The sequence below is a fragment of the Vibrio mediterranei genome (genome assembly GCF_900088415.1).
Taxonomy (GTDB): domain Bacteria; phylum Pseudomonadota; class Gammaproteobacteria; order Enterobacterales; family Vibrionaceae; genus Vibrio; species Vibrio mediterranei.
The window spans coordinates 288,358-346,028 of the sequence record NZ_FLLQ01000002.1; the positions used below are offsets into that span (position 1 = coordinate 288,358).

General features: G+C 44.2%; 51 protein-coding genes (2 of these 51 only partly in view). 31 read left to right on the forward strand and 20 right to left on the reverse strand.

Annotated elements, in window-relative coordinates:
• Nucleotides 1-123 carry the 3' end of an NAD-dependent epimerase/dehydratase family protein gene (locus VME0621_RS07395; protein ID WP_038225965.1) on the forward strand. 720 nt of this gene lie to the left of the window's left edge, so the window shows 123 of its 843 coding nt (coding positions 721-843); the start codon falls outside the window, past its left edge; its stop codon occupies nucleotides 121-123.
• 66 nt (nucleotides 124-189) lie between these two features.
• Here VME0621_RS07395 and VME0621_RS07400 read toward each other — a convergent pair whose 3' ends face one another.
• Nucleotides 190-768, reverse strand: coding sequence for a thymidine kinase (locus VME0621_RS07400; protein WP_006075116.1), 579 nt, complete (start codon nucleotides 766-768; stop codon nucleotides 190-192).
• Nucleotides 769-827: 59 nt separating this feature from the next.
• Nucleotides 828-2,210 carry a cysteine--tRNA ligase gene (cysS, locus tag VME0621_RS07405; RefSeq protein ID WP_038225968.1) on the reverse strand — a complete coding sequence of 461 codons (1,383 nt, stop codon included), beginning with the start codon at nucleotides 2,208-2,210 and terminating at the stop codon, nucleotides 828-830.
• Nucleotides 2,211-2,450: 240 nt separating this feature from the next.
• On the opposite strand from cysS, the gene VME0621_RS07410 reads away from it, so the two are divergent.
• The 4 genes from VME0621_RS07410 to VME0621_RS07425 all read left to right on the forward strand — a co-directional run bounded on the left by VME0621_RS07410 (nucleotide 2,451) and on the right by VME0621_RS07425 (nucleotide 5,540).
• Nucleotides 2,451-2,945 (forward strand): peptidylprolyl isomerase, encoded by a 495-nt coding sequence (locus VME0621_RS07410; RefSeq protein WP_006074416.1) that lies wholly within the window; start codon nucleotides 2,451-2,453, stop codon nucleotides 2,943-2,945.
• 37 nt (nucleotides 2,946-2,982) lie between these two features.
• Nucleotides 2,983-3,708 (forward strand): UDP-2,3-diacylglucosamine diphosphatase, encoded by a 726-nt coding sequence (lpxH, locus tag VME0621_RS07415; protein ID WP_062457147.1) that lies wholly within the window; start codon nucleotides 2,983-2,985, stop codon nucleotides 3,706-3,708.
• Between the two features lie 98 nt (nucleotides 3,709-3,806).
• Nucleotides 3,807-5,039, forward strand: a complete 1,233-nt coding sequence (locus tag VME0621_RS07420; protein WP_038226070.1) for an EAL and HDOD domain-containing protein — start codon at nucleotides 3,807-3,809, stop codon at nucleotides 5,037-5,039.
• A 12-nt stretch (nucleotides 5,040-5,051) separates the two neighbouring features.
• Entirely contained in the window at nucleotides 5,052-5,540 is a 489-nt protein-coding gene (locus VME0621_RS07425; protein WP_038225973.1) for a YchJ family metal-binding protein, read from the forward strand.
• Nucleotides 5,541-5,621: 81 nt separating this feature from the next.
• On the opposite strand, the gene VME0621_RS07430 is transcribed toward VME0621_RS07425, so the two are convergent.
• Nucleotides 5,622-5,822 carry a DUF4250 domain-containing protein gene (locus tag VME0621_RS07430; RefSeq protein WP_006074412.1) on the reverse strand — a complete coding sequence of 67 codons (201 nt, stop codon included), beginning with the start codon at nucleotides 5,820-5,822 and terminating at the stop codon, nucleotides 5,622-5,624.
• 77 nt (nucleotides 5,823-5,899) lie between these two features.
• Entirely contained in the window at nucleotides 5,900-6,583 is a 684-nt protein-coding gene (locus VME0621_RS07435; RefSeq protein WP_038225976.1) for an HI_1241 family integral membrane domain, read from the reverse strand.
• 152 nt (nucleotides 6,584-6,735) lie between these two features.
• On the opposite strand from VME0621_RS07435, the gene VME0621_RS07440 reads away from it, so the two are divergent.
• The 15 genes from VME0621_RS07440 (at nucleotide 6,736) to VME0621_RS07510 (ending at nucleotide 25,126) form a co-directional block, all read left to right on the forward strand.
• Nucleotides 6,736-8,952: a YgiQ family radical SAM protein gene (locus VME0621_RS07440; protein WP_062457144.1), complete on the forward strand. Its 2,217-nt coding sequence runs from the start codon at nucleotides 6,736-6,738 to the stop codon at nucleotides 8,950-8,952.
• Nucleotides 8,953-9,121: 169 nt separating this feature from the next.
• On the forward strand, nucleotides 9,122-9,454 hold the full coding sequence (locus tag VME0621_RS07445) for an STAS domain-containing protein (RefSeq protein ID WP_006074409.1): 333 nt from the start codon (nucleotides 9,122-9,124) through the stop codon (nucleotides 9,452-9,454).
• A 43-nt stretch (nucleotides 9,455-9,497) separates the two neighbouring features.
• The gene (locus VME0621_RS07450; RefSeq protein ID WP_062457142.1) at nucleotides 9,498-10,325 is read left to right on the forward strand and encodes an OmpA family protein; all 828 of its coding nucleotides are present in this window, start codon (nucleotides 9,498-9,500) and stop codon (nucleotides 10,323-10,325) included.
• Entirely contained in the window at nucleotides 10,325-12,427 is a 2,103-nt protein-coding gene (locus tag VME0621_RS07455) for an SLBB domain-containing protein (RefSeq protein WP_006074407.1), read from the forward strand. Before VME0621_RS07450 ends, VME0621_RS07455 begins: the two co-directional genes overlap by 1 nt.
• Complete coding sequence (locus tag VME0621_RS07460) at nucleotides 12,427-13,143, forward strand: CpsD/CapB family tyrosine-protein kinase (RefSeq protein WP_062457140.1); 717 nt, start codon at nucleotides 12,427-12,429, stop codon at nucleotides 13,141-13,143. The genes VME0621_RS07455 and VME0621_RS07460 overlap by 1 nt, the downstream gene beginning before the upstream one ends.
• A 112-nt stretch (nucleotides 13,144-13,255) precedes the next feature.
• Nucleotides 13,256-14,743, forward strand: a complete 1,488-nt coding sequence (locus VME0621_RS07465) for a sigma-54-dependent transcriptional regulator (RefSeq protein ID WP_006074405.1) — start codon at nucleotides 13,256-13,258, stop codon at nucleotides 14,741-14,743.
• Nucleotides 14,733-15,794 carry a glycosyltransferase family 4 protein gene (locus VME0621_RS07470; protein ID WP_062457137.1) on the forward strand — a complete coding sequence of 354 codons (1,062 nt, stop codon included), beginning with the start codon at nucleotides 14,733-14,735 and terminating at the stop codon, nucleotides 15,792-15,794. The genes VME0621_RS07465 and VME0621_RS07470 overlap by 11 nt, the downstream gene beginning before the upstream one ends.
• Nucleotides 15,795-15,994: 200 nt before the next feature.
• Nucleotides 15,995-17,131 carry a glycosyltransferase gene (locus tag VME0621_RS07475; protein WP_062457135.1) on the forward strand — a complete coding sequence of 379 codons (1,137 nt, stop codon included), beginning with the start codon at nucleotides 15,995-15,997 and terminating at the stop codon, nucleotides 17,129-17,131.
• Between the two features lie 60 nt (nucleotides 17,132-17,191).
• Nucleotides 17,192-18,580 carry an O-antigen ligase family protein gene (locus tag VME0621_RS07480; RefSeq protein ID WP_062457131.1) on the forward strand — a complete coding sequence of 463 codons (1,389 nt, stop codon included), beginning with the start codon at nucleotides 17,192-17,194 and terminating at the stop codon, nucleotides 18,578-18,580.
• A 105-nt stretch (nucleotides 18,581-18,685) separates the two neighbouring features.
• Nucleotides 18,686-19,420, forward strand: coding sequence for an acyltransferase (locus VME0621_RS07485; protein ID WP_062457128.1), 735 nt, complete (start codon nucleotides 18,686-18,688; stop codon nucleotides 19,418-19,420).
• Nucleotides 19,421-19,456: 36 nt separating this feature from the next.
• On the forward strand, nucleotides 19,457-20,578 hold the full coding sequence (locus VME0621_RS07490) for a glycosyltransferase family protein (RefSeq protein ID WP_062457125.1): 1,122 nt from the start codon (nucleotides 19,457-19,459) through the stop codon (nucleotides 20,576-20,578).
• Complete coding sequence (locus VME0621_RS07495) at nucleotides 20,575-22,005, forward strand: GumC family protein (protein ID WP_038225993.1); 1,431 nt, start codon at nucleotides 20,575-20,577, stop codon at nucleotides 22,003-22,005. Before VME0621_RS07490 ends, VME0621_RS07495 begins: the two co-directional genes overlap by 4 nt.
• A 132-nt stretch (nucleotides 22,006-22,137) precedes the next feature.
• Nucleotides 22,138-23,253 carry a glycosyltransferase gene (locus VME0621_RS07500; RefSeq protein WP_062457121.1) on the forward strand — a complete coding sequence of 372 codons (1,116 nt, stop codon included), beginning with the start codon at nucleotides 22,138-22,140 and terminating at the stop codon, nucleotides 23,251-23,253.
• Between the two features lie 39 nt (nucleotides 23,254-23,292).
• The gene (locus VME0621_RS07505; RefSeq protein WP_062457119.1) at nucleotides 23,293-24,480 is read left to right on the forward strand and encodes a glycosyltransferase family 2 protein; all 1,188 of its coding nucleotides are present in this window, start codon (nucleotides 23,293-23,295) and stop codon (nucleotides 24,478-24,480) included.
• Between the two features lie 10 nt (nucleotides 24,481-24,490).
• Nucleotides 24,491-25,126, forward strand: coding sequence for a sugar transferase (locus VME0621_RS07510; protein ID WP_006074396.1), 636 nt, complete (start codon nucleotides 24,491-24,493; stop codon nucleotides 25,124-25,126).
• Nucleotides 25,127-25,152: 26 nt separating this feature from the next.
• On the opposite strand, the gene arnF is transcribed toward VME0621_RS07510, so the two are convergent.
• The 7 genes from arnF to arnB all read right to left on the reverse strand — a co-directional run bounded on the left by arnF (nucleotide 25,153) and on the right by arnB (nucleotide 32,750).
• Nucleotides 25,153-25,578, reverse strand: coding sequence for a 4-amino-4-deoxy-L-arabinose-phosphoundecaprenol flippase subunit ArnF (gene arnF / locus VME0621_RS07515; RefSeq protein WP_062457116.1), 426 nt, complete (start codon nucleotides 25,576-25,578; stop codon nucleotides 25,153-25,155).
• Nucleotides 25,578-25,925: a DMT family transporter gene (locus VME0621_RS07520; protein ID WP_006074394.1), complete on the reverse strand. Its 348-nt coding sequence runs from the start codon at nucleotides 25,923-25,925 to the stop codon at nucleotides 25,578-25,580. Before VME0621_RS07520 ends, arnF begins: the two co-directional genes overlap by 1 nt.
• Nucleotides 25,925-27,577, reverse strand: a complete 1,653-nt coding sequence (arnT, locus tag VME0621_RS07525; protein WP_062457112.1) for a lipid IV(A) 4-amino-4-deoxy-L-arabinosyltransferase — start codon at nucleotides 27,575-27,577, stop codon at nucleotides 25,925-25,927. Before arnT ends, VME0621_RS07520 begins: the two co-directional genes overlap by 1 nt.
• Before the next feature lie 89 nt (nucleotides 27,578-27,666).
• Complete coding sequence (arnD, locus tag VME0621_RS07530) at nucleotides 27,667-28,581, reverse strand: 4-deoxy-4-formamido-L-arabinose-phosphoundecaprenol deformylase (protein WP_062457109.1); 915 nt, start codon at nucleotides 28,579-28,581, stop codon at nucleotides 27,667-27,669.
• Nucleotides 28,581-30,563: a bifunctional UDP-4-amino-4-deoxy-L-arabinose formyltransferase/UDP-glucuronic acid oxidase ArnA gene (gene arnA, locus VME0621_RS07535; protein WP_062457106.1), complete on the reverse strand. Its 1,983-nt coding sequence runs from the start codon at nucleotides 30,561-30,563 to the stop codon at nucleotides 28,581-28,583. Before arnA ends, arnD begins: the two co-directional genes overlap by 1 nt.
• A 24-nt stretch (nucleotides 30,564-30,587) precedes the next feature.
• Nucleotides 30,588-31,586 carry an undecaprenyl-phosphate 4-deoxy-4-formamido-L-arabinose transferase gene (gene arnC / locus VME0621_RS07540; RefSeq protein WP_062457103.1) on the reverse strand — a complete coding sequence of 333 codons (999 nt, stop codon included), beginning with the start codon at nucleotides 31,584-31,586 and terminating at the stop codon, nucleotides 30,588-30,590.
• A 3-nt stretch (nucleotides 31,587-31,589) separates the two neighbouring features.
• On the reverse strand, nucleotides 31,590-32,750 hold the full coding sequence (gene arnB, locus VME0621_RS07545) for a UDP-4-amino-4-deoxy-L-arabinose aminotransferase (RefSeq protein WP_062457100.1): 1,161 nt from the start codon (nucleotides 32,748-32,750) through the stop codon (nucleotides 31,590-31,592).
• A 449-nt stretch (nucleotides 32,751-33,199) separates the two neighbouring features.
• On the opposite strand from arnB, the gene VME0621_RS07550 reads away from it, so the two are divergent.
• Nucleotides 33,200-34,123: a pyridoxal-phosphate dependent enzyme gene (locus VME0621_RS07550; RefSeq protein WP_062457707.1), complete on the forward strand. Its 924-nt coding sequence runs from the start codon at nucleotides 33,200-33,202 to the stop codon at nucleotides 34,121-34,123.
• 81 nt (nucleotides 34,124-34,204) lie between these two features.
• On the opposite strand, the gene VME0621_RS07555 is transcribed toward VME0621_RS07550, so the two are convergent.
• A complete protein-coding gene (locus tag VME0621_RS07555; RefSeq protein WP_062457097.1) occupies nucleotides 34,205-34,984 on the reverse strand; it encodes a tetratricopeptide repeat protein in 780 nt (259 codons plus the stop codon).
• A gap of 300 nt (nucleotides 34,985-35,284) precedes the next feature.
• Between VME0621_RS07555 and VME0621_RS07560 the strand changes: the two genes are divergently transcribed.
• The 3 genes from VME0621_RS07560 (at nucleotide 35,285) to VME0621_RS07570 (ending at nucleotide 38,241) form a co-directional block, all read left to right on the forward strand.
• Nucleotides 35,285-35,728: a dCMP deaminase family protein gene (locus VME0621_RS07560; RefSeq protein WP_031495097.1), complete on the forward strand. Its 444-nt coding sequence runs from the start codon at nucleotides 35,285-35,287 to the stop codon at nucleotides 35,726-35,728.
• 148 nt (nucleotides 35,729-35,876) lie between these two features.
• Nucleotides 35,877-37,211, forward strand: a complete 1,335-nt coding sequence (locus VME0621_RS07565; RefSeq protein ID WP_062457093.1) for a DUF4397 domain-containing protein — start codon at nucleotides 35,877-35,879, stop codon at nucleotides 37,209-37,211.
• A 142-nt stretch (nucleotides 37,212-37,353) separates the two neighbouring features.
• Nucleotides 37,354-38,241, forward strand: coding sequence for a hypothetical protein (locus VME0621_RS07570; RefSeq protein ID WP_038226011.1), 888 nt, complete (start codon nucleotides 37,354-37,356; stop codon nucleotides 38,239-38,241).
• Nucleotides 38,242-38,582: 341 nt separating this feature from the next.
• On the opposite strand, the gene VME0621_RS07580 is transcribed toward VME0621_RS07570, so the two are convergent.
• The 3 genes from VME0621_RS07580 to VME0621_RS07590 all read right to left on the reverse strand — a co-directional run bounded on the left by VME0621_RS07580 (nucleotide 38,583) and on the right by VME0621_RS07590 (nucleotide 43,045).
• On the reverse strand, nucleotides 38,583-40,994 hold the full coding sequence (locus VME0621_RS07580; protein WP_062457087.1) for an efflux RND transporter permease subunit: 2,412 nt from the start codon (nucleotides 40,992-40,994) through the stop codon (nucleotides 38,583-38,585).
• A gap of 136 nt (nucleotides 40,995-41,130) precedes the next feature.
• Nucleotides 41,131-41,826 carry a YccT family protein gene (locus VME0621_RS07585; protein WP_231892928.1) on the reverse strand — a complete coding sequence of 232 codons (696 nt, stop codon included), beginning with the start codon at nucleotides 41,824-41,826 and terminating at the stop codon, nucleotides 41,131-41,133.
• Between the two features lie 169 nt (nucleotides 41,827-41,995).
• Nucleotides 41,996-43,045 carry a porin gene (locus VME0621_RS07590; protein WP_062457084.1) on the reverse strand — a complete coding sequence of 350 codons (1,050 nt, stop codon included), beginning with the start codon at nucleotides 43,043-43,045 and terminating at the stop codon, nucleotides 41,996-41,998.
• A 534-nt stretch (nucleotides 43,046-43,579) separates the two neighbouring features.
• Between VME0621_RS07590 and dinG the strand changes: the two genes are divergently transcribed.
• From dinG to rsmS, 4 genes are read left to right on the forward strand one after another with little or no spacing between them, the layout of a single operon-like run.
• Nucleotides 43,580-45,655 (forward strand): ATP-dependent DNA helicase DinG, encoded by a 2,076-nt coding sequence (dinG, locus tag VME0621_RS07595; protein WP_062457080.1) that lies wholly within the window; start codon nucleotides 43,580-43,582, stop codon nucleotides 45,653-45,655.
• A gap of 14 nt (nucleotides 45,656-45,669) precedes the next feature.
• Nucleotides 45,670-46,443 carry a sulfite exporter TauE/SafE family protein gene (locus VME0621_RS07600; RefSeq protein ID WP_006074961.1) on the forward strand — a complete coding sequence of 258 codons (774 nt, stop codon included), beginning with the start codon at nucleotides 45,670-45,672 and terminating at the stop codon, nucleotides 46,441-46,443.
• Between the two features lie 27 nt (nucleotides 46,444-46,470).
• The gene (priC, locus tag VME0621_RS26115) at nucleotides 46,471-46,986 is read left to right on the forward strand and encodes a primosomal replication protein PriC (protein ID WP_082795483.1); all 516 of its coding nucleotides are present in this window, start codon (nucleotides 46,471-46,473) and stop codon (nucleotides 46,984-46,986) included.
• Entirely contained in the window at nucleotides 46,986-47,144 is a 159-nt protein-coding gene (gene rsmS, locus VME0621_RS07605; protein ID WP_081875874.1) for a pleiotropic regulatory protein RsmS, read from the forward strand. Before priC ends, rsmS begins: the two co-directional genes overlap by 1 nt.
• 70 nt (nucleotides 47,145-47,214) lie before the next feature.
• Here the strand turns inward: rsmS and mukB are convergent, their stop codons facing one another.
• From mukB to cmoM, 4 genes are read right to left on the reverse strand one after another with little or no spacing between them, the layout of a single operon-like run.
• Nucleotides 47,215-51,663, reverse strand: coding sequence for a chromosome partition protein MukB (gene mukB / locus VME0621_RS07610; RefSeq protein WP_062457077.1), 4,449 nt, complete (start codon nucleotides 51,661-51,663; stop codon nucleotides 47,215-47,217).
• On the reverse strand, nucleotides 51,660-52,403 hold the full coding sequence (mukE, locus tag VME0621_RS07615; RefSeq protein ID WP_038229606.1) for a chromosome partition protein MukE: 744 nt from the start codon (nucleotides 52,401-52,403) through the stop codon (nucleotides 51,660-51,662). Before mukE ends, mukB begins: the two co-directional genes overlap by 4 nt.
• Entirely contained in the window at nucleotides 52,384-53,721 is a 1,338-nt protein-coding gene (mukF, locus tag VME0621_RS07620; protein WP_038229604.1) for a chromosome partition protein MukF, read from the reverse strand. Before mukF ends, mukE begins: the two co-directional genes overlap by 20 nt.
• Nucleotides 53,722-53,732: 11 nt before the next feature.
• Nucleotides 53,733-54,512, reverse strand: a complete 780-nt coding sequence (gene cmoM / locus VME0621_RS07625) for a tRNA uridine 5-oxyacetic acid(34) methyltransferase CmoM (RefSeq protein WP_171388472.1) — start codon at nucleotides 54,510-54,512, stop codon at nucleotides 53,733-53,735.
• 117 nt (nucleotides 54,513-54,629) lie between these two features.
• On the opposite strand from cmoM, the gene elyC reads away from it, so the two are divergent.
• On the forward strand, nucleotides 54,630-55,523 hold the full coding sequence (gene elyC, locus VME0621_RS07630) for an envelope biogenesis factor ElyC (protein ID WP_062457074.1): 894 nt from the start codon (nucleotides 54,630-54,632) through the stop codon (nucleotides 55,521-55,523).
• 110 nt (nucleotides 55,524-55,633) lie between these two features.
• On the opposite strand, the gene torR is transcribed toward elyC, so the two are convergent.
• Nucleotides 55,634-56,344, reverse strand: a complete 711-nt coding sequence (torR, locus tag VME0621_RS07635) for a two-component system response regulator TorR (protein WP_006074953.1) — start codon at nucleotides 56,342-56,344, stop codon at nucleotides 55,634-55,636.
• A gap of 280 nt (nucleotides 56,345-56,624) precedes the next feature.
• Between torR and torD the strand changes: the two genes are divergently transcribed.
• Entirely contained in the window at nucleotides 56,625-57,278 is a 654-nt protein-coding gene (gene torD / locus VME0621_RS07640; protein ID WP_006074952.1) for a molecular chaperone TorD, read from the forward strand.
• 302 nt (nucleotides 57,279-57,580) lie between these two features.
• Nucleotides 57,581-57,671: the start of an HTH-type transcriptional repressor PurR gene (gene purR / locus VME0621_RS07645; protein ID WP_038229597.1), read on the forward strand. Its footprint extends 914 nt past the window's final position; only the first 91 of its 1,005 coding nucleotides appear in the window; the start codon lies at nucleotides 57,581-57,583; its stop codon lies beyond the right edge, outside the window.

Below are 57,671 nucleotides of genomic sequence, written 5' to 3' on the forward strand. Positions count from 1 at the left end.
TCGGTAGGTTTAGATACCTCGTTGAATTTAGTGAACTCAGAGCCAGACAAAACCATCTCTAGTGAAAAACTACAAGGTCTGGGTTATCACTTCAAATACCATCATACGCTTGATGCGCTGTAGATTACTGAATAGTCCACTACTAAAAAAGGAAGTATTATGCTTCCTTTTTTACTTTCATTATGCGGCTTACTTGCCCAACGCTTCTTTATAATGCTGACGGCAAACTGAGACATATTTATCATTACCACCAATCGCTACTTGGTCACCTTCTGCGATAGCTTTACCGTCTTCATCGGTTCGGATTACCATATTAGCTTTACGACCACAGTGGCAAATTGTCTTTAGCTCGACCAATTTATCCGCCCACGCCAGTAAGTGTTTACTGCCTTCAAATAACTCACCCAAGAAGTCTGTCCTCAAACCGTAGCAAAGGACTGGAATGTTCAGCTTATCAACCACTTCTGTAAGTTGATAAACCTGTTCCTTTGACAAGAACTGACATTCATCAATAAGGATACAGTGTCGTTTGGTCTCAGCATTCAGCGTTGCGATCTCATCAAACAAATTGGAGTCTGGCTGGAAAAGCTGCGCTTCGGACTGAAGCCCAATACGTGAGCTAACCTTACCAATGCCATAGCGATCATCAAGTGCGGCAGTGAAGATTAGAGGATTCATTCCTCGTTCTTGGTAATTGAAAGAAGACTGAAGAAGAGTTGTCGACTTACCCGCATTCATTGCCGAGTAATAGAAGTACATCTGAGCCAAAGTGTTACACCAAATTCAAAACTTAAAAAGAAGCCCTTGCATGCAAGGGCTACGAGAAATTACTTACGACGCCACGTCGTGCCTTCAGGGCCATCTTCTAGAACAATGCCCATTTCCGTCAGTTTGTCGCGTGCCATATCTGCATTCGCCCAATCTTTCGATGCACGAGAGTCATTACGCAGCTTAATCAAAGCTTCAATTTCAGCCACTTCATCGTTATCGCCTGCATCACCTTTCAAGAAAGCTTCCGGATCCTGATGAAGAATACCGATAACATCAGCCAGTTCACGCATTAGCGCACCAAGTTGGCTCGCCTGACCCAAATCCACCGTTTTCAGACGGTTGATTTCACGTGCCATATCAAATAGCACTGAATACGCTTCAGGTGTGTTGAAGTCATCGTTCATAGCTGCGGTAAAGCGAGTCACGTACTCTTCTCCACCCGTTGGTTCTGCATCTAAATCCAAACCACGAAGTGAAGTGTATAGACGCTCTAGTGCTGAACGAGCTTGGTTTAGGTTGTCTTCACTGTAGTTCAGTTGACTACGGTAGTGACCTGACATTAAGAAATAGCGAACCGTTTCTGGATCGTAATGATCCAACACATCGCGAATCGTAAAGAAGTTGCCAAGAGACTTAGACATTTTCTCTTTATCAACCATCACCATACCGCTGTGCATCCAAGTGTTCACGTATTGTGTGTCGTGTGCGCAGCAAGATTGAGCAATTTCATTCTCGTGGTGTGGGAATTGAAGGTCTGAACCACCACCATGAATGTCAAAATGATTACCTAGAATCGATGAGTTCATTGCCGAGCATTCAATATGCCAACCAGGACGTCCTGGTCCCCATGGCGATTCCCAAGTAGGCTCACCTGGCTTAGACATCTTCCAAAGTACGAAATCCAGTGGACTGCGCTTAGCGCTCTCAACATCAACACGAGCACCTGCTTGAAGTTGGTCAAGATCTTGCTTTGAAAGCTTACCGTATTCATCGAACTTCGATACTTCAAACATAACGTCACCGTTATCAGCAACGTAGGCAAAGCCACGTTCGATCAGTTTTTCAACCAGCTCAATGATTTCCGCAATGAATTCAGTAGCACGAGGCTCTACATCTGGACGCTTCATATTTAGCGCATCAAAGTCCGCGTGCATTTCACCAATAAGGCGTTCAGTCAACGATTCGCACGACTCACCATTTTCGTTAGCACGTTTGATAATTTTGTCATCAATATCAGTGATGTTACGCACGAATTTCAAATCGTAGCCAACATAGCGAAGGTAACGTGAAACCACATCGAAAGATACAAAAGTACGACCATGACCGATATGACAGAGATCGTAAATAGTGACCCCACAGACATACATGCCGACTTTGCCTGCATGGATAGGTTTGAATTCCTCTTTTTGTCTCGTCAGTGTGTTGTATATTTTTAACATGATCTCTATCTGGATTATTACGTTTAAAAAGTAACGGCGATTATAACCATAATCCTTGTCATAATGGAGTCATTAAGCGAATAAATCTTGCATTTTGCGTGCAGAATGAGCTATCTCCAATCGAGTCAGCATAAAAACGCCCTCAATAATGCCAGATAACCGGATTTCGACGTTTGCTTGTGACAACAGTTAGGCTAGAATCGTTGTCTCTAACATAAAAACACAGAATAGGTATTCATCATGATCACCCTTCATACTAATTTCGGCGACGTTAAAATTCAGCTAAATGAAGAAAAAGCACCAGAAACGAGTGCTAACTTTGCTCAGTACTGCCGCGATGGTTTTTACGACAACACACTATTTCACCGTGTTATCGATGGTTTCATGATTCAAGGTGGCGGCATGACGTCTGGCCTTAAAGAAAAGGCAACTCGCGCGCCAATTAAAAACGAAGCTAACAATGGCCTGAGCAACAAAGTCGGCACTTTAGCAATGGCTCGTACAATGGAACCACATTCTGCAAGTTCTCAATTCTTCATCAACGTAAATGACAACACCTTCTTAGACTTCCGTTCAGAAAGTCTAGATGGTTGGGGTTACTGTGTATTCGGTGAAGTAGTTGAAGGCATGGACATCGTAAACAAAATCAAAGGCGTGAGTACTGGTTCTATGGGTATGCACCAAGACGTACCGCTAGAAGAAGTCATCATCACTGGTACTACGATTCACGAATAATCGTTCAAGGGAGGGCAATGTCCTCCCTAATTCAACTATGACTACACTATTTATTTCCGACCTTCATCTTTCTCCCTCTCAGCCCCAAATAACGGATTGTTTCGTTAAGTTTATGCGCGAAGAAGCAATTCACGCAGAAGCACTCTATGTGTTAGGCGATCTGTTTGAATTTTGGATTGGCGATGATGACCCCTCTGATTTTGCTCAAGCGATCAAAACCGAATTCAAAACTCTCACTCAATCAGGTGTCTCCTGCTATTTCATCCAGGGAAATCGTGATTTTTTGCTTAACAGACGTTTTTGCAAAGAAACAGGGATAAAACTACTCGATGAACATAGCGTGATCGATCTTTATGGTCGCAAAACCGTGATCCTTCACGGCGATACGTTATGCACTGAAGATCACAAGTATCAAGCATTCAGAGCTAAGGTTCATATGCCTTGGCTGCAGTGGATATTTAATCGGCTTCCATTCTTTACAAGACAACATATCGTAAATAAAATCCAAGGCGATATTCGTGATGTAAAGGCGCAAAAATCGCTCGATATCATGGATGTCACTCAATCAGAAGTGGAAACACTGATGAGACAATGCGGAACCGACTTGATGATTCACGGTCATACACACCGACCTAATATTCACCAATTCGAGGTTGATAATAAGCCTTACACACGCATCGTACTTGGTGACTGGTACCAACAAGGATCTGTTTTGGTTTGTACACCAGAGTCGCAACATTTAGAAGTACGCCGTTTTGCTTAAAGCATGAGCCAAACCGCAGAAAATTCGACATATAATTAGTCAAGGACTGCAATAAAACGTTAAGATAGTCCAACGTTTTTGAGATCACGATGCAAAATTTGAAATACTCCTACATTGCTCGGCAACCCATTTTAAATAGCGAACAGAAGACTGTTGGCTATGAGTTGCTATTTAGAGACGGGCCGAACAATACCTTTCCAGATATCGATCCAGAACTGGCGACAAACCGTCTCCTTTCTGAGCACTTCCTTGCAACTCACTACAGTACTATTGGTGATAAACTAGGTTTTGTTAACTTTCCGTACCAGAGTTTAGTGAATTTGGTCCCTACTCTATTCCCTAAAGATAACTTGGTGATCGAAATCTTAGAGAGTTGCGAGCCCACTGCGGAACTCCTCGCCGCGATAAAGAAGATGTCGAAAGCAGGCTATACCATTGCACTTGATGACTTTGTGCCGCGTAAAGAATGGCTACCATTCTTGCCGTATACTTCGATTATCAAGATCGACATTCGCCAATATTCTTTGTCGAAAGCTGAGACTTTGATCGAGCGCCTCAAGGATCAAAACATCGTGTTTCTTGCGGAAAAGGTAGAAACCTATGAAGAGTTTGAGCTCGCTAAGCAAGTTGGTTTCACCCAGTTTCAAGGCTACTTTTTTAGCCGCCCTCAGCTGATAAGAAGAAAACAGATCAAACCTTCCTTCTTGACTGTAGTTCAGCTTTGTAAAGAGATTTCAAACCCGAGTATCAATTATGATGAGCTTGAGCGACTCATCTCTCTAGATGTCACGCTCTCATATAAACTACTCACATTTGTCAACGCCTCTTATCTGATACGAGCAGAGATAAAGTCATTTAAACAAGCTCTGGTCTATCTCGGCGAAGATCGCCTGAGAAAGTTCATCTCGTTAGTCGCGATCACTTCAACACAAGACGATAAGCCTGACAGCTTATATAGCTTGTCGATTCAGCGTGCCCGTTTTTGTGAATTATTGCTTAGTGATATGAACACCAACTTAGATGATGGATTGGGCTTTCTGACTGGCATGTTCTCGTTGCTTGATTCGTTATTCGATCAACCTCTAGAAGAGTTGGTTCAAAAGATGCCAATCGATAACCTGGTTAAAAGTGCCCTTGTGACCAAACAAGGCACACTTGGTAACATCTTAACCTTGGTGAAGGCTTATGAAGCGGCAGATTGGACAACGGTGATTGCCTGCCGAGATAAACTTGCTCTCAATGACGAGATGTTAGCTAAATATTACGATGAAGCCATCAAATGGACTGAAGATCTATTAGCTATCGAAACGGAATACCACACCCACGCTTAACTTGGATTTTTTATGACATCATGCTATTGCGGTAACGATGCACCGTTTGAGTCGTGCTGCCTACCAATACACCAAGACGTTCGCAAGGCCAACAAGCCTGAACAGCTTATGCGCGCTCGGTTTAGTGCTCATAAGACGAAAAATGTCGACTTTGTTGTCGCCACCTATCACCCTAGCTGCGATGCCGAAGCCGAACGCAGCTCAATCGCTGATTCAATTAATAGCAATTGGACCAAGCTCAAGGTTACTGGTACTGAGAGCGGAACGAATGAACATGAAGGTTTCGTGTCTTTTGAAGCTTATCTTGAAGAGGACGGCTTTGAATATTGTCTTGCCGAACGATCTCGCTTCCTTTTTGAAGACGAACAATGGTATTACATCGATGGCGAGTTAGACGACTCTATTCCGCCTCGCCCACTCACCACACAAGCGCTCAAGGTCGGCAGAAACGATCCATGCGTGTGTGGCAGCGGCAAGAAATACAAAAAGTGCTGCGGATAGAGGATCACAAGGGAGAGTGAATCGACTCACTTTCCCTTGTTTCATACATTGGATTCGCCACGACTGCCCGCTGGACTGGAGTTAGCGCTCATACGCTTTAAACTGATTGGTTAACGGATCATATTGATAACCCAGCATATCTAGTTTACCAACAACCCCTTCTACATCCATTTCGTACATGCTAACAAGCTCTTCGAACGAGTCACATTCCAAGCGAAGCTTTTCATTAACGATTCCCAACAAGATAATGCTATCAAAACGGCTCACGTTACTTAAATCCATAATCGTACTCCATAAAAAAAGCTAGCCTTTAAAGACTAGCTTGATTTAGTAAAATAGAAAGTGACCTAAGTGGCAGATTACGCCAGCCAATAGAGTTGTAACAACCCGACGTTAGTAACCATTAAACTCAGAAAAGCGATCGTCAATTGACCTTTGGTTGGTGTGCTATGACGAATGATGTGCCAGCTCCAGATAACTATTCCAACCACCAGCATCACCAATGAACTGACCACAGCAGAGGTGTATTGAGTTACGATTTCTGGTTCCCACTGGTAAGCATTTACGACAAAGCTCACCGCAAGAAGCATTGAAAAGATCACCCCAGAGACAGGCAAAATACGATGAAACGCCTGTAAGCGCGTTCTCGCGATAGTCAAAAGCAGGTGAGCAAAAGCTGTACCTAGCAGTAGGCCAGAACAGACTAGAGAAAGAGACTGAGCTAAATTTGGCTGTTGAGCAACAATGATACCCGCAAACGCAATACTGAAACCATTGGCTAAATGCACTACCCAAAAAGGGCCTTTCTCTCGCGTTTTGCCAGTTTTAACTTGGGAATAGAAGTAAAACACCGCGAATACCACAAGAAACGCCTCAACTTTTAATGATGCGATTGCTAACCACAAAATTCCGATAGCTGGAAACAACTTGTGGATACGCCCGCGTTGACCAGGGCAAATATCACCTTTTGCCAGTATTAGGGTCAGGATAAGCAGAGCTACCGTTAAAGCAGGCGCTAGAAGGGTTAAAACAGCGGTAATCATGGTTTGACATTCAAAATGGTAATTGATGGCGCTGATAATATATCAGGTAACCCTCGAATGCTATTCACATTGAAAAACCACAATTTCTTTGGGCTTTGAAGTCATCAACGTAGGGGTATATAATGCCCGCCTCCAAAACTAGAGGTTAAAATATGTACAACGACGTTTCCCCAATCCATGAGCATAAAAAATACTGGGCCGAGTGCTTCGGTGTGGCTCGTTTTCTGCCCACTAGCAGAAAAGAAATGGATGCCCTTGGTTGGGACAGCTGCGACATCATCATTGTCACTGGTGATGCCTACGTCGATCACCCTAGTTTTGGCATGGCGATCATCGGACGCTTATTAGAAGCGCAAGGCTTTCGTGTCGGCATTATTGCCCAACCAGATTGGAGCAATAAAAACGACTTCATGAAGCTTGGTCAACCGAATCTGTTTTTCGGTATTACAGCGGGTAACATGGACTCGATGATAAACCGCTATACTGCCGATCGTAAGCTACGCCATGATGACGCATACACGCCGAACAACGAAGGCGGGAAAAGACCCGATCGTGCAACACTTGTTTATTCACAGCGTTGTCGTGAAGCTTATAAAGAGACCCCCATTGTCTTGGGTGGTATCGAAGCAAGTTTGCGCCGAATTGCGCACTATGACTATTGGTCTGATAAAGTGCGCCGCTCTGTGTTATTTGATGCTAAAGCGGATATTTTGCTGTTTGGTAATGCCGAGCGTGCCTTAGTTGAGGTCGCACACCGTCTTGCTGATGGAGAAGCTGTTAGCAACATGACCAATATTCGCGGGACGGCTGTTAACCTTCCAGCAGAACCAGAAAACTATACGATTATTGATTCTTCTCGCATTGAAAAACCGGGGAAAGCGTTCGTGCCTCAAAACCCGTACGAAGTAGAGTCAAATTGCGATACACAAAAGAAAGAGCCTGAAGCTAAGCCGATTACGATTCGCCCTTCTCGTCACGATGCAAAAACAACGGCAGTAAGACTGCCACCGTACGAGAAGCTTAACAACGACCGCATTTTGTACGCGCACGCTAGTCGCGTCATGCACCTTGAAACAAACCCTTATTCAGGTCGTGCTCTGATTCAAAAGCACGGTAATCGTGAGCTATGGGTAAACCAAGCCCCAATCCCACTTTCTACCGAAGAGATGGATTACGTATTCGGTCTACCTTATGCACGTGTACCACATCCTATGTACGGTAAGGCTAAGATCCCTGCCTATGACATGATCAAGACTTCTGTGAACATCATGCGTGGCTGTTTTGGTGGCTGCTCATTCTGTTCGATTACTGAGCACGAAGGCCGCATTATTCAAAACCGTTCTCAGGACTCAATTCTTAACGAACTTGAAGAGATTCGCGATAAAGTTCCGGGCTTCACGGGTACTATTTCTGATCTGGGTGGTCCAACAGCTAACATGTATCGTCTTGGCTGTTCAGATCCAAAAGCAGAAGCTAACTGTCGTCGTCCTTCTTGCGTCTTCCCTGGCATCTGTAACAAGCTCAATACTGACCACAAATACACTATTGACCTTTATCGTGCAGCTCGCAAAGTGAAAGGGGTCAAAAAGGTGATGATTGCATCGGGTGTTCGCTACGACTTGGCAATAGAATCACCGGAATATGTGAAAGAACTTGTTACGCATCACGTTGGTGGTTATTTGAAGATTGCTCCTGAGCATACCGAGAAGAATCCGCTCGACTTAATGATGAAACCGGGTATGGGAACTTACGACCGCTTTAAGGAGATGTTCCAAAAGTACAGTGAAGAGGCTGGTAAAAAACAATACCTCATCCCTTACTTCATCTCTGCGCATCCAGGCACTGAAGATGAAGATATGTTGAACCTCGCGTTGTGGTTGAAAAAGAACAACTACGAATGTGATCAGGTTCAGAACTTCTATCCATCGCCTATGTGTAATGCCACATCAATGTATTACTCAGAGACCAATCCACTCAAGCGTGTGAAGTACAAAAAACGTGAGGATGTACCTGTAGCCAAGGGCGATCGTCAACGTCGACTGCATAAAGCGTTGCTACGTTATCATGACCCAGCAAACTGGCCGTTGATCCGAGAAGCATTAACGAGCATGGGTAAACAGTACTTGATTGGTGACAAACCGGGCTGCTTAGTCCCTGCAGAAGATCTAGACGCTAAGACGCCAGCCCAACGAAGAAAGTCAGGTCGACACGGTGCAAACAGATTTGCGACCAAACATACTAAAGGTCAACCAGATATCAGAACTGACGGCCAAAGGAATTCAGGTAAACGTCCGAAACCTAAGAGCAAACCAGGGCAACCATCTGGCAATGGAAAACCAACCAGGAGCCCTAAACGACGACCTCGTTAAGCCTAACGCCAATATAGAAAAGCGCCTCTCAATTTGAGAAGCGCTTTTTTTTATTTTGCGATAAGCCCTTGGACATACTAATAAGCCCATGAATTATCGAAATTTATAGGTTTGGCACAGTCCATGCTCTGATACTTAAAACACTATCCCCCTTGATAAGGACAGCAAGATGGAACTATTAAGAGCAGAAACCAACAACCACACTTTGAAATTAGAACTTTATGGTGATTTTGATGCTCGAGGAAGCCGTGAAGCACAGCCTCAAATCGATGACATTATCCATAATGACTGGCACCAAGAGATAGAGGTTGACCTAAGTCAAGTCCGCTTTATGGATTCTTCAGGCATCGGTGCTATTGTTTATCTATATAAGCGTCTAGTTGAACGCGAACGCAAAATGCGTTTAGAGAACGTAACGGGACAACCGCTACAAATCATACAGTTGCTTCGAATTGGCCAAGCAATTCCTGTGAACACGCATGCGAGTAACGAATACCTGTAACACATAATTATACTAATTTGTTGGCAAAATAGGTGGTAACTACATGGATGTAAAAACGGGTGTAAAGCTATGCATTACCTGTCTCTCGGCATATCTCATTTTAGCTTGTACAAGCTACCCCGATGAGGGAACAGGTGGTATTGCCGAGAACTATGCAGGTTCTGATTTTTCACCAGTAATGCCAGATGAACCGTTAGGACCAGAGCATGGTTTGAGATTCGACTGGAAGTTAGCCGCGCTGCACCTAGATTCTTTGATTGAAGAAGGGGCCCAATGGTGCTTCCCCGCTGCCGTTCTTCAGGCACAAGAAAAACAAAATCGCATCGCAAGAGAGTTAGAGGGCGGCCTATGGATTGACGCTGCTAACGACATCGTCATTCAACGTAAAAAGCTCAATGACTTAGAGCTGCGTCTCGACTACGTATTGAATGAGGCGACATGTGCGCCCCCTCTTAAAGGCAAGGATTTTGATGATCTAATGCAAGTGGTTAAGCGTGTCTACCAACTTCTTAATGTCGATAACCAGTTCGCGTATAACTCTGTCGAAGTTAATCCCAAATACATGGGTCATCTCGCGGAAGCAGCAAACATCCTTAAACAACATCCTACCATTCGCCTTTCCGTTACCGGACACGCCGATGCTACCGGAGGTACCGAATACAATGAAAAGATTGCGAAAGGACGTGCGCAGCAAGTTAAGCGTTACCTAACTATATTTGGCCTAGCTCCTGGTCGTATCGAAACACACTCACTTGGTGAAGAACTGCCTCTCTACGAGGGTGACAGCCCGGGAGTTCGACTTACCAACCGAAGAGTCAGCATTGAAGTCATCGCGGATAAAAATAGCAATGCCACTCAAGGAGCGTTGTGATGAACCAAGCTAAAGTAATAGTACTACTATGCGTAACTGTTCTCTTCGCCTTATTTGCACCACTTTCCCTAGCTAACGAGAAGCAGGTACAAGTCGGCGACCTCATTCAAGTCGATTTGCCTGGCGAATCGAGCTTAAATAGGGGATTTCAGGTTGATAAACGTGGTCGAATTACACTACCAGAAGTAGGACCTGTATTCGTTGCCGGCTATAACGAAGAACAGCTCACCACGGCGGTAAAGGGTGCGCTTGATAAAGTTTTTCGTGACACCTCAAACGTCCAAGTTTATGTCGCAGAACGGCAAATTCTAATTTCAGTGCAAGGCTATGTTGCCTCACCAGGAGAATATACGCTTCCCTACAACTCAAATGTCCAAATGGCATTGCACGCCGCTGGCGGACTGCGCTCCGGAGCCCAGTTAAACAAAATGTTGTTAAAACGAGGTGCAGATAGACAGGAATTCGACTACAAGCGATTCCTTGATACTGGTGATGACAAAAACCTCCCAGCCCTGCAATCTTTGGACACCTTATTTGTACCAGCTTCCCCATTAGTCGGTAATATTGAACAAGAGTTTGACCCGGCTAAACTTGCTGATTCGGGTGATAGTGCCGACTCACGCCAAGCCATTAAAGTATTTGGTGAAGTGAATGCACCTGGCTCCTTCTCCTATAAATCGAATAGCGACCTAGTAGACGTGCTGATGCGAGCAGGCGGCGTTACGCGTTATGCGAGCGTGGAGCAAATTCGAGTAATCAGCAATAACACCCCTACACTATTCAACTTAAAACGCTATTTAGACAGTGGTGATGTTTCCTTGTTACCTCCTCTGCAAGCCGGAGCGACGATTTTTGTACCCAAACAAGAAGAGGAAATTAAATCCGGCTCCAATACCGTGTATGTCATGGGTGAAGTAGCCGCTCCCGGTGCTTTTGAAGGTAAAAAAGGCGCGACCTTTATGGATATCCTTGCCAATGCCGGAGGCCCAACACGATTTGCAGAGTCTAGACAGATTCGCGTAATAAAGTCCGATGGACGAGTAGTCCCTTTTGATATGACGGCGTACACCGAAGGTCTAAAAGGCAGTCAAGCACCAAAAATAGAGCCTGGTGATGCTATCTTTGTACCAGAGAAAACCGATATCAACGAGAAATCGTGGCTTAAAGTATCCCCAGACCGAGCAGTCAACGTAATCGGTGAAGTAGTTCGACCTGGCCGAATTGAATGGTCAGATGAAATGGATCTGATGGACTTGCTGGCGCATGTTGGAGGTCCAAGCGGCCGCGCAGACACCTCAAAAATCGAAGTCGCTAACGGCAATAAAATGGTGGTGTTTGATCTTGATGCCTTCATAAAACGAGGGGCTCCTCAATCAGAGCTGCCTTACATTTCAGCTGGCGCTATTGTCCGTGTTCATGATTTACCACAAGATCCATCAGATAACAAAGCTCAGTGGGTAAGACAAAGCTCCGATGCCTCCATCTACGTGTTCGGCCAAGTCAATGCTCCGGGCCGTTATCGATTCACGGACGATATGCATTTTCTTGATATTTTATCTGCGGCAGACGGACCAACTAAAGACGCGGACATTCACAACATTCGCGTGACTCACCGAGACAAGCCTTATTCGAAAGTAAGCAAGCTCAATCTCTCGCTTTACTTTGAGACCGGTGATGAGTCCATTATTCCACTGGTTAAGCGCGGAGATACGATTTATGTCCCAGAGAAAAACCGTAACTGGTTAGATACGCCTAAAGAGAAAACCATTCGCATATTAGGTGCTGTCAATAACCCCGGACGATACGTGTTTAACGACAATATGACAATTCTCGACGTTTTAGCAGAGGCAGGAGGACCAAGTGATAGAGCTTATGTAGAGAAGATCAGCGTCGTCAACATGTCTTGCTGCCAAGGACAAGCAAGAACCTTTGATCTGGTGGAGTTCAGTAAAACTGCTGATATCAAAATGTTACCCGTGATTCGCGCAGGCGATACTATTTATATCCCGGACCGCCGTAATAGCTTTGCAGAACAAGCTCGACTGGGCTTAACCGATATCTTCAGGATAGTCTCGACGATCGCTGTAATAGGAGCGCTATAATGTCTATTCCCGCGACTCATGCTGAAATTGAAGAGCTTTATCTCAATGCAGAATTGAAGCAATGCCGCTCAATCACTATTACAGCCTGCAACAGCCAAGAAGGCACCTCTTCGATAGCGCAAGCTTTGACTGAGCGCTACCTTCTTGCTGGTCATAAAACACTGTTGGTCGACCTCAATCTATACCACCCAAGTCTGATGAGCATAGAACTGTCTGATGTTCCCTCTCTTTCATCAGAACTCACGCCGAAGAACAGCCACTGGGTGCAAGATAAAAACTCCCCAAAAGTGTTTCTTGGGGTATCCGCACCTAGCGATCCACGAACTCGTTTGTTGTATAAGGACCCAACCAACTTAAGGCAACAAGTTGCGGAATGGCTAACTCAATACGATCGAGTGGTTATTGATACTTCACCTATCCTAAACGTTAATCAAAACAACATCCCGGCGCACTGTGTCGCTAACGCATGTGATGGTACTTATTTGGTTGTGCTAAGCGGGGTCACGCTCACCAACCAAGTAGCCGATGCAGTTCAGGCATTACAAGAAGGTACCCACACCCACTTATTGGGAACCGTACTTAACTACCGGGATCAACCTTCACTAGCAAGTGAGATTTGCCGCGAGATTGATCGTCTGGGTTGGTTACCTTCCAAAATAACATCGTGGGCTAAGAAGAAAGTGATCAGCAATAGATTCCTGTCGTTGCCTATTTGACACTCTTTTGCGCAAATTCTTTATATTCAGCGCGTTAGACAGTAATTTACTAAAAATCGTCGTTATTTGTACTATCCTTTAATCAGCAGTGATATTAAACAAGGAAGTAAATATGACACCGAAAGTGCTCCTTATTGAAGACTCTTCTTCACTCGCAGTACTTTATAAACAGTTTTTGCAGAACGAGCCCTACGAATTATTGCATGTGGCTACCGGCGCGGAAGCAAAGCGTCTGTTAGAACGAACCTTGCCTTCATTGATAATCCTAGATCTGCAATTGCCCGATATGCAGGGAGACGAGATCCTTGAATGGATGGAAGAAAAAAACTTGCAGATTCCGGTTATCGTCGCTACCGCACATGGCAGTGTAGATACTGCCGTCAAGCTTATTCAAAAAGGCGCGAAAGACTTCCTTGAAAAACCAATTCGAGCTGACCGCTTAAAAACGTCCGTCAACATTCATCTAAAGCAAGTTCAATTGGAAACTATGCTCGATGATATTCAACAGCAGATGGAACGTGAACGATTTCATGATTTTATTGGCGCCAGTATCCCCATGCAAGGTGTATACAAAATTATCGATGCAGTAGCGGATACCAACGCCAGTGTGTTTATTATTGGTGAAAGTGGCACCGGTAAAGAGGTTTGCGCCAACGCCATTCACAACGAAAGCGAACGTCGAGAGCAGCCTTTTATTGCCATAAACTGTGGAGCTATTCCTAAAGATTTAATGGAAAGCGAAGTTTTTGGACATGTCAAAGGCGCATTTACAGGGGCGACAACGGATCGTAAGGGCGCAGCGTCACTTGCACACGGCGGTACTTTGTTCTTGGACGAATTGTGCGAAATGGACTTAGAAATGCAGAAGAAACTTCTGCGCTTTTTGCAAACTGGCACGTTTACACCACTAGGTGCAACCAAAGAACAAAAAGTAGATGTTCGCATTATTTGCGCGACGAACCGTGACCCATTAGCTGAAGTAAAAGAAGGTCGTTTCCGTGAAGACCTTTATTATCGCGTACATGTAGTTCCAATTCATATGCCGCCACTGCGTGAGCGAGACCGTGACATCGTCACTCTGGCAGAACACTTCTTGAAAGGTTACGCGAAGCAAGATAAACGCCGTTTTGAATCTATTTCCAAAGAAGCACAGCGTTATCTCAAACGATATGACTGGCCTGGGAACGTTCGACAGTTGCAAAACGTAATACGTAACATTGTGGTTCTTAACGATGACAAATCTTTGGGCGTTAATCATCTGCCCGCCGAAATGGTCCAAACAAGACCAGCAACAGTTGTTCGTCCTAGCACCCCACAAAGTCTTCTCTCAGTGGTACAACATCCAACGCCAGAAAACACCGTTGACCACAATATGGTAGAGACGGTCCAAATGGCCGCCGTGCAACCTCAGCCTGACAGCGATACTGAGCCTAGAACACCTAACATTCGTCCTATGTGGCAGGTTGAGCGAGAAACCATACAGCAGGCTATCGATTTTTGTGATGGCAATGTGCTCAATGCGGCCGTGCTTCTTGAGTTAAGCCCATCCACTGTCTACCGAAAAAAACAAGCTTGGGAGGCAGAAGACAGTGCCTCGTAGCAAGCGGGTTTGGCTACTGTTAGACAGTAGTACTTTTGGCGGTATAGAGACGCACGTCCTTGAGCTAGCAAAAGGCTTGATTGCCTTTAAGCAAAACGTAAAAGTTGTATTTTTAACGTCGCATAAACCTACGCCGCCACTCATTGCGCAGCTTCAAACCGCTAATATTGATACCACTATATTGGATGTCGACTATCCGCAACACTCTATTTGGCTGAGGCTAAACAAAGCCATTGACAAAGCGGCTTCGCAAAACCAAAAACCCACTGTTATTCATGCACATGGCTATAAAGCGAACATACTACTTCGCTTATCTCGCCTTTGCGGCGCGACATCTGCAATTAACATAGTATCGACTTTTCATGCTGGTGAAACACCGATCGGAAAAGTTCGCTGGTACGACGCTGTAGATCGCGTCAGTGCCATAGTCAGCCATAAGCGGATTTGTGTAAGTCGCGCGATCCAAGGGAAAGTTCCTTATTCTAGTGTACTGGTCAATAACTTTGTCCCACAAACAAAGTTTCTTGAATCCACAAATCAAAACGTAGCGTTCGTAGGGCGATTAAGTCCAGAAAAAGGCCCAGACACCTTTCTAGATATCGCTAGTCGGTTTCCTCGTAATGCCTTCCATGTTTATGGCTCTGGTAATATGGAGCAAGAGTTAAAACAACACAACTCACCCAACATCACTTTCCATGGCCACCAAAATGAGATGGCTCGCGTATGGCCTGATATCGATGTATTACTTATCACCTCGAAATATGAAGGGCTGCCCATGGCTGCATTAGAGGCTATGTCGCGTGGCATTCCGATAATTAGCTTTAAACTGGGCGAGCTACCAAGCATGATAGATTCGGGTATCAATGGATGGATCGTTGACAATAACCAGGAGATGTATGATGCACTAAAGCACTGGTTCTCACTCTCACCCGCCGAAAAAGCCCAAGTAAAGCTTAATGCGCAAAAGACGATAGAACAGAACTACTCCACCAAAGTCATCATTCCGCAGGTACTGTCTATTTATGGTTTTGCCGATACTGTAACCCAGTAACGCCTATCATTGAGCTGTCATTGTGATTCCTATATTGAGAATCTCATTATCAAGTCCAAACACACCAGCGAATTTGATTCTTAACTATCTGTAATATATAGAGTTAGCAACGTGGCACCTTACTTGCTCTAGTCATATCTATTATGCAAATTCAAGGGCTATCCCTCGTGATAGCTACTCATCCCTATCAGGCCTTAGATATGACCAAACAATGCCAAAAACATATTGTAGTCTTCGACTCTTATTCCACGAAAAACAGCGATACTTTAGCGTTGCACTCTTTGCTGCGTCAGCTCGGGAGCGAAGGTGTAGAGATAAGCGTCTTAACGGCAAAAGCCGATCATTGGACACAACTGAAAGACTATGAAGTCCCGTTACAGATATACTCACTCCCTTTCCCAATTGACTCTAAAAAGCGATTATCAATTACTGATTGGCTCAAAAGCTTCTGCCACCTTTGGGAGTGTCTCTACTTGTTAACAACACTCCCAAAGGTGCATATGATGCTATCGTTTTCTCAGCCTCAAATGTCCCTCCCAGTCTACTGGTTGAGAGTGTGTTTGGGCTACGCGCTCGTTCACTTGGTTTATTCAAAACTCTATGACTCTGCCACAAACCTATGGTGTCTAACAAAAGCCAAGAGAGTTTTTTACCTATCTGGTACTGAAGACTTAAACAAACATCTGCCACAACGAAGCAACACATTGAAAGATGGAAACTGGCAAAGCTTCCAAAGTGGTATCACAATCTCCGATTGGCCAACAGTAAGAAAAACCGCAGACTCGAGAATATTCTGGGCGGGAGACCTTAACCAAGATCATATCGAGCACCTGTTAACTGCGGTATCACAAGTTCCTCGGCCTATTGACGGAGACATCTGTTACTTCTCTCAATCTTTATTGAAATCGACTGATAAAAGCACTTCTATCCCTCGCCCGATTAAGGGACTGCATTGGTATCAGGACTGCCGAAATATTGATGAAATAAGACAGCAATGTAGTATTTTTGTCTCAACTGCAACTGATGAGTCGGCTAACCTTTTAATTTTAGAAGCGATGGCTGCGGGCATGTGCCCTATTATTCCAAGGGACAGTGGATATTGGGGACGAGTGTTGTCAGATGGTTACAGCTGCATGAAGTATAATCGCAATGAACCCTGCTCTCTCGCAAAAGCTCTCCACCATTGTTACAAAGACCCCTTCTCAAGGGATGCGATTGCCGTCGAAGCGATGAAGGTAGCTCAGTGTTACGATGCTGAGACTAGTTATCGCCCAATCACTACTTACGTACTCGCTACATGTAACTCCATTCTTGAGTTGGAGCTAAGTCATGACTAGCGTCGATTCGTACAGTTCCAATTGGAATGGACGAGATATCGTTATAAGAAAGGTATGGCAATGAGTAGCGCCTTTCCTTCTTCTGAACACTCTAAACATGCACTACTCAGTGTTACGTTGTGCGCTCTGGTAGGCCTTATATGGGGATTGGTACCCCACCCTATCGTTGGTCTGGCTATCGGACTAATACCAATCGCTATATTGGTTGTTTTGAGTCAGACCTTTTGGTTAGTAACACTATTTATCGTATTTTCTTTTTTCCGAATTCATGAAGTTTTTCCCGCACTCTATCCGTTAAAAATCCCGTTGATGCTCTCAGCAGCTGCTCTGTCCGCGTTACTCTGGCATACCTTAATTAGTGGGAAAATACAGCTTTATTGGCATCCGGTTTACCGATGGCTGTTTATCTTTTGGGGGATTGTCATTGTAGGAGCTGTATTTGCCGCGAATAGAAGCGTTGCCATCGCGATGTTTAGTGGCACTTACGTCAAAATAATGATCATGACATTAGCCGTGTCATGGCTGATTACCTCTCCTAAGGAGCTATCACGATTTTCATTTCTGATTGTTATCTCAGGGCTTGTTGTAGGTTGTGTTGCCCTTTATAACTCCGCAAATGGTATTGGTTTGGTCGAAGGCTCAAGGGTCACTATTGGTCGAAGTTTCGGCTCAATGCTTGGCGATCCAAATGATCTTGCCTTAGTGCTGCTATTTCCCCTTGCGTTCACTGTCGCCACTATGACGACGAAAGGAATCGGGTGGTCATTTCGAGTCCTATCGCTCCTTACTTCTGCAGTTCTGTTTTTTGCTATTGTCGCAACGAAAAGCCGAGGAGGGTTGTTAGGGTCACTAGCGGTGCTTGGTTTCTACGCGTGGCGTATTATTCCATCAAAAACTCTATTCGTTTTTTTAGGTGTTATCGGTGCTCTTGCGCTCTACTCATTAGCTGGCATATCCGGACGAGCCTCTGGAGGAGCTGCGGAAGAAGGCATTGATGAATCTGCAATGGGCAGGATCTATGCGTGGGAAGCTGCCTATAAAATGGCACTAGACAATCCTGTCTTAGGTGTTGGACTGGATAACTTTTACTATAACTATTTCTTCTACAGTCCTCATTGGGATGGATTAAACCACGCTGTTCACAGTACTTGGTTTGGTGTGTTAGCCGAGACTGGCTTTATTGGGCTTATTGTTTTCTTACTTTTCATTTATCAGCTTTTGAAGTGTGCTAGGCAAACACTCTCTTTCATAGATGGTAGAGCGGATATCCCACCCTATCTGCGCTCAATGTCATTGGCGGTATACAGTGGCCTTATAGGCACCTTCGTATCCGGTACTTTTCTCACTCAAGGCTTCGTATGGCCGATTTATATTCTCGCATCACTGACCATCGCAGTGTCACAAATTGCTTCGCAATTTGAGAAGGGCGAAAACCCAGAACATAAATAGTCGACAACCCTCTGATTAATATAACAATAATTATTGGCGCAATTCTTGATACTCCTTCTAGCATCCTAATATCTACGACTCAGATTAATGAGAGGGAATGTCAAAATGAATACTACTTCGTCATTCGATTTCAAAAATTGGCTTCGGTCTCATCCAAATCCCAAAATGAGAAACCTTTTTGTCATTTTGAAACGAGCGCGTGCGACAGGCATTCCCACGCCATCGTTCTATAACAAAGCGCTTTATGCATTATTAGTAATTCTGCGAAATGGAATCGAATCACTATCTCGACTGTTTGTATACACGCCTGCGTTTAAAGGTCGCGTATCAACATGCGGTCACTCACTCTATCTTTACAGTGGATTGCCACTTGTCACTGGTCCCCTGAAAATTGCTTTAGGCAATGACTGCCGAGTGTCAGGACACACCACCTTTAGCGCTCGTACCACGCCTCATCCTAACCCTGCAATACAACCAGAACTCATGGTCGGTAACAATGTTGATATCGGCTGGCAGGTCACTATCGCCGTTGCCGAAAAAATAGAAATTCAAGACAACGTGAGAATCGCGGGACGTTGTCAGTTGTTTGGTTATTCAGGACATCCGCTTAATGCACGCCAAAGAGCAGAAGGGGCACCCGATGAAGATCATCGTATTGGAAGCATTGTCCTAGAGCAAGACGTTTGGCTAGCGACAGGCGTAACCGTGCAAACGGGGGTGACAATTGGACAGGGAACTATCGTCGCTGCAGGTAGCGTCGTGACTCACGATTTACCCGCTAACGTTATCGCTGCTGGATGTCCTGCGAAAGTCGTCAAACATATTGATCAGATGCTGTAGCGTTAAGTGATCGTACTGAATAACAAGGATTGTGTTATGAGAGATTTGATTGTATTTGGAGAAGACTATGGTGCTCTGCCTTCTAGCACTCAGCATCTCGTCAAGCGCCTTGCCAGCCAACGGAAAGTACTATGGGTAAATTCCATTGGTTTACGTCAACCCAAGTTCACTAAACACGATGCAGCCCGTGCGCTAAATAAGCTACTTCGACGTGATAAGTCCAAACAGCTGAAACTCGAGTCCGAGCCAGTGCCGGAGACTATCACTATTGTAAACCTGATGACGATTCCAGCACCTCGATCAAAGTGGTCTAGAAAGCTAGCAGCAACCTTGATGGAGTCACAATTGGTTCCCATTATCCAAAAACTAAAACTAAAAAATCCCATTATTTGGAGTTCATTACCCACCGCTGCTGACGTCTGCCAACGTTTAGGTAATCTACCTATTGTCTACTACTGCGGTGACGATTTTGGAGCACTCGCAGGCGTTGATCATGACACGGTATTGCAGCATGAACGTCATCTGGTTCAAGAGGCTGATATGGTCATTACGGCAAGCGAAAAGCTTCTGAGAAAATTTCCAGAAAGGAAAACTCGCTTGCTCACTCATGGTGTGGATTGTCAGCGCTTCTCCCAGCCTACCAAGCGTGCCAATGACTTACCAAACAGAGGACGTCCAATTGCTGGCTTCTATGGCAGTCTTTCTAATTGGCTAGATTATGATCTCCTTAATCAGGTGATAAGTGCCATGCCGCATTGGGATTTCGTATTTATTGGTCAACTCGAACTAGAACAGTTGCCAATTGTACAGGCCGACAACGTCTTTTATCTGGGACCCAAGCCTCATGCGCAACTCGCATGTTACAGCCAGCACTGGACTGTCAGTTTGCTGCCATTCGTCTTAAACGCACAAATTAGTGCGTGCAACCCTCTTAAGCTGAAAGAGTATTTAGCCGCAAGAAGACCGGTTATTACTACCGAATTTCCGGCACTTAAGCCCTACCGTGAACATGTCATCGTGATTCAAAATGTTGGCGAAATGATAAAAGCGCTTGAGTCAGCGGCAAAGCAATCGACTAAGCTTCCTGAAGGTCTAGTCGACAGCGAGAGCTGGGAACAAAGAACTCAAGTACTAGAGCGCTATTTGGAGGCCTTATGAGTGAGCTAAAGCTGAGGCTTTTAGCTATCTTAACGGCAGCCTGGAGGCGTCGTTATGCGATAGCAATGCCTATCTTGATCATGCCGTTTATCGCTTACGCTATTGGCGTCTTGACTCCTCTGAAATATAAATCGCACACCAGCATGCTGATTCAAGAAACCGCCAAAATGAATCCGTTTCTTGAAGACATTGCCGTCTCGACCATGCTCAAAGATCGTCTATCAGCGCTCAAAACTCTCCTCAACAGCCGCCACGTGCTACTGTCAGTTGCGAGTGACCTAAACCTTATTAATGACTCAATGACCGCATCTCAAAAAGATCAAATAATCGCTGAGCTTTCTGCCAACCTAACCGTCACTCAATTGGGTAAAGACTTCATAAAAATCGAACACTCCTCATCCTCACCAGAGGGGATGAAGGCACTGCTAGAATCGGTAAGTGTTCATTTTGTGGAAGAGCTTTTGGCACCTGAGCGCTCATCCATCAGAGATTCCAGTGAATTTCTGACTATCCATATTAAGAAACGCAAACAAGAACTAGAAAACGCCGAACAATCGTTAGCCGATTACTACAATCAACACTCTTCAGCGACGCCTGAAATGCAAAATGAGAACCTGAGCCGGCTCGCCTCCCTCAAACAAACTTTGGCAGAAAAACAAGCAGAGCTGTCTGGCGTAGAGCAAAGCTTAGGCTCGCTTGATCAGCAACTCTCTAAAACCAACCCAATAGTCGGCAAACTGGAGGAACAGATCATTGAAACTCGAAGCGCGTTAACCTTACTCAAAGCAAAATACACTGATACACACAGTGCCGTGCAGGCCAAGCTCAGAGAACTTAGTAGGTTAGAGAAAGAGCGCAACCAATTACTTCAGTCTGAGCAACCCGAACTCAACAGTGACCAACTGTGGGATATTGCCAGCGTGACTTCAGTGAGCGATGTAGGTGATATTCAGCCGCTTCTAATTACCCAGCTCCATAGTCTACAGCTTGTTCGAGGTCGGTACGAATCTCTCAAGCAAGAGACTAATAGCTTGCAGTCTATGATTGATGAGCTCACCGTCAACGCTCAAAGTTACGGTAGTAATGCCAAACAATTATTGAAGCTACAACGCGATGTCAGTCTAAAAAGACAACTCTACGATGAACTAGTGGAACGTTATGAAATGGCACAATTGACTGGTTCGTTAGGTGTGTTTGAGCAAAATAAACGAGTCAAAATCATCGATCTCCCTTATACACCTAGTTCACCAACAAATTTCACGCCAACCGTATTTGCGGCTGTTGGTGTTATAGCTGGACTTGCTCTGGGCATAGGTATGGCAATTATTCTTGAGCTCTTTGACACAACTATACGCCGTAGGGATCAACTCACTCAAATATCCGGGGTGCCTTTGATCACTGCTATTCCTAAGATTGCCGCCGAATGATATTCAGAATGAATTTCATATCGGGAAAGCCATATGTTTTGAGCTTAACTATATGTTTTTACTTACTTATAAATTTGGCACAGCCTGTGCAATGTTAGATTAACAATGCAGCGCCTATGCAAGGAGCAAATTATGGCAAGCTCACCCCTTATCCCAAAACACAACTCTGGCCCCACATACAAGGTCGTACACGTTGTTCAACACCTCGCTCCCGGAGGACTTGAAACCATGGTTCTTGAGCTGCTTAAGCAAGCGAAAGAAGATGAGAGAGTATTTATCATCAGTTTGGAAGGGGAACTTGAACAAGCCATCAAACACTGGCCACAACTTATCAAATATCGTTCACACCTGTTCTTTCTTGGCAAAAAGCCAGGTTCCCAAATTACTCTGCTTCGAGTGATGTATCGACTCCTTAAGGTACTCAAGCCCCAAGTTGTCCACACTCATCATATTGGACCTCTTATCTATGGTGGTATTGCCGCCAGACTCAGTCGAGTCCCAGCACGAATCCATACCGAGCATGATATGTGGCACTTAACCGATACAAAACGTCAAAAGGTAGAAAACCTCGCACTCAAATTGGTTAACCCTATCTTAGTCGCTGATGCTCAAAAGGTTCAGCAGCAGCTTTCTCAGCTTTTTCCGTACACCACGCCGAAGGTGATTAAAAATGGAGTGGATTGTAACCGATTCGTACCTGCAAATCAGGCAGGAGCAAGACGTATACTTGATTTACCCTCTAAGGTTATCCTTATTGGTACTGCTGGTCGCCTAGAACCTGTCAAAGCACAGGCGACTTTGATCAAGGCCGTTGCACGACTTTCCAACGATATCCACCTCGCTATTGCTGGTATTGGTTCCCTTGAGCAAGAGCTCAAAGACCTTGCCAAAGCGTTGAAAGTGGAGGACAGGGTCCACTTCCTTGGATTAGTAAACGATATGCCTTCATTTTACCAATCGCTTGACCTGTTCTGTCTTCCCTCTGTGTGTGAGGGATTTCCACTTTCGCCACTAGAAGCACAAGCGTGCAACATTCCAGTAGTGGTTACGGATGTTGGTGCAGCAAAGGAAACTCTCTGCCCATTATCTGGTGTGACAACGAAATCAAATCGAGTGTTTTCTCTAGTGCAAGCTCTAGAGAACGCGTTGAAGACACGTCACCTATTCTGTCCACGAGACTTTGTTGTCGAGAATAATGATGTACGTTCAATGAGTGAAGCCTACCGAAATCTAGTATTCAAGGCTTAACAATTGGCTAGTCGAGATTAATTATAGAAAGGAAATAGTATGGAAGTTGTAATGATTGGAGTATTCATTCTAAGCGCATTTTTCATAGTGTATCACCATGCTGGATATCCTGTGATTCTCCGTTGGTGGGCTAATCGACATCCAATAATCACAAGTGGCGCAATACCAAGAGGTTATCGTTGCGTTCGTAGAGATCGTGTACTACCGACGGTTACCATTATCATACCTGCCTATAATGAAGAGCAGTGGATAGCGGATAAAGTCAGAAATTGCGCATCGTTAGACTATCCAAGAGATAAGCTGAAAATTGTGATTATTGATGACGGCAGTGAAGACAGCACTCTTAATATCGCTGAGTCAACAATACAAGAGGCCATATGCGCGGATACCCATTTTGAAATTATCAATCAGCAAGATAATACCGGGAAAGTTGCGATCCTTAACCGATACATTCCGAAAGTCGACAGTGATATTACTTGCATTTCAGATGTTTCAGCAATTATCTCCGTAGATGCCCTTCTAATTGCCAGTGAGTTCTTCAAAGATCAGAACATCGGTGTCGTAAACTCAACCTATCAGCTGCTTCATGCCGGTCAAACCGGAGAGTCAGACTACTGGCAATACCAAAACAACATCAAATATCGTGAATCCACTATGGGGTCTACGATTGGTGCACATGGAGCACTGTATTTCATACGTACACCGCTATTTGAATTGTTACCGGACAATACAATCAACGATGATTTCATCATTCCGATGAGGATTGTTCGCCATCACTATCAAGCCGCATACGCACCTAATATGAATGCCATCGAGCAAGAACCCACTGAATCAGTCCAAGACTTTCGGCGACGATTACGTATCTCAGCGGGCAACATGCAACAGGTCATCATGTTGTTTGATCTATTTTCACCGCAATATGGAAGAACTGCATTCACCTTTTTTTCCGGCAAAGGACTGCGCCTATTTACACCATACTTAATGATTGCATGCTTGCTTTCTTCACTTTGGTTGGCGCAAACAAACACTATCTTCTTGGTACTGCTTTATTCGCAGGTAGCCGTTTACATTTTTGCCGCGACAGCCAGCTACTTCCCACAACTTCAAAAGCTGCGACTCATTCGTTTAATTACATATTTAATCGTTGGTCACACTGCTAACTTGATTGGTGGGCTTCGTTACTTATTTGGACTTGAAAATGGAAAATGGCAGCGTCTCGCGCGCTAGGAGGGGAATTATGACTAACTATGAGAGACGCTCAATACACTTCTCAAAGCGAATTTTCGATATCGTAGGTGCTAGCGTTGGCATGATCATACTGGCAATCACTTTTGTACCTGTGGCGCTAGCGATTAAGTTTACCTCGAGAGGACCCATATTTTATAAGCAGCTCAGAGTCGGGAAATGGACTCCTGAAAGAATGGACTTCATTCATGTACTTAAGTATCGATCCATGTATGTAGATGCCGAATCACATTCAGGTGCTACATGGGCAACAGAAGACGACCCGCGAATCACACCGGTAGGCCGCTTTCTTCGCAAAACTCGACTCGATGAACTCCCGCAGTTTATTAATGTACTCAAAGGAGACATGTCACTCATAGGGCCGAGACCAGAACGCCCTGACTTCTATAACAAGCTTGAGAATGACATTCCCTTCTTTGTAGAGCGTACTTACGACGTACTACCCGGTATCACAGGACTAGCACAAGTAAATCAAGGTTATGATACATGTATTGAAGATGTGAGAAGTAAGGTTGGTTACGACCACAGTTACGCTTTATCACTGTCGTCATTTAAAACTTGGCTATCCACTGACATTCATATTGTGTTTAAAACTCTAAAGATCATGGTTGATGGACGCGGCAGATAAATCTGAGGCACAAAGAAAAGTCCAGCCTAATGGCTGGACTTTTTCGCGGTAAAGATAAAGGTCAGCCCTAGGAGGATAAAACCGATCCCAGACAATTTCACCCAACTAAATGACTCATTGAGCCAAGGCAAAGTAACTGCTAGCAAGTAGACAATTACATAGCTCAAGCTGAGCAAAGGATACGCGACCCCTAGTGGCAAGTGCTTTAAAGCCATTACCCAGCACGCCATAGACAGTGCATAGCAACCTAGGCCGATGCCAACACCAATTAAAGCTGGCCACACATGCCATAGCAGCTCGGCCAGTTGAGCTTGCTCAAATAGAGCTACAATGCTGTCCCATTGCGATGCAAGCCCTCCCATTCCCCATTTCATAGAGAGCTGAGCAGTAGATATGAGCAGAACGCTCACAAGTGCAATTGGCAAGCCGGCTTTAAGATCTTTCACTACCATTAACCAGCTCCTCCAAGAATGCCAACGCCGATCATTATGCACATGACACCAAGCCATTGCTTGGGCAGAATGACTTCGCCAAAGGCAAATTTAGAAACCAATAACATGATAACGAAGTTAACGCTTAGTAACGGATAAGCAACTGATACATCCCACTGACTCAGTACACCCAACCAAGTTAGAGCGCTGGTCCCCAAGAAGACAATTCCAAGGATCATAGGAAAGCTCAATAGCTTCCCTACTGCGGACAGCTGTGGATTTTCTTCAAAATACATAGCGGCTCGCTTTTGCCAATATTGGCTAAGCGAGCTTGCTACAACTGAGAGTACAAACAGCAGTACTGTCATTACTGGGCATCTTTTTGATTAAAGATCAGCGCATGATAACGGCCACGGTCAACGTGATCATCTGGCTTAGGAAAACCTTCTGGCAACGGTGGTAGGTCTCTAAAATGCAGCAACACTGGACCCGTTAACTGTTTCTCTTTGATAAAGTCATCTAGCTGATTCCACTCAATGTAGCGATGCTTCGAGTCATCATATTTCAGACCATAATCCACTTCGCCCATTGCCTTGGTAAGATAAACATCGCTGCGCTTCAAGTACCAGTTTAATGCTGACATCGTATCCGGGTAGTCAGCGATAAGAACCATATCATCGGTGACTTTTGGTGCTAGCTGCTCCATGAAACGCGCTGGCATTTTTGAGTCAATCGTCGTGTTTGGGACAACGGTAGAGAACAGCGCGAAAAGAGCCAAAGGCGATACCATATACGCTACAAACTTGTGTTCGAACGCTTTGGCTTTCGCTGCATAAAAAGCACAGGTAGCCCAAAATCCTAGTATGAACAACGCAATCCAAGGACGATAAGATTCAGACTCATCCAAAGGTAGCTTGCCCATAAAGAACATCACCATTAATGTAATAGCAACCGTCGCAAAGAATAAGCCATTAATGATCGAACCTATTGTTAGGCCTTTCGCTTTGCTGTTATAAGCTTTGATAATGCCATGGGTCAATAGAATCGCAATAGGAGCCATGCACGGCAAAATATACGTTGCCAGTTTTCCACTTGCATAGGAGAACAGCAAAAATGGCATTACCGCCCAGAGAATAGAGTAGCGAATAAGTGGCTTTGAAAACTCACCCTTCAACTGAACAAGAGCAGACGGTGCCCAAAATACCCAAGGTAAAGTTCCTAAGAATAGGAACGGTACATAATACCAAATCGGCGCAGCATGCTGTGCATCTTCAGCAGAGAAACGATGGATATGCTCTTCCCAGAAAAAGTAATTCCAGTAATCTGGTTCAGCTGCATGTATAGCTAGAGACCATGGCAAACAAGTGATTAGCGCAACAAACATTACCCACCAGCCCCATCTTAATATCTCTAGGAACTGCTTTTGCATGATCATATAAGGCACGACAACGATAACTGGTAAGGCAAGTGCCAAAAAGCCTTTAGTTAATACTGCACAACCACAAAAGAAGCCCGCGAGACCGTAATGCAGCCAACGTTGCTTGGTAGAGGTCGCTTCCGTTGCAAAATAGAAAGCGGCATAACAAGCAGTAAGCCAGAATGCCAACATGCCATCAAGTACACTATAAGTACCGATTGCTGCCACCATAAACATGCTAAGAAACACACCTGCGGTTAGCCAACCTTGACGGCGATCTGTCATTCTGCCAACGAGAGAAACTAAAAATAGTGCAGAACCAAACATAGCGAGTGCCGAGGCAATTCTCACAGCAAAATTGGTATCACCAAAAATAACTTGTGCAATGGCGTTAAACCAATAGCCCATGATCGGCTTTTCGAAATAACGTAGGTCGTTAAAGGTGGGAACTATCCAGTTACCGGAAGCCACCATCTCGCGAGAGATCTCACCGTAGCGTAGCTCATCTGGTGACCACAGAGGGCGCAGATCAAGCGGTAGTATGTATAACGCAATAAAGAAAAGCGGTATCCAAACCGCCCAGTTAATTCGTGATTGTTGCATTCTTCATCCAATTGAATAAAAGCCCATGACATCATGGGCTTATACTAGTTTCAAATCTACATGCCGCAGCATTTAAGGCGTAAAAGCAACTACAGTCCCATGCGTTCAACAAATGACGCCTGGTGTGTTAGCCACCCTTCTCGCCCTTCCATTTCGATGTTTTTTATTGCATCACGTGGAAGTGGCGATTCTGTCCCTTCAAGCAGATCTATCATGGGTACGAATTCTATATTCTGTTGCTTGGCTCTGACAATCAAATCTTCAAACATTTCAGCACAAACAATACCTTCTACTTCCGCGTGGATTGTATAAACATTCAAACCATCACGTTTGATAAGCTTAAGAATAGCATCATTGTAGTTGCTGTTGTCGACACCATCTTGCCCGACAAGCTCGTCATAGGTAGGCAGGGTCACCGGGATTTGGGGTGCCATTCCTTCGCCTGGAGAGAAAATAGAATCGCCACGGCAATCGCTATTGTACTTAAATGGGAAGGCATCTTTCTCAACAAGTGTTTGATCAGTACAGCGCCAGCCAGCTACCGCACTACAAGGCAGATCTCTACCAGTAATATCCTTCAGCATGTTATAGCCTTTGGAAATCTCACTGCGCAGCTCTTCAGGTGACATGGTATCGGTTTTCATCTGCCACTTGTGGTGATCCCAAGCATGCAAACCGATTTCATGACCAGCTTTATCAGCCGCCTCAATAATTGGACGAAGTTTTTTACCAATCACGGGGCCTGGCCAAATAGTGCCACGAATTAAAATATCGTAACCGTAAAGACTAGCAGCCTTAGAGCGAAGCATCTTCTTCAGAAATGCAGGACGCAAAAGGCGCCATATATGGCGCCCCATGTTATCAGGTCCAACAGTAAAGAAGAATGAAGCCTTCACTCCGTGCTTCTCGAAAATTTCGAGTAGCTTAGGTACACCAAGCTTGGTGCCTCTAAAAGTGTCTACATCGATACGAAGACCGACTTGAGTGACTTCATTCTGTTCCATTACTTCTCTTCTGCTACTGCACCTTTAAGGAAGAAATCTAGTGTCTCTTCGATTGTGTCGTTCATGTGAACTGTTGGTTCCCAATCAAGCAGTTTCTTCGCATTTGCGATGCTTGGTTTACGGTGTTGAACGTCTTGGTAGCCGTCACCGTAGAACGCTTTGCTTTCTACTAGGTTGTAGCCAGCAAATGGAGGGAACTGATCACGCAATGGGTGGTTCTCAAACTTCTCAACTAGCGTCTCAGCAAGCTCTTTGATGCTCGCTTCGTTTTCTGGTGCGCCGATGTTGATGATTTGACCGTCACACAGACCTTCTTTGTTCTCGATGATGCGGAATAGCGCTTCAATCGCTTCAGAGATGTCAGTGAAACAACGCTTCTGCTCACCACCGTCGATAAGCTTGATTGGCGTACCTTCAACTAGGTTTAGGATAAGCTGAGTGATCGCGCGGCTAGAACCAATACGTGCAGAGTTCAAACTATCTAAACGTGGACCCATCCAGTTGAACGGACGGAATAGAGTGAACTTAAGGCCATCTTTCTTACCATAAGCCCAGATAACACGGTCAAGTAGCTGTTTAGATACTGAGTAGATCCAGCGCTGACGGTTAATAGGGCCAACGATCAGTGGTGAAGTATCTTCGTTGAACTCAGGATCCGTCGACATACCGTAAACTTCAGAAGTCGATGGGAAGATGATGCGTTTGTTGTATTTCACACACGCACGAACAATCTTCAGGTTCTCTTCGAAGTCGAGTTCGAATACGCGAAGTGGGTTACGCGTGTATTCAATCGGTGTTGCAATAGCAACTAGTGGAAGAATGATGTCACACTTCTTAACGTGGTATTCGATCCACTCGTTGTGGATGGTGATATCACCTTCTACGAAGTGGAAATCAGGGTGGCTTAGGTGCTCTTCGATTTGGTTCGAGTTCATGTCCATTGCATAAACTTCGTAACCACCGTCGTCTAGAAGACGCTTAGTTAGATGAGTACCGATGAAGCCGTTTGCACCTAGGATAAGTACTTTTTGACGCTTCTTAGCGTTAATTAGAGCACTTGCCTGTGGACCAAAACGCATACCTTCTACAAGATGAAGCTCTGCAGCTAGCTGCTCACCACCTAGATATAGACCGTTTTCTGCTTCGCCAGATTTAACAATCAGTGAACCTTGAGCACAAGCGATCGTTAGTGGTGTAGTAGAAACGATAGTACCAGGAGTTACATCAAATGTTTTGTCGCTTGCTTCCGCGCTCCAAATAGTCAGCTTACGCTCACCAAGGAAAGTGAATGCGCCTGGGAACGGTTCTGTTACCGCGCGAACTAGGTTAAATACGGTACGAGAATCGTTAGACCATTTAATCTCACCGTCAGCAGGAGTACGACGGCCAAAGTAAGTCGCTTTGCTTTCATCCTGAGCCGCTGTTTTGAATGAACCATCTACGATAGTTGGAAGCACTTTGCTCAGTAGATCGCTAGATGCGGTGTTCATACGCTTATGAAGCGTTTCTGCCGTATCAGCATCAGTGATAGCAATTTTTTCTTGACCAACGATATCGCCAGCATCCGCTTTCTGAACCATTTGGTGCAGCGTTACACCAGTTTCAGTTTCGCCGTTGACTAATGCCCAGTTGATTGGTGCACGACCGCGGTATGTTGGAAGCAAAGAACCATGTAGGTTGAAACCACCTTTAGGAGCGATATCTAGCACTTCTTGGCTGATCATATTGCGATAGTAGAAAGAGAACAGTGCATCTGGCTTCATCGCACGGATTTTCTCAACCCATAGTGGGTGGTTCACGTCTTCAGGTGCGTAAACTGGAATACCGTTCTTTGCTGCAAGTTTCGCTACAGAGTCAAAAAACACGTTCTCGTTGCTGTCATCAACATGAGTAAATACTGCTTCGATTTCTACACCCGCGTCTAGCAAGCTACGAATACCAGTACAACCGATATTGTGGTAGGCAAACACTACTACTTTCATGGAATATTCCTCTAAATACAAATCTTATTCTTTATTTTTTAATTCGTCGCTTTCACGTGCATTTTTAGTGGCTTCACCGACTAAAACATCTTGCACATAAAAACGTGGGCGCGCTCTTACATCAGAGTAAATACGACCAATGTACTCACCAAGTAAGCCTAGACCCACAAACTGTGCACCAACAAATACAAATAGGATAGCAAACAAAGTAAACAGGCCATCACCTGCCCACTCAGAACCAAACATAATGCGCATCAACATAAGGATGACACCAAACGCGATACCTGCCGCAGCGATACCACCACCAACAATGCTCAACAGGCGTAATGGCGCTGTTGTCATACTGGTAATCAAGTCAAACATTAGGCTAATAAGCTTCATAAAGCTATATTTCGACTCACCATCAGCACGCTCATCATGATGCACATCGATCTCAGTGGTATGGCGAGAGAAGCCATTCGCTAGCACAGGAATAAACGTGCTGCGCTCGTGACACTCAAGCATTGCGTCAACAACATGTCGGCGGTACGCACGAAGCATACAACCGTAATCGTTCATCTCTACGCCAGTAGAACGTTTCACTAGCTTGTTGATAAGCTTGGATGGGTAACGACGAAGTGCACTATCTTGACGGTTCTTACGAACTGTCCCCACAGAATCGAACCCTTCCTCAGCTTTTGCTACAAGGTTAGGGATTTCTTCTGGTGGATTCTGAAGGTCTGCATCAAGTGTGATGATCAAATCGCCACGTACTTGCTCAAAGCCAGCCATAATAGCGTTATGTTGGCCATAGTTGCGATTCAAGATAACGCCAACAACATGGCTCCCTTCTTTCGCTGATGCTTCTTCAATGATTTCCGCGCTGCGATCACGACTTCCATCATCTACAAGAATGATTTCATAATCTTTCCCAATGCTATCACTTGCTTTGGTAGTACGATCAATCAGTTCTTGCAGACAGTTTTCTTCGTTGTATACCGGAATAACGATAGAGACAAAGTTGATTGCTTGATTGTGTTTCATGGTTTACCCAATTATTTCTGAAACGGCGCTAACTACACGTTCAACGTCATCCTGAGTCATATCAGGAAATAGCGGTAGTGAGCAGATTTGATTACTGTTACGTTCTGTATTCTGTAAATCAGGGTTAATCGCCCCGAACAATTCCGCGTAGTTTTCGCGGTAATATTTTTGTGTATGGCAGGCTTTAAAGTGAATACCTGCTCCGATACCTTTTTCTTTTAGTGCGGCAATTAGATCGTCGCGCGTTAGGCCTGCAACCGCAGGGTCAACTCTAACGATCATTAGGTGCCAACAGTGTTTGTGTTCATGAGAAGCCAAGCCTAGTGGCGTAACACCTTTGATAGACGCCAACTGACTGCGATAAGAGAGCGCTAACTGCGTACGTTTTTCGGTAATTTCTGCAATTCGATCCATTTGTCCAAGCGCTAACACTGCACAGATATCTGGCATATTGTATTTGAAGCCAGGCTCCACGACTTCCGCTTGAGGCGCTCGTCCTTGAGTTTCACGATCAAAAGCATCAACACCCAGACCGTGGAATTTTAAACGACGCACTTTGTCAGCTAATTCAGCATCATGCGTGGTAAGTACACCGCCTTCTGCCGTCGTCACGTTTTTGATTGCGTGAGTAGAGAATAAGCATGTACCACGATTGCCCACTGGCTTGCCTTTGTACTCGGTACCTAAAGCATGAGCCGCATCCTCAACAACAGGGATACTGTGCTTCTCACCTAACTGGTAAATAGGGTCAAGGTCAAGCGATGCCCCAGCATAATGTACCGGGATGATAAGCTTAGTCTTGCTAGTGATCAGTGATTCAATTTTCTCAGCATCCGTCATCAAGGTATCAGCATCAACATCTACGAATACTGGTTTTGCTCCAACAAGCGTAATCATATTGACGGTAGAAACCCAAGTAAGTGATGGAGTGATAACTTCATCTCCAGGACCAATACCTAAAGCCAACAATACTAGATGCATACCCGCAGTCGCGCTGCTAAGGGCAACGGCATGTGGAGCACCAGTGTGTTCAGACACTTTATTTTCTAACTCTGCGTTTTTGGGACCCGTGGTGATCCACCCGGAACGAAGGACATCGACCACGGCTTGGATGTCTTGCTCATCTACAGCAGGTCTACATAAAGGGAGAAAAGGCTGGCTCATTTTTTAAACTCACAGTTAAATCGTGTACTCTGACACGAAGAAGGACACCAAAGTTTACTAGGGCGTTCAAAGAATTAAAAGGGTCGATGCGTTTTAGCAATACAAAACATTGACCTTTAGAACATATTTACCGCAAATATAGTTCATACCTATGTGTGTATCGGCAAATTAACAATAATATTTACTAAAGTGCCACTTATAGATAAATATTATTGGCCTAGCAGTGAAAATCCTACGATTTGTCTAATCAGCATAGCACTCAGGGCACTAAGTCAGTTTTGTGTAAATTTAACCAACTCTTGTTTCACACTTTCTAAGCTAAGCTAAGAAAACGCGCTATTCTGCCACATTTAATGGCTCGCCAATGTAATCATTTGTATGTGCTCTGTTTGTGTCTATCATGGTGAGAAGGTAGAATCAGCATCCACTTTTTTGAGTCAGGTATGATCGTGAACCTCAATAACAGTCCTGTGACACAACATCACTTTCAAGGACACGATTTTCATTTGAAGCGAGATGACTTGCTACATAGTCATTTCAACGGCAATAAGGCTAGGAAATTTGCTGAATTGCTAGAGACAGATTTAGCGAACGTTACTCAACTCATCGGTTGGGGCTCCGCTCAAGCAAATTCCTTAACCTCTTTGGCTGCGCTGGCTAAAATAAAAGGTATAAAGCTCAAGTATTTTGTTGATCACAAACCAGAATGGTTAGACCTAAACCCTAATGGTAACTACAGGGCAGCTAAAGAGCTTGGTGCTGAGATAGTCTCCCTCAAAGGGCTGCTAGGTCCCAACGCACCGCATCCGCATGCCTATATCCAAGCCAACTTCGCTAATTCTACTGACAGCTATATCGTACCAGAGGGGGGACGCTTTCAATCAGCCCGCCAAGGTATCGTGCAGTTAGCAGAGGAAATTCTAAGTTGGTCGAGATTTGAAAAAAACAAGCAGATTAAAGTGGCATTACCTTCAGGAACTGGAACGACCGCCCTGTATTTGGCACAAGTTCTCGCCCCCCAAGGTATTGAAGTTATTACTTGCCCTTGTGTGGGCGGTAAAGATTACTTAATACAACAGTTTGACGAGCTTGGTAACTTTTCTTATTACCCGACCATTCTTGAGCTTGAAAGCAAGCATCACTTTGGCAAGCTGTATTTAGAAGACTATGAGATCTGGCGGTTACTGCAAGCTGAAACCCATATAGAGTTTGACCTACTTTACGACCCAATGATGTGGCGTTGCCTGCTACCTTGGTTAAGTGATAACCCAGATGTTTCTCTATTGTACATTCACCAAGGTGGTATACTGGGTAATGAGACCATGCTACCCCGCTATCGCAGAAAATACGACGCACCAAAAAATGAGTGGTAGCTCAGCCTCAATGCGGTGCAACATGAAACAAAAAGAGGAGCTACAGCTCCTCATTTTTGTTTCTAAGAACGCTCCGCTCTATTATTGATGCGAAGAGTACGACTCTAAATAAAGTTTTGCTTTCTGTTGAGCTTGCTGTATCTCGTCCGCGTTTAACTTGAGCGCTAAATCATCACGGAGCTTCTCCGCCGTTGCATAACCATTAGTAGATGCAACAGAAGCCCAAGCATAAGCTTCTACATTATTGATCTCTACGCCCTCTCCTAATGAATACTTATAAGCTAAATTTCGCTGCCCATAAGCGTATCCATTTTCAGCCGCTTTTCGATACCACTTTACTGCTTCAAGATCATCACGCTCAACGCCCAACCCTTTAGCATACATTACGCCCAGACTGTTCTGTGCTACATCAAAGTTGCGTTCAGCAGCTAATCGATAATACTCTACTGCCTTACTATTACTCTTGGGAACACCGCGTCCCCATTTGTACATACCAGCCAAATAATACTGGGCTTGAACACTGCCTTTTTGAGACGCCTTTTCGAACCATGACGCCGCCTCTTTGGCATCATAATTTACACCATGACCGTTGTCGTACATCATGCCTAACTTGTACATAGCAGATTCACTGCCCTGTTCAGCCGCTTTGTGATACCACTCCACCGCTTTGGCATCATTTTCTTTGATACCATTACCGTCAGCATAGCGATCACCCAACTCTATTTGAGCAAATAGATCACCTTGCTTGGCACCTTGCTCAACTTTTCTAACGCTTACTGTTGACCAATCTTTTACAAACGCAAGGCTTCCTGCACTAAAACACAGACCACATAGGGAAACCGCTAACAGTGTTTTTCGCATTGTTTATTCCTATCCTTAAAGACGTCGTCAAATTCTGCCATATGATTAATAATCTTCTGACTAATTAAAACAGAATTAGCGATACTCTGACAAAGAATTTCGTATTAGTCACAAAAATGTTGTGGGTTGAACGCAAACTAAGCATAAATATATCGTTTGCCTTTTCAAGTCCCGCCCTATTTGAGCCTACAAGGCTCAGCCTTGCAATCGTTTACAGAAATCCCTCGTTTTACCCTAGTAAGTTTTGTACACTCAGAAAAGATTTTGAATTGGTCAAATTAGATAAAGAACGGAGTAGTTATGGTCTCTAAATGGGCGAAACGATTCATTCAGATGGCGGAACTGGTTGGTTCCTGGAGTAAAGACCCATCGACGCAAGTTGGTGCCGTTATTACCAAAAATAATCGAATCGTTTCTGTCGGCTTTAATGGGTATCCCCATGGCATTTCTGATAGTGCAGAAGTCGATGAACGAGAAACCAAATACCTCAAGACTCTGCATGCTGAAGAGAACGCAATTTTATTTGCAAAGAGAGATTTAGACGGTTGTGAGATCTGGGTTACCCATTTCCCATGCCCTAATTGCGCTGCAAAGATTATTCAAACTGGTATTTCGGTCGTGCACTGTCCGCAACAAACGGAAGACTTTCTGTCTCGTTGGGGTGAAAAAATTTCACTGAGCCAAGATATGTTTGAGCAAGCAGGTGTTCATGTAGATTGGCTACCTTTAGAACAACTAGATTAGAAATCATAGCAGTCTGAGTGCTTATCTTTTAGTTTAGAACTTACCACCTAATTCTTAACTAAAGAGCTAATTACTCTACACACAATGAACTGATAGCCTAGGGGAACCGTAAGCCAAATTGCAAATAATAAATGCAATGAGGCTTAACATGAACATCGTCAAACTTTCACTATTCGCTTCTGCAGCAACGTTCCTAGCTGGCTGTGGAAGCGACTCTCACGACTCACCCCCTACTTCTCAACTTCGTGTAACGCATGCTAGTGCTGATGCACCGCAGGTTTCAATATTACTTGACGGAGCTGTCGCCAGCGGACTTTCTGAAGTGGATTATCAACAAGGCAGCGGGCTAATTACTGTAGATGCGGGTAATCACGACCTCATCGTCAGAGGTTTATTGGCAGGAGATACGACCGCGGATGTCATCACTGCTAATGCTGTCAATTTTGCACCAGACATGCAGTATGACGTTTTTGCGGTAAATAACGTTAACGCAATCGAGCCTGTGATTTTATCACGTTCGACAAGCGGTCCAGACGCTCAATCCGTGCGATTGGACGTATTACACGGTCATCCGGGAGTTGGTGGCGTCGATATTCACCTGACTACAGACCCGAGTATTAGCGCCAGCACTATCGCTGTTTCAGACCTTACTTTCAAAGAGGACGAATCTCAGCTTCCAGTGACATTACCTGCGGGCGATTATCGTATTAGAATTACACTCGCCGGTCAGAGTACTGATGCAGACGTAGTGTACGACAGTGGAACCCTGTCACTAGACGGTGGCAGCGATCTAATGGTTACCGCAGTTCCAAATGTTAGTGGTGGTATCGTATCACCTGTTAATTTACTGGTCGCAGACGGTTCCGCTGTTACTGTTTTGCGTAGTACAGGAGAAAAAGCTACAGTTCGAGTCGGTCACGCCGTTGCCGATCTTGGTGACGTCGACGTTCGAGCTTCAGGTAACGTAGTGACTGGACTAAATGTTATTGGTTTTGAGAAAATCAAGAGCCTTGATCTGGCCGCTTCATCATACGATTTAACCGTTACCCCAACTGGAGCAACTACACCTGAAGCAATACAAGCTCCAGGAACGTCATTTGCTGCAGGATCGGAAACGACAATTTTTGCTGTGGGACGGTTTTCGGATCAATCAATCGAACCTGTTGTAATCGAAGATGATCTCCGAAGTGTAGCCTCCTACGCAAAACTACGTGTATTACACGCCAATCCAGTTGCAGGCACCGTTGATATTCACGCAGCAGCGGCAGGAACCGGATTCTCTGCGAGCACTGTTGTTTTGGAAAGCGTTAACTTTAAAGATACCGCTGTTTTAGAGGTTAATGCTGGAACCTATGATTTTGCCGTTGCAGCCGCTGGAACGACAAACGTACTCTTGTCTGCTTCTGGAGTCACACTAGCTAATGGTAACGTCGCGACAGCGTTCGCTACTGAAAACTCGATTGCGCTCAATGTAGACAAATAGCCTAAAGCTCACGTCTGACCAAAGTCCGCTATTAACATATAACGGACTTTTTGCTCAGCCTTACCATTAATTTTCTTTCCATATATGTTTTAGTCCACTACAATCCGCGATCTTATAATTTGAGCCAATAGTAACTCCATCAATGACCAATTTTCTTGTTTCCGTTTTCAAGCGTGCCGTATGCACTTCTGCCTTAATATCTCTAGGTCTAGGTTCAGCGAACGCCATCGAGCTACCTCTATTTAAGAAGGAAGCAGAAGAGCGTGGATATACTCTACCCGAAGCGGTTGGACTTAGCTTGGGGTATATGAATGTGTCTCAAGGTATTAATGTCGACTCTATTGCTTTAACTGGCTTACCTAGCATTATTAAAGACCTGAATATCAACACACAAGGCGGCTACCAAGAAAGTGAAGTACTTACATTAAAGGCGGATGTTTGGGTCCTGCCATTTCTTAATTTCTATGCAATTGGTGGTAAGTTAAATGGCTATTCAGAAACCACTATTACATCCGCCAACGGTACAATTGACTTAGGCTTTTTGGGCCAGCACGAAGTCAGTATTGACGATATTAATGCACCATTTCGTCTGGACTTAGATGGATATATGTACGGTGCAGGTACGGTTTTAGCCGGTGGCTACGAAAGTGTCTTTGCTCTTGTTGACGCCAGTTATACAAAAACAAAATTGACAGTAATTGATGGTGAAATAGATTCTATTGTTGTATCGCCGCGAATTGGCTACGACTTTTCAAGAAATACCGACTTTCCCGTTAGAGCGTGGATTGGCGCGCAATATCAAAACATCGAACAAACTTTAACTGGAAACGTCAAAGATCTGCCTCTTGGTGGACTAGGAGACTTAGGTTTCATACAAAACGCCAAGTTTACGGTTAATCAAAGTCTTGCAAATAACTGGAACACCTTGCTAGGCGCTCAGTACGAGTTTACTCCAAATTGGGTTTTAGTTACTGAAATGGGTTTGGGTCAACGTAAGAGCTTCTTTGTTACTTTGGACGCGCGATTCTAGCTACCGAGATTGCCAAAGAGAAATCTAACGCATCGATTTAATTAGATAATAACGGAATTTACATCTAATTTGAGTTTATGTTTGCTTTGGGTAGGTTCCTGCCTACGCAGGAATGACGTGGCTTCTTCCCTTGGGCTCGCTTCAGGTAATTGACAGCCTACGGAGGCTGGGGGTTTGTTCAACGGTGCGGAGTGCGCTTCGAGTAGATCCCTGCCTGCGCAGGGATGACCACCTTTTTGGCTTTGGCTTTGGCTTTGGCTTTGGCTTTGGCTTTGGCTTTGGCTTTGGCTTTGGCTTTGGCTTTGGCTTTGGCTTTGGCTTTGGCTTTGGCTTTGTGCCGATTATGTCGCTTTTTTCTTTGTTAGTTCTAGTAATACCGGTAGTAAAACCAAACTAAATATCAAGATGCAGCTAAGTGCGATGGTTAGCACTAAGCCAATAGAATGCATCCCTCTATGTTCTGCGACGATTAGCGCTCCAAACGTAGCGAGTGTCGTTAGACAACTAATCAAGGACGCTTTAGGTGTAGAGCTCTTAAAGAAAGCATTGATGTTTCTAACGGCTCTAAAACGCTTAACGATATGAATACCATTATCGACCCCCAAGCCAAATATCAAAGGGATAACAATAATATTAGCCATGTTCATTGAAAGATTAAACCAATGCATCATGCCTAAAGTGGTAATTGCAGCTAGGCCAAGCGGAATAAAGATCAAAATAACATCACGCTTCTTGTCTACTGTCCAAATCAAAATCAGTGCAATACCAAATACCGACATCAAGATGGCGGCTTGAAACGCTTGGACAATAATACTGCCAACTTCTTGCTCTGCTACTGCACGTCCTGTTGCATTAGAAGCGACTTTTTTCACCTGGGAGATAAACTGTTCCAATTCATGAACATTTGTCATATCTCCCTTAGGAGTAACTGCAACCAACCACTCTCCATTATTCGCGATGTAGCGTTGCTGTAGTGATTTTGGTAACTGACTGACTGACGGAGCGACAAGCTTAGCTTCCGGGTTATTAGCAAGTGATGAAAGGTTTTCAAACAGGTTCATTGTCACTTTCTGGGTGTCAATATCCGTAGGTAATTTCTCAGCATCAACCCAATTTTTTGACAATGCAGACTGTCTAAATTCGACATAATCCATTGGTTCGTCAACTGATTGAGCATTTATAGCGTTGTGTAGTTGTGAGTATCTCTGTTCGATTTTATTAGGTAGAAAATCACTCGCTATTGTTACATCTTGAACGCTTGTCTGACTCAATAGCCTTTTTTTCCACTGCTCAGCTTCTTGCTGATCCTTTGCTATTGCATACAGTTGGTAACTTGAACCAAGGCCATGTTGTTGAAGCGCGTTTAAACCCGCCACTGACTCGGAGTTAGGATTTTTAAGAACCAATGTCGAGAAGTCGAATTTAAATTGTGTTGCACCATACCCCATACCGATAGCGAGAAGGCAGGAAGCCGCGACTATCAGCTTTTTGTTTGCATTTAGTTTTTTCCCAAACCATACAAATCGGTGTGTATCCACGTGATGCTTCACTGTTGGATACCCAAACAAAGTGAAGAACAACGGTATAATGATAAAGGTGGCGGCCAAACCTAAAATCATACCCAACGCAGATATAATGCCCAACTCGCCTAAACCAGTGTAGCTAGTAGGATAAAAGCTTAGAAAGCCCAACGCTGAAGATAAGGCACACAGAGTAAGCGGCTTAATTGAGTGAGATGCCGCAGCTTTCAAACTTGTGACGTTACTATCACCTCTTGCTCTTAGTTCATGAATATGCAAACAGAGGTGAATGGAAAAATCGACCGCTAAACCGATAAACATAACCATAAATACAATCGAAATCGTATTGTAAGACCCAACAACAAATAAGCCTGCCGCAAATGTCCATACTAAACCGACTAATACTGTTACATAACAAGCAAGAATGACACGTAGAGAGCGAATGCCAATAGCTAGTATTAGGACCAAACCTAACAAAGACGCAGATCCAGCAATAGTAATACTGTTGTTTGCATCGGCAATTTCATCAAAGTCTAAGGCTGCTTGGCCGGTAATTTGGACTTTGATGTCATTCGGTAAATTCTGAGATTCAATAACACGATGAATAGTTTCTATTATCGCCCTATTGGGCTCTTTTACGGTCTCGTCAGGCTGAGCCACTATGGTAATAGCAAACGCTTTAGGTAGCTCTATGTTAGTTTTTAATAATTGTTGCCAATCCACTGCCTTGCTATCAATCGCTGACAGCAGAGGTGTAAGGGATGCTTGGTCTTGCTTGGCGAGGGCGCCGAAATATTGGTTAATATTCTGTGCTCTTGCTGCTTGAGCAGCAGGTTCAACGTCATCCTGTGCGGTTTTTAACAAGTGTTGAAATTCTGTGTCTGACAAGAAGCCCAGTGAGTATTGTTCAAACCAAGAAAGTGAGCTTGGCGCGAATACGTCTTTAAACAAAGCCTCTTTTGCTAAGGCGTCCGATAAATCGTCAACATGCTGCTTTAACTGCGGGTCGCTACTACTAGTAATAAGCAAGACGACATTCCCAGTATCAGGGAACGTGCGATCTAACGTTGCTAAGTTCTCAACCCATTGCCCCTCTTGTTTTACTAGAGAAGACAAGTCCGCGTTCATTTTAAAATGTTGCTGACCATACCAAGCACAAAGAGCGGTCAAAGAAAGGACAAGAAAAAGTGTTAGCTTAGGAAAGCGTAGAATATGAGAGATAAATCGGTTCACAGTAAGATTTAAGACAAACGTTAATTAAGGCAATGATAGCCCAAAATCGCTAAACATTGGTTAACTTCCTGTCAGACCCGACTAATAAAAAAGGAGGCATCTGCCTCCTTTTTGCAATATTCATCACATCAAATGATTATTCTTGATCAATCATCCACTTGCGGAATTCTTTACGTTCTTCTTTTGAGGCCTTAAGGTACCAAGCTTTCAGTTGCTCGACATTTTCTACTTTTGTCGGTTCAGCTTTTACTGTGGTTTTCGGAGCGTTATTATTTGCTGCAGTAACATCCTTAGAAGTTGCTACCGCGGCTGTTGTCACTAAGGTTGCTGTGGTAGCTTGTTCCGCCTTGGTCATTTGACCGTTATCGAAGACAATACCTCTTTCAGCATTGTGTGCTGCTATCAGCTCATCCATTTTCATATAAGGTAAGAAACCACTTTGTGCTTGAAGCTTCTCTTGAGAATAGGAAAGAGTACTGCCGTCTTGTGTGATGCGCCAGTCAGGTTGGTCTGTTCTAAATGCAGCTTTAGCCTCTTGCTCACTTCTGGCAACTGGATGATTGATTTTTACTTCATCACCTGAAACATTGAATGTGAGAACGTAGGGAGCAGAAGTGAACACACCTGAGCTACTACCTTTTCCTACTTTTTTATCCATTCTCACTACAACTTGGTTTTCACCTTCCGTCAACTCGTTTTTTCCTATTCGGCTTTCCGCTTCTTGTCCATTAATAAAATAAACAGAAACTCCTTTGAGAGGAATAAGTGTTGCCGCACTTACTGAAAAGGAACAACCAAGCGCAACTAATGCGGCCACCATATTTTTTTTCACGACCCGACTCCCTTACAAAATACGATTGGGTTATTAGGCTAGAATGCCATAGATTCAAATCTCAAAATAGCCATTTTTAGGAATATTTAGCTGTAGAAGATTGATTATGCGCACAAAAAAAGAGTCACCCTAAGGTGACTCTTTCTAAAATTATCTGCTCTAAATTAAATTAGAATTCAGCTTTAGCACCAACTGCGAAGCCAACACCGTTTTGAGCATAGAAGCTGTTTCCAGTGTACTTGTCGCTGTAACCATTGCTTCCACCAACTTCAGCGTATACAGTTGCTGCAGGAGCAACTTTGTAACCAGCGTTGATGAACCAGTTAGTCTCGCTATCATTGTTAACTGTTTCTGTAGCAGAAGTATTTACGATATTGTCTTTGTCTAGGTTAACTTGGCTTACACCACCAGCGAATACCCATTGGTTTAGAGTGTAGTCAGCTGCAAAACCGTAAGTTTGAGCAGTTTGGCTCTCACCAGTCTTAGGATCCATCTTCATGTTGTAGTAACCTAGTTCAAGGTTTAGGTTCTCAACACCAGCCCAACGACCTTCGATTGCATAAAGTGTTTCTTTATCGCCGTCGCTCATGCCGTCAGCTAAGTTTGCGTTGCCTTTAAACTCAGCTTGACCGTAAAAACCAGTGAAGTCAAAATCAGCTACACGGTAACCGATTTTAGCATCTACCATGTGACCGTCTTCACCAAGACCAGCATTTTCGTTCTTGTCTTGCTTGTATGCGATACCGCCGTAGAAGTTACCTTTATCAATGTCGTAACGGATTGACTCATCAGCACCAAATGGTGAACCGTTTGAGAAGAAAGAGTTTAGACCGAATTGATAGTCAGAACCGATACCAGCATCGTCAAGCATAGAGTCAAGACGACCAACGATTAGAGAACCAGCTGCTTGAGAGTATACACCAACATAAGTGTTACCAGCTTTAACTGCGTTATCGTCTAGACCGTTATCTGCACTACCGTCGAATTCCCAGTAAGCGCCGAATTGTAGGTCATTGTTGATAGCGTAACGAACGTCAAAACCGAAATCTGCATCTTGAATTTCTTGTTTAGTTGTTGCGTTGTCTTCATAACCGCGCTTGTAAACAACTTCAATGTCACCTTTTAGGTTAACAGTAACTTTGTTTTCGTTATAGATTTCGATACCTGCTTGCGCAGAACCCGCTGCTAGTACAGCTAGAGCTACTAGAGTTTTTTTCATGATAATCCACTGCCTTTTCTTAGATGGGAATTCCTTTTCGGTTCCCTTTTTTAATATATGTGACGTCTAAACCTTCCTTCAGAACGACAACCTTTTGTCCTTTGGTTGATTCAGCGTCTTTAAATCTCGAAACCAAGAATGCAAAAGTTATCAGGCAATGTCAAACACTCTAAACAAAATAAATAAATATATGTAAAACATTAAAAATCAACAACTTATGAATTTCATAGTGACGTATCGCAAATTTTTTGAACACCTTTCGATTGCAACACTAGTCTTGTTTTTGGGTAACATTCATAAATATAATTCTATAAATAGTTGAAATAATACACATCAAACAGAACTTTATTCGTTACAACTATGTTTTTTGGCGTTTTATATTTTTTATCATGCGAAAAATATAACCTAATGTGAAAGTTCACTTATTTTTTGTGACTTTGATCTAAATACCCACACTAGATACGACTGTTTTTGAACATATTTTTCACTAGCTAAAGTGTGCTACACTCGCTCGTCGTCAATTTAGGGCTGTTTATGCTTACCAGTAAAATCCAACAATCCATTCGCCAGAGTTATCAAAACCTTCAGAATCAGCTAGAAAACTTTGTTCCGCGTCGAGCTCAGAACTATCTTGTTTCAGAGATCGCTAAAACACTTTGTGGCCAGTATCACAAATCAACTCGTATGATTGTTGCAGAAGCAGGTACTGGGATTGGAAAAAGTCTGTCTTATTTAATGGCAGCTATACCTGTTGCTGTTCAAAATAATCGTAAGGTGGTTATTTCTACCGCAACAGTTGCCTTGCAAGAACAGTTACTTGATAAGGATTTGCCACTGTTCCGACGTATTACCGATCAAAACTTCTCTTTTATTATTGCTAAAGGAAGACAGCGTTATTGCTGCGCCGAGAAATTGGCCGTGGCATGCGGTGCCGATGGTGGTCAAATGGCCATGTTTGAAAGTAAGCCTAAAAAATCTGATATCGAACAGCTTCAACTCATGTACGAGAAGCTAGCTCAAGGTAAATGGGACGGAGACAGAGACTCCTGGCCGAAGCCCATTGATGATGTCATTTGGCAAACCATCGTTAGCGAAAAGCACAGCTGCAATAACAGTTTACCTGCTCACCGAGGCTGCCCATTCGCTAAAGCGCGGTCTGAACTTGATAAAAACGATGTCATTATTGCCAACCATAGTTTGGTAATGGCGGACGCAGACCTTGGTGGCGGCGTCATCCTCCCAGATCCCGAAAATACAATCTTTATCTTCGATGAAGCTCACCATCTACCGCACGTAGCTAGAGACCATGCATCCGCAGCGGCTACTTTAAAGGGTGCCGCCTCTTGGTTAGAAAGATTGAATCAGTCTGCGAGTAAGTTCTCTGGTTTAGCTGACGAGAAGCGGGTTGGTCGCTTTCGCAACGAACTACAGGATTCCATACAGCAGCTCATCCCTCTATTAAATGAGGTCAATTCTTATTGCTCTGGTCTTCCATTTGAAGAAGACAGTTGTCGTTTCGAGAATGGCGAGTTACCCAGCTGGCTAGAAGAGCAGTCTAAAGCACTCAAACAGTTTTCTCAAAAAGGCGCACAAGCATCGGCGAAAATTGCTGACCTCATTTCAGAAAGACTCAAAGACGGAGAGGTTTCAGCCAAACTAGCCGAACCCGCTTTAGCCGAATTGGGTTTCTATATTCAGCGATTTGATAATCTAGCTGCGGTATGGCGACTCATGGCCGAGCCTAAAAAAGAGAAAGGTGCACCATTGGCACGCTGGGTAGAAAAAAGCAAAGAGCGTGAGGGTGACTACGTAATCAGTGTCGCGCCTCTTGAGGTAGGCTGGCAATTAGATCAGCAGTTATGGTCTCGATGTGTAGGCGCCGTCCTTGTTTCAGCGACGATGCGTGCACTCAATTCCTTCGCTTTTTTCTGTAACCAAGCAGGTATCAGTCAGAAATCTGAAGATGGCGTCCAATTTTTAGCTTTAGCGTCACCTTTTAATTATGCAGAACAAGCAGAGCTTATTGTGCCCAAAATGCGTAATGAACCGCAGGCCCCTCAGTTTACTGAAGAGTTGACTGAAAAGCTGTTCGACTTTATTCAGGACGGCAAAAGTAATTTAGTGCTGTTTTCCTCTTATTGGCAAATGAATAAAGTTGCCGATGAGGTGCGATCGAAATTCGCTCTAAAAGGGTGGCATCTGCAGGTTCAAAGTGAGAAATCACGTACAGAAATTCTAAATAAACATAAAACACTGACTCAATGTCAAAAAACCAGTGTGCTTTTTGGAACAGGAAGCTTTTCCGAAGGACTAGACTTACCTGGGGAACTACTAGAGAACTTGATTATCACTAAAATACCTTTTGCGGTGCCGACTTCTCCCATCGAGCAAGCACACGCCGAATATATAGAGAGCAAAGGTGGCAATCCGTTTCTTCAGATTACAGTTCCAGAGGCGAGTAAAAAACTGATACAATCTGCAGGCCGTTTGCTACGTAAAGAAAGAGACTGTGGAACTCTCTATATTCTCGATAGGCGAATCGTCACAAAAAGGTATGGCAAGTCTCTGCTCGATTCCCTACCCCCTTTTAAAAGAACAATAGAATACTAAGGTCTAAAATCTCGATGGAATTTATCGAACCTAGCATGTTGGTTATTTTGGCGCTTGTCGCCTTTGCTGCAGGCTTTATTGACGCGGTCGCAGGCGGCGGCGGAATGCTAACGGTACCTGCACTGCTATCGCTAGGACTTCCTCCACACATAGCACTCGGTACTAACAAGCTAGCAGCTACGTTTGCCTCATCTACCGCAGCGTTTACCTACTATCGCAAAAGGTTATTTAGCCCTGAATGCTGGTATCGAGCTTTTATTGCGACACTCATCGGCGCGACTATTGGTACTCTCGTTGTTGACATGATCAGTACCGAATGGTTAGAAAAGATCCTACCTCTTATTATTCTTGCCGCAGCGCTCTACACGGTTTTTCAAAAAGCACCTCAAGGCGATGAACAGAACAAGGTCCATGTAGGCTGTCCCAAGTTTAATCGAAAGCAGTACTTACAAGGACTGTCTTTGGGCTTTTACGATGGTGTTGCCGGTCCCGGCACTGGTGCATTCTGGACCGTCAGTTCAATGGCTTTATACAGACTGAACATTTTATTCGCTTCCGGTCTCTCAAAAGCGATGAACTTCACTAGTAACTTTACCTCATTGATAACGTTCGCAGTATTAGGCCATATTAATTGGGTCTTGGGCTTAACCATGGGGCTGTGTTTAATGGCTGGTGCTTATATCGGCGCACATTCCGCTATTCGATTTGGAGCCAAGTTCATTCGACCTATCTTTGTTACCGTTGTAAGCATTCTGGCCATCAAACTGGCGTATGATGCTTGGTTATGATTTGGTCGAAGAGAAAGAGGAGCTGCAATGAAATTATCTGAAGTTAAAGCTCGACTAGAGCAACTCTATCAAGATGCTCAAGAGTTTGATTTTAAGAATCGTGGTCATAAAAAACCACTGTTTGATGAACACCTTTTCTCCGCTTCCAACATACTGCTTCAACCTTGCGTTATAGAAGCCGAGCGAACCTTAGATAAAATCATCACATTGAGTAAACAAGGTATTAGCACCTCTTCTTCAGAAATTTGGGTGACAAAGTTTACCGAGCAGCTTGAAGCGATTGAGCGAGTCTTGCTCATTGCGAATACACCCACTGATACTGCTTTAGAAAGCAAATCCCTTGAACAATTGAGGGCTGACCTTAGACAACATCAAGTTTGGGAACAAAAGTTGTGCACTCTTGTGAGGCAACAAGAACAGAGCCTGACAGGTGGTCAAACGACCAAACCACAACTTATCTCCACCGAACAACGTTTACAACGCTGCCGCAATGCTATGAATGCGATTCAGCACACCATCAATCAAAAGATGAGGTTAATATAATGTCTTCTGAATCTGGGCTCGATAACGCACCTGAAGAAATCAAACTTGCCGTTGATCTCATCTTTCTACTGGAAAGTAATGAGGTTGACCCTAAAGTGGCACTCAAGGCGCTAGAAATCGTGAAAAGCGATCTATTAAGAAAAGTAGAGAACTCTTAGGCCAAAATCTCCACCCAAACTTCATAAGCCGAAAAAAAGCCTTCTAATAAGAAGGCTTTTTGGTTTTTCTTTACGCTGTTGCTTGTTCAACTAACTTTTCAGCGTCATCTAATCGCTTATTCTCACCAAAACCGCGAAGACCGACAACATGAACATGCTCGTGATCTTTGAACACTTTACGCACCAATTTGTACGTCGTCCCTTTTTCTGGGCTGATGTTCTCCGGTGCGGCAATGAGTAGCTGCATCCCTTGGCGGTCACAAAGTTCAAATAATGTCGCGATGGATTTAGCATCAAGACGCGCAGCCTCATCCAGGAACAGTAAACGACAAGGCAAGATATCTTTGCTACGTAAACGACGCGATTCTTCTTCCCAGCTTTGCACTACCATTAACAGAATTGACTGACCTGTACCGATAGCTTCACCTGTCGATAGTGCGCCCGACTCTGCCTGTAACCAGCCATCAGAACCACGGTTAACTTCGACACTGAGCTCAAGATAGTTTCTATAGTCTAGTAACTCTTCACCCAGTACTTGCGGAGAGCGTTGCCCCATATCGATATGTGGGTTAACACGTTGGAACAACTTAGCCATGGCTTCAGAGAAGGTATAACGCGTTGTCTCGAACAAGTCTTTATGCTCACCCGTTAGAGCTACTAACAATTGCTCATGGCTCTCACGAATCTTGACATTAAGTCTTACGCCTTTCACCTGACCGAAATGAATATTCGATAGACCTTGGTTAAGCATACGAATTCGATTCTGCTCGCGCTGAATCGTTTTCTTGATGATGCTTGATACCGATTCCGAACTAATAGCCAAACGGTTTTCGCGTTGCGTCAGTTCTTCGGTCAAGCGAGCCAGCTCTACTTCCATCTCTTCAATAGCTTCTACCGGATCATCGGTGCGGATGATATCCTGACGGATGCGCTCTCTTAGATGTTGGTATACAGCGATATAGAACAGGACTTTGCGTTCTGGTTTTGAAGTATCTTCCGACTGACGCAGTGAATCACGCAAGTCTTCATTATCAGCGACCGCCAAACGCAGTGCACCCAATGACTTATCCGACATTGAACGCAATTCACCAGCACTCATGTAGGCGAGTTCACGTTTGTGTAATCGACGTTCTACGTCATTAGCTTTGGCTAGACGTAATACGCTGCACCATCCCGCTTTTGCTGCTACCACATAGGTACGTAACTCAACGTACTCTTTCTGAACCTTTTTCAGACGTTTCGCCAAACCTTTCATTTCAAGTTCAGTGGACGTCATGGTTTTCTCGTATTCGCTCTTACGAGTACGAGATGTTTGCAACGCTAACTGAAGCTCATTACGACGCTGCTCTGCGCGTTCCAATGCAGATTCATCAGGGACAATACCGTATTCCTGAAGCTCTGCTCTAAACTCTTGAACCGTTTCCAGTTTAGCTTGATGGGAACTCTTAAGAGACGCCAGTACTTGGTTGTATTGGTTAGCTTGCTCCTGAACTTGCTTTAAGCCTTCACGCAAACGAGCACGCGTTGATTCAGCTTGCACCAACTTTGCTTTAAGTTGCTCACTAAGTTCACTACTTTGATTCAACATATTTATGGAATCAGCATAAGCAAAGTAAGGACGACGCTCAGCCAAATCGGCAACGGCAAAGATCTGAGCTTTTAATGCTTGTAGATTTTTGTCCGCAGATTGGTATTGCTCCGTTAACGCTTCAAACTGTTCAGGGTCACTATCCAACGCATTGACCACACTAGATAGTTTTTCTAATGCGGAACCATGTTGATTAACATATGCTTTCGCTGAGGTTAGCTGTTCCATTTGCGATTGCAGCTCTGCAAATCGCTCAACCAGTGTCTCATCAAACAAAACATTTGATGAAATCGCCAATCGGTCAAGTAAACCAACCGATTGTTTTGTCGCCACCAGCTGCGCGTTGATCTGCTGTTCACGTTGTTTGTGGTCGCTTAGCTCACGAGTTACAGCACTTCGTTGCTCACGCAGACGCGCTAGCTGTACTTCAGGGTCGGATTCAAATGCTAACTGCATATGCTGTGCTGCGAAAGCATTGAATGCTTGGTATAGACGTTGCAGCTTTTGAGCATCAAACGCCGCTTTCGCGTGTTTTTCAACGGTCTCTTCACGTTGTTCACGCAGTAGCTCCAAACGCTGTTCACGCGCCGCTCTGCCAAATAGAGGGATCTTCGGAAAACGCGAGTAACGTAACTGTCTTTCATTAAGCTGCACGCACACTGCACCATCTAATTCGTCAGCATCAAATGAACTATCATCAAATGCATCGATGTCGCCTTCGATGATGTACAGATCTTCAGGGCAGTCATCAAGCTCTACCAGCTTTTCTTTAATTCCGTCAAGGTTTGACACTACAATCGCATGACGAGCAGGACCATACATTGCGCTAAAGTACGGCGCATCATCAATAGTAATGTCATCGTAAATCTCAGAGAGAAGCACGCCACCCAGTGTATCAGCCAAACCTTTCAAGCGAGGATCATTTGAACCACCTGGGGACGCAAGACGTTCAATCTCAAGATCAAGTTCTTCACGACGTTTCGCTAGTGAGTCGCGCTCAAATGAGGTCTTACGTTCGTTATCATTCACTTCCTGCATTGAGCTGATAACATCCGCTCGATCTGTCAGTTCCAGACCACTTTGCTCTCTTAACTCTTCTAGTGCATTGTATGACTTAATCCATTGAGGAGCATAACGTTCAAGTTTACTAATTTCAGAAGCAAGTTCCTGTTCACGTTGCTTCGCGTCACTTGATGATTCACGTAACTGCTCAAGTTGTTGCTCGCCTTCTAGCACTTTTTCGCGCTGACGCTCCGCTTCTATCTCAATATCCATTTCATTGGCTATTGTGACGCCAACACTATGGAGATCGTTAACCAGTTGCTGAGCTTGCTCTTGACGTTCAATATTCTTTTCAGTATCACGGAACTGTGCTCTTAGCTGGGATTCATTGCCTAGCAGTTGACGCTGCTCATCCACTTGCTTTAACGCTAGTCTCGCTGCGCTTGCTGCTTTATTACGAGGTACATCGCCTGCAACTTGCTGGACGAGTTCTAATGCAAGTTCAAACTGCTTCGCCGCAGCAGAAGACATGTCCAACTTATGCTTAAATTCCAGCAATTGAGTAGTACGTTCAGCTTCTTCAGTTTTCAGCTGAGTTAGCTTAGTCGCAGCACCATCTTGCTCAAGAGCATCATCATCAAGCAACTCACGCGCTTTCTCTAACGCTTGGACCGCCTGCTGATATTGCAGTGCGCGCGTCTGTTGCACATCCAGAGCTTGTTGGTAATCTGCGAGCTGCGTTTTTAAGCTATCCACTTCTTCTTCAGCGAATGTCGCTTGCTCTTCTGCAGCTAACTTACGCTCAGTGGCCTCTTCAACCACCATCATTTGCTCTTCAAGGCGCTCGTTGAGCTCCTCAAGATCTTCTTGATAACGTTCGATCTTCTCTTGTTGGCGTAAAGCATTTTGGACCAACAATAAGTGGTCTTGCGCGCCTTGATAGTCCTGTTCAAGCCCAGATTCACTTTCGAGAAGCATGGACAGTTCTTGCTGAACTTTATTTAGCAATTCATTCTGTGCAATCAAGGTTTGTCTTGAGCCAAACAACTCATTGCGCATCGCCATTGTACTTTCAAGCTTATTACGGCGCTCATTCGCATGTCGCATGTAATCTGCAGCAACATAGTTCGTTGATTCAGTAATAAGATGCTTGAACAGGTCACGGTCGGCTTGCGTCGTTTTGATCGCTTCTAAGGTTAAACGGTTTTCGCGCAGTGCCGATTCCATATCTTGGAATGCTTTTTTCACGCCGCCATTTTGAGGCAATAGATAGTCACGAAGCGAGCGAGTAATGGCGCTTGAAATACCACCATATAGCGAGGCTTCAATCAGGCGATAAAACTTCGAGCGGTCGCTGCTATTGCGCAATTTCTTTGGCAAAACACCAAACTCAAACATTTGCGCATGATAATCAACAATAGAATTAAACGCTTTAAAGTGAACGCCTTCCATACCACTGACCGCATCTTTCACTTCATTGATTTGGCGGACACGAGCATGGTTGTCAGACACTGCTTCAATTAGGATATCGGTCGGCTTAACGCTGCTTGGCAAACCTTGAATAATAAACGGTTTAATATCGACTTTTTTATCTCGTCCAGCAACTTGCTGCAACTTAACCACGAACAAGACTCGTTGATTGCGTGAGTTCACAACGTCGAGTGCCGAGTAACATGTACCTGGTTGCAGCTTACCGTATAGACCTTTGTCTCTCGATGCCTGAGAACTGCCGGCTTCTGTCGTATTTCTAAAGTGAAGCAAGCTTTGGTCGGGGATCAGAGCCGTGATGAATGACGCCATTGTAGTAGATTTGCCCGCACCGTTACCTCCAGATAACGTGGTCACTAGGCTATCAATGTCAAAAGTACGCGCGAAAAAGCCGTTCCAGTTGACCATCGTCATTGATTGATACTTACCTCTTTCAATCATACGTCAGCCTCCTGATCATCTTGCTGAATATCCAATTGTTCGGTTAACTCTGTCTCTTTCACTTCTTCGTTAGGAATTAAGCTACCTTGTGATGGTGCTTGAGTATGCGCTACCGCTTCGCCATCGCGGATCAGTCTCAATTGAGCATCACGCATATCGTCACCAACCCTAACGTCGGCACCAAAGCGGAACACCGCCTCACTGATACGGAACTTACCTGTATCACCAATAGAGATCGTCATACCTAGGCGGCGTAGACGTCTTAAAGACGTACGTACTTTTTCAAACAGTTTTTCTTTATCGAGATCAGATCCTGTTGCGCGATTAGTGACGAGGCGCATCAGTTTCTTTTCATCAGCGAGTGCCAATAACTCGTCATACAGTTCTTGATTGGTAAAGATGCCTTCATGAGCTAGACGCTCTGGGCTCAAATACAAAAAGCACAGTACTTTGCCCACCAGCATATCTAATTCTGACAACACACTTCGACCAATTAACGTGGTCGAACGAGGGCGTAAATAGAAGAATCCTTCAGGCGCTTTCACCAATTCCGTGTTATAGCGCTGATAGAAACTCGCCAGTTCCACATCAAAATCACACAAAAGAGCGTGATTATCCAAGTCCTCTGAGGAAATGTGTTTGCCCGCACGAAGTGCACTATCTAGTGCAGGAAAAAGCGGATTTGTTATCGCTTTTGCCAGTTTTTCTGACATGTATTCGTCAATATTTGTCGATGACATTTGCTTGTACCTTTGCGCCAAAATCGTTGATAGCTTGCCAATCTGGTTGAATGGCGGAGTAATCGGATTGGGAGTAACCCAACCGAACTGCTTGGTCCACAACGATTCTTGCTAGATCGAAATGATGAGTGTGTGGGTGTGCAGCAAGATAATCTCGAAGCACTATGCCTAAATCAATTGGAGCGCCCTGCTCTTTATGCACTTTCAGCATGTCTCCGATACGTTCGGCAAGTTCATCATTTACTTGTTCAAATTCTTCATATTCCACTTCAAGTGGCACAGCCCCCGTCACTTCGTCATTTCGAAGCACTAAAGCTTCATCACGAAGATCGGTGAGTTTTTCTGCGTCGGCATAGGTTAAATACCATGGCGCATCAAAATAGTCGGTCACAGACTGGCGAAGTCTTTGGCTGAATGCACGGTTTTGATCCATATCGATCGCAGTACGGATAAATTTATGTACGTGACGATCGTAACCAATCCACAAATCGATCGCTTGCTGGCCCCAGCTGATGATTCGATCTAACTTCATTTGTAAGCCAAACAGCGCTTCTCCCACAAACTCAAGCTCATCATCACCATAAACAATCTCTTGAATATCAAGTATTTGAGTTTGTAGTTCGTCCCCTGCTGCTTGCAGAGTATCTTGAAGCTCACGAAGATTTGCGGAGGTTTCAGACAGCAAAGCTTCGCAATTGTTGATGGCTTCTCGCCAGTCTTTATTGAGTAGCTCTGCAATTTGCAATTTGACCGACTGCTGCTGCTCATCCATAACTCGTTGGTTCAAATCAATCTGATCGAAAATTTCACCCACTGAGTATTTCAGAACGCCAAATACGTTCTTGCGCCAGTGACCAACCGTCCCGCCTTCTTGAGCCGCGAGAATGGCTTTCGCCATTTCATCCGCCACCATTGAAAGCTGGATAGAGAGTCTGAGTTTGGAGAACTCGCGATGCCTGACGTAGTAATCCGTAATGCCAATCGCAAGTGGACTGAGACGGTAGATGCTCGCGCCATCGTTTATCTCACTGGTAAAACGACTTAGCAGCCTCTGTTTAACCAATTCATTAATCGCATTATTGGCACGAAACGCGGTCGCTTCGCCCGTTTGCTCGAACTGTTGGGTGACGATCTTGAACGCATCGTGTAGCTCGCCCTCCCCCAGTTCTTCATCAAATCTTTCATTACTCAATACCGCGATAGATATGAGAAATGCCAACCGTTCAGTGGAAAGATTCAATGCAAAATCATGCTGTTTGACCCAGCCGACAAGTTCATCAATCGGTCGGTCATCCGCAATCAGAGTGTTATCACTCATGGTCTTTCCTGTTATTGTTTTTTCCTTGCCCATACATGAATGTATCGGCCCATGGAGAGATAGGGTTCTTGGCGACACAGCTGCTGCTCTATTTTTAGAACGTCTTCAGCGGTGTAGTCTCCCATGTATTGCATATTGCCAATGTAATCACTGAATGAACGAATACCAGATTTGCCACATATTTCAAATCCCGCATCCTCTATCCACTGATACACTTCCTCTGGCTTTAGCCCTTTTTGTGGCTGAAGCTTAAATCTCTTTCTATGTGGCATGCCTTCAAGTACATGAGGAATATTGCCACATATGACGTTCTTAAATACCAATCCATGATGATTGTAAAACATGACAGAAGCGATACCACCAGGTTTCACTTGCTGCAAAACCGCTTCTAGCGCGGGTTTAGGTTCAGCTAACCATTCCATAACAGCATGAAACAACACCAGATCTACGGGTTGGCTCATATGTTCTGCAATACGCTGTACTGGACTATGTATCCAGCGATATTGCGAGAGTAGCCCGTTTTTTTCAACATCTGCCTTGGCCAACTTGAGCATTTCAGAAGAGAGGTCACATAATGTGATCTTGTGTCCTCTCTCAGCAATTCGTTGAGAAACTTGCCCTAATCCACCACCTGCATCTAAAACTTCTAGGTTTTTTCTTGTATCATCCAGCGCAGCGAGAGCTTGGGTTAAGTCTTCCCAAACAATAGTTTGGCGAATTTCACCCTTCTCTGAGCCGTAAATATTTTTTGCAAATTTGTGGGCGATATCGTCGAAATTTCGGTCTTGCATCACGGTATATTGAGTTAAGATAACCAGTTATACAGCTATTCTGTCATATAAGTGACAGGAATAAAGGGGCAACTCCCTTTTTTAGCGTTAAGTGGTGTTTTTTCGGACTATTATTCTATGTTTGAGCTGAAAAAGGTTGTGTCTTCATTACTAATGCCTCTACCTGCCATGTTAATTCTTGGCTTCTTGGGCTTAGTTCTCATCATGTTTACGGCACGTCGTAAACTAGGAAGCCTGATTATTCTCGTGTCTCTGTGTGGGACTTTTCTTATTTCATTCCAACCCTTATCTAGCCGCCTGTTGATGCCGCTTGAGCGCCAATACAGTGCGTTCTTGCCGATTAATGAAACCATCGACTATGTGATGGTCCTTGGCGGTGGACATGTGGTCGACGACCAAATTCCACCCACTTCAGAACTGAGTCGAGCTTCATTAATGCGCTTAAGTGAAGGTATCCGGATTCTTAGAATGTATCCAGGCGCTAAATTGATTCTATCTGGTTATGATGGTGGTACCGGTGTCAGTCATGCTAGAACCATGGCGAAAGTTGCACTTGCTTTAGGTATTGCGAAACCGGATATCATTTTGTTGGAAACAGCAAAAGATACATGGGAAGAAGCACGACAAGCCGCTGGATTCGTTCAGAGTAAGAAACTTGTTTTGGTGACATCTGCTAGTCATATGAAGCGTGCTATGCACGAATTTGAAGCAGCTGGATTGACCCCGTACCCAGCACCGACTAACTTCTTAGCGCAGAAAGACATTGAGCAAGCTTGGCAGAAATATACGCCATCATCTCGTTACTTGGAGCAGACTGAGCGATACTGGCACGAGACCATGGGATTAATATGGCAAGACCTTCGTGATTGGGTGGCTAACGAAGGTAACCAAGAGTTTTTGCCTTCCGTTTCTGAGTTAGAGTCTTCTGAGGATGTAGATAAGATCACCGAGCAAGACATTGAAGCGCAACTTGCTCCTGAAGAACCGCAAGAAGCAGCAAACGCTCAATAACAGTCAGGCACAACAAAAAACGCCACACTTATAAAGTGAGGCGTTTTTTTGATTATTCAAAAAGTCTAGCTGCAACAGACTTTATGTCGTAATTACAGCAGAATAGAATGCTAATCACCGGCGAACATATACCCTTCACCGTGGACAGTAATGAAAATCTGTGGGTTCTTCGGATCCAGTTCCATCTTCGCACGCATGCGACGAATCAAAACATCAATAGTGCGGTCGTTTGGCGCGTCAACTCGATGACTGATCATATTAAGTATACGCTCGCGGCTAAGTACCTGATTAGGATATGCCGATAGCGCTACTAAGAGTTCGTACTCTGCCTTAGTGAGTTTTACTGGCTCTCCATTGTTACTTAGCGAACGGCGTTGCTTGTCAAACACCCACTCACCAAAGTAAATCAAGTTTTCATTCTGCACCGATTCTTCAATAATAGGTTGTTTTCTGGCTAGAGAAATACGCCATAGCAAATTTTTGACGCGGACTAGGAGCTCCCTCAATTCGAATGGTTTCGTCACATAATCATCTGCGCCCATTTCCAAACCAACGATACGGTCGATACTATCTGTGCGACCCGTCACTAGAATGATGCCAATATCCGATTGACTTCTTAATTCACGCGTTAGCATCAGTCCATCTTCTTTCGGCAAGTTGATGTCTAACATCACCAAGTCGATGCTGGCTTCCTGTAGAATCTGACGCATTTGTTCGCCGCTCTCCGCTTCACTCACCAAGTAACCTTCACTTTCGAAGTAACCCGCTAGTTTGCTGCGCGTAACGACATCATCTTCCACTACTAGTACGTGATATTTCATGTCTTTCTATCTCAATCTTTCAATGACAGAGTCATTCTATTCATAATTAGTCACAATTCTAGCCTACATTGACGTGAATTGAAGAAAACTTGCTTTTTCTTGATTCAAAACAAATAGAAATCTTAACTTCAGATATGCAACAGAGATTTATCCAAAAACCTTGTTCCACATGACCATGTCTTCACAACCCTTCATTTTTCATCTTTTTTTTTCACATCAATGATTACTGTTGTTCATCTTTATTAGCTAAAATAGAGATAACACTTTTGGAGATAAGAAAATGCAAGAAATCAAAGCATTTAACGAACAACGTGCTGAATTATACTGGTGGCTTTCGAGCCTCTTTGCTAGAGAACTAACCACAGAAGAACTCGAGAAATATCAAAGCCCAGATATACGCGCTTTCCTTACTGGACTGGGTGAAAACCCAACACTATCAGCTCCTATCGCCTCTATGGTCGACGCACTAAACAGACTGCAAGTAAGAGAAGATGCCCAACTTGAGTTGTCTGCTGATTTTTGTGATCTGTTTTTGAAAACAGATAAGCATGGGGCACTACCTTATGCTTCTTTATATATTGGTGAGTCAGGTCTGTTAAACGACAAACCCGCTCAAGTAATGTCAGAGTTGCTTGCGGAGCACAATATTGCGGTAACTGAAAACTTAAACGAACCAGCGGATCATTTGGCTATTGAGCTCGATTTTCTCGGGAACCTCATTATTCGTTCCAACGAATTAGAGTCAGAAGCTCACATGAATGAGGCGATGGAACAGCAAGCAGAGTTTATTGAACAACACTTGCTAACTTGGGTGCCACAATTCGTGACTAAATGTCAGCAGCACGATGAGTTCGGTTTTTACGCTGCGGTATCCACAGTACTTCAAGCACTTATCAAGCTAGATCTTGATTACTTAAAAGGTGATCAAGCCTAAGATTTTGAGGCGCATATACTGTTTATCACTCACCGTTACAGACAAAAGTGCGCCTTATCTATAAATTTGTTGTATAAGTGATTGCTTGTATCAATGGGGAAGACTACAATCCGCCGTTTAAATGCAAAAGCCGCTTTGGTATTCAACAAGCACAATAATAATCTGTCGAACTGTTGAACCAAACCGCTGAAAAGCGGTTTTTTCATTCAGAATGCACTACTTATTAGGAACCCATAAATTGGCTTCCAGAATTCGAAGCGGTATTGGCTATTAATAGCACTCCGCGATAAAAGGATATAGCTATGGCAACAATCAAAGATGTCGCCCGTCTGGCTGGCGTTTCAACGACCACCGTTTCTCACGTAATTAATAAAACTCGTTTTGTAGCAGAAG

Bases quoted from the DNA above. Each gene is read 5' to 3' on its own strand.
- cysS (WP_038225968.1), bottom strand. From the start codon at position 2,210: ATGTTAAAAATATACAACACACTGACGAGACAAAAAGAGGAATTCAAA.
- VME0621_RS07410 (WP_006074416.1), top strand. From the start codon at position 2,451: ATGATCACCCTTCATACTAATTTCGGCGACGTTAAAATTCAGCTAAAT.
- lpxH (WP_062457147.1), top strand. From the start codon at position 2,983: ATGACTACACTATTTATTTCCGACCTTCATCTTTCTCCCTCTCAGCCC.
- VME0621_RS07425 (WP_038225973.1), top strand. From the start codon at position 5,052: ATGACATCATGCTATTGCGGTAACGATGCACCGTTTGAGTCGTGCTGC.
- VME0621_RS07430 (WP_006074412.1), bottom strand. From the start codon at position 5,822: ATGGATTTAAGTAACGTGAGCCGTTTTGATAGCATTATCTTGTTGGGA.
- VME0621_RS07435 (WP_038225976.1), bottom strand. From the start codon at position 6,583: ATGATTACCGCTGTTTTAACCCTTCTAGCGCCTGCTTTAACGGTAGCT.
- VME0621_RS07440 (WP_062457144.1), top strand. From the start codon at position 6,736: ATGTACAACGACGTTTCCCCAATCCATGAGCATAAAAAATACTGGGCC.
- VME0621_RS07445 (WP_006074409.1), top strand. From the start codon at position 9,122: ATGGAACTATTAAGAGCAGAAACCAACAACCACACTTTGAAATTAGAA.
- VME0621_RS07450 (WP_062457142.1), top strand. From the start codon at position 9,498: ATGGATGTAAAAACGGGTGTAAAGCTATGCATTACCTGTCTCTCGGCA.
- VME0621_RS07455 (WP_006074407.1), top strand. From the start codon at position 10,325: ATGAACCAAGCTAAAGTAATAGTACTACTATGCGTAACTGTTCTCTTC.
- VME0621_RS07460 (WP_062457140.1), top strand. From the start codon at position 12,427: ATGTCTATTCCCGCGACTCATGCTGAAATTGAAGAGCTTTATCTCAAT.
- VME0621_RS07465 (WP_006074405.1), top strand. From the start codon at position 13,256: ATGACACCGAAAGTGCTCCTTATTGAAGACTCTTCTTCACTCGCAGTA.
- VME0621_RS07475 (WP_062457135.1), top strand. From the start codon at position 15,995: ATGACCAAACAATGCCAAAAACATATTGTAGTCTTCGACTCTTATTCC.
- VME0621_RS07480 (WP_062457131.1), top strand. From the start codon at position 17,192: ATGAGTAGCGCCTTTCCTTCTTCTGAACACTCTAAACATGCACTACTC.
- VME0621_RS07485 (WP_062457128.1), top strand. From the start codon at position 18,686: ATGAATACTACTTCGTCATTCGATTTCAAAAATTGGCTTCGGTCTCAT.
- VME0621_RS07490 (WP_062457125.1), top strand. From the start codon at position 19,457: ATGAGAGATTTGATTGTATTTGGAGAAGACTATGGTGCTCTGCCTTCT.
- VME0621_RS07495 (WP_038225993.1), top strand. From the start codon at position 20,575: ATGAGTGAGCTAAAGCTGAGGCTTTTAGCTATCTTAACGGCAGCCTGG.
- VME0621_RS07500 (WP_062457121.1), top strand. From the start codon at position 22,138: ATGGCAAGCTCACCCCTTATCCCAAAACACAACTCTGGCCCCACATAC.
- VME0621_RS07505 (WP_062457119.1), top strand. From the start codon at position 23,293: ATGGAAGTTGTAATGATTGGAGTATTCATTCTAAGCGCATTTTTCATA.
- VME0621_RS07510 (WP_006074396.1), top strand. From the start codon at position 24,491: ATGACTAACTATGAGAGACGCTCAATACACTTCTCAAAGCGAATTTTC.
- arnF (WP_062457116.1), bottom strand. From the start codon at position 25,578: ATGGTAGTGAAAGATCTTAAAGCCGGCTTGCCAATTGCACTTGTGAGC.
- VME0621_RS07520 (WP_006074394.1), bottom strand. From the start codon at position 25,925: ATGACAGTACTGCTGTTTGTACTCTCAGTTGTAGCAAGCTCGCTTAGC.
- arnT (WP_062457112.1), bottom strand. From the start codon at position 27,577: ATGCAACAATCACGAATTAACTGGGCGGTTTGGATACCGCTTTTCTTT.
- arnD (WP_062457109.1), bottom strand. From the start codon at position 28,581: ATGGAACAGAATGAAGTCACTCAAGTCGGTCTTCGTATCGATGTAGAC.
- arnA (WP_062457106.1), bottom strand. From the start codon at position 30,563: ATGAAAGTAGTAGTGTTTGCCTACCACAATATCGGTTGTACTGGTATT.
- arnC (WP_062457103.1), bottom strand. From the start codon at position 31,586: ATGAAACACAATCAAGCAATCAACTTTGTCTCTATCGTTATTCCGGTA.
- arnB (WP_062457100.1), bottom strand. From the start codon at position 32,750: ATGAGCCAGCCTTTTCTCCCTTTATGTAGACCTGCTGTAGATGAGCAA.
- VME0621_RS07555 (WP_062457097.1), bottom strand. From the start codon at position 34,984: ATGCGAAAAACACTGTTAGCGGTTTCCCTATGTGGTCTGTGTTTTAGT.
- VME0621_RS07560 (WP_031495097.1), top strand. From the start codon at position 35,285: ATGGTCTCTAAATGGGCGAAACGATTCATTCAGATGGCGGAACTGGTT.
- VME0621_RS07565 (WP_062457093.1), top strand. From the start codon at position 35,877: ATGAACATCGTCAAACTTTCACTATTCGCTTCTGCAGCAACGTTCCTA.
- VME0621_RS07570 (WP_038226011.1), top strand. From the start codon at position 37,354: ATGACCAATTTTCTTGTTTCCGTTTTCAAGCGTGCCGTATGCACTTCT.
- VME0621_RS07590 (WP_062457084.1), bottom strand. From the start codon at position 43,045: ATGAAAAAAACTCTAGTAGCTCTAGCTGTACTAGCAGCGGGTTCTGCG.
- dinG (WP_062457080.1), top strand. From the start codon at position 43,580: ATGCTTACCAGTAAAATCCAACAATCCATTCGCCAGAGTTATCAAAAC.
- VME0621_RS07600 (WP_006074961.1), top strand. From the start codon at position 45,670: ATGGAATTTATCGAACCTAGCATGTTGGTTATTTTGGCGCTTGTCGCC.
- priC (WP_082795483.1), top strand. From the start codon at position 46,471: ATGAAATTATCTGAAGTTAAAGCTCGACTAGAGCAACTCTATCAAGAT.
- rsmS (WP_081875874.1), top strand. From the start codon at position 46,986: ATGTCTTCTGAATCTGGGCTCGATAACGCACCTGAAGAAATCAAACTT.
- mukB (WP_062457077.1), bottom strand. From the start codon at position 51,663: ATGATTGAAAGAGGTAAGTATCAATCAATGACGATGGTCAACTGGAAC.
- mukE (WP_038229606.1), bottom strand. From the start codon at position 52,403: ATGTCATCGACAAATATTGACGAATACATGTCAGAAAAACTGGCAAAA.
- mukF (WP_038229604.1), bottom strand. From the start codon at position 53,721: ATGAGTGATAACACTCTGATTGCGGATGACCGACCGATTGATGAACTT.
- cmoM (WP_171388472.1), bottom strand. From the start codon at position 54,512: ATGCAAGACCGAAATTTCGACGATATCGCCCACAAATTTGCAAAAAAT.
- elyC (WP_062457074.1), top strand. From the start codon at position 54,630: ATGTTTGAGCTGAAAAAGGTTGTGTCTTCATTACTAATGCCTCTACCT.
- torR (WP_006074953.1), bottom strand. From the start codon at position 56,344: ATGAAATATCACGTACTAGTAGTGGAAGATGATGTCGTTACGCGCAGC.
- torD (WP_006074952.1), top strand. From the start codon at position 56,625: ATGCAAGAAATCAAAGCATTTAACGAACAACGTGCTGAATTATACTGG.